This window comes from Variovorax defluvii (assembly GCF_039541515.1).
In the GTDB taxonomy this organism is placed as follows: Bacteria; Pseudomonadota; Gammaproteobacteria; order Burkholderiales; family Burkholderiaceae_C; genus Variovorax; species Variovorax defluvii.
Window position 1 is genome coordinate 469,389 of sequence record NZ_BAABGJ010000081.1, and the last position, 55,427, is coordinate 524,815.

At 68.5% G+C, this 55,427-nt stretch carries 51 protein-coding genes (2 of these 51 cut by a window edge); 23 read left to right on the forward strand and 28 right to left on the reverse strand.

Annotated elements, in window-relative coordinates; translation table 11 throughout:
* Both dprA and ABEA07_RS27755 read left to right on the forward strand, forming a co-directional pair.
* Positions 1-952 carry the 3' portion of a DNA-processing protein DprA gene (gene dprA / locus ABEA07_RS27750; RefSeq protein WP_345541961.1) on the forward strand. Its footprint begins 179 nt before the window's first position, so only the last 952 of its 1,131 coding nucleotides appear in the window; its start codon lies off the left edge, out of view; the stop codon is at positions 950-952.
* Between the two features lie 65 nt (positions 953-1,017).
* Positions 1,018-1,524: a Smg family protein gene (locus ABEA07_RS27755; protein ID WP_345542220.1), complete on the forward strand. Its 507-nt coding sequence runs from the start codon at positions 1,018-1,020 to the stop codon at positions 1,522-1,524.
* A gap of 6 nt (positions 1,525-1,530) precedes the next feature.
* Here ABEA07_RS27755 and ABEA07_RS27760 read toward each other — a convergent pair whose 3' ends face one another.
* The 5 genes from ABEA07_RS27760 to ABEA07_RS27780 all read right to left on the reverse strand — a co-directional run bounded on the left by ABEA07_RS27760 (position 1,531) and on the right by ABEA07_RS27780 (position 11,081).
* The gene (locus ABEA07_RS27760) at positions 1,531-3,906 is read right to left on the reverse strand and encodes a DUF1631 family protein (protein ID WP_345541962.1); all 2,376 of its coding nucleotides are present in this window, start codon (positions 3,904-3,906) and stop codon (positions 1,531-1,533) included.
* A 126-nt stretch (positions 3,907-4,032) separates the two neighbouring features.
* Positions 4,033-4,983, reverse strand: coding sequence for a protein translocase subunit SecF (secF, locus tag ABEA07_RS27765; protein WP_345541963.1), 951 nt, complete (start codon positions 4,981-4,983; stop codon positions 4,033-4,035).
* Between the two features lie 15 nt (positions 4,984-4,998).
* Positions 4,999-6,879 (reverse strand): protein translocase subunit SecD, encoded by a 1,881-nt coding sequence (gene secD, locus ABEA07_RS27770; protein ID WP_345541964.1) that lies wholly within the window; start codon positions 6,877-6,879, stop codon positions 4,999-5,001.
* Between the two features lie 53 nt (positions 6,880-6,932).
* Entirely contained in the window at positions 6,933-7,268 is a 336-nt protein-coding gene (gene yajC / locus ABEA07_RS27775; RefSeq protein WP_345541966.1) for a preprotein translocase subunit YajC, read from the reverse strand.
* Positions 7,269-7,475: 207 nt separating this feature from the next.
* A complete protein-coding gene (locus ABEA07_RS27780) occupies positions 7,476-11,081 on the reverse strand; it encodes an indolepyruvate ferredoxin oxidoreductase family protein (protein ID WP_345541967.1) in 3,606 nt (1,201 codons plus the stop codon).
* Between the two features lie 182 nt (positions 11,082-11,263).
* On the opposite strand from ABEA07_RS27780, the gene ABEA07_RS27785 reads away from it, so the two are divergent.
* From ABEA07_RS27785 to ABEA07_RS27815, 7 genes are all read left to right on the forward strand, one after another.
* The gene (locus ABEA07_RS27785; RefSeq protein WP_345541969.1) at positions 11,264-11,776 is read left to right on the forward strand and encodes an Lrp/AsnC family transcriptional regulator; all 513 of its coding nucleotides are present in this window, start codon (positions 11,264-11,266) and stop codon (positions 11,774-11,776) included.
* A 7-nt stretch (positions 11,777-11,783) separates the two neighbouring features.
* Positions 11,784-13,409, forward strand: a complete 1,626-nt coding sequence (locus ABEA07_RS27790; protein ID WP_345541971.1) for an MFS transporter — start codon at positions 11,784-11,786, stop codon at positions 13,407-13,409.
* Positions 13,410-13,484: 75 nt separating this feature from the next.
* Positions 13,485-14,513: a Bug family tripartite tricarboxylate transporter substrate binding protein gene (locus tag ABEA07_RS27795; RefSeq protein ID WP_345541972.1), complete on the forward strand. Its 1,029-nt coding sequence runs from the start codon at positions 13,485-13,487 to the stop codon at positions 14,511-14,513.
* 18 nt (positions 14,514-14,531) lie between these two features.
* On the forward strand, positions 14,532-15,197 hold the full coding sequence (locus ABEA07_RS27800; protein WP_345541973.1) for a response regulator: 666 nt from the start codon (positions 14,532-14,534) through the stop codon (positions 15,195-15,197).
* Complete coding sequence (locus ABEA07_RS27805) at positions 15,178-16,584, forward strand: sensor histidine kinase (RefSeq protein ID WP_345541974.1); 1,407 nt, start codon at positions 15,178-15,180, stop codon at positions 16,582-16,584. The genes ABEA07_RS27800 and ABEA07_RS27805 overlap by 20 nt, the downstream gene beginning before the upstream one ends.
* Positions 16,581-17,627 (forward strand): tripartite tricarboxylate transporter substrate binding protein, encoded by a 1,047-nt coding sequence (locus ABEA07_RS27810; protein ID WP_345541975.1) that lies wholly within the window; start codon positions 16,581-16,583, stop codon positions 17,625-17,627. The genes ABEA07_RS27805 and ABEA07_RS27810 overlap by 4 nt, the downstream gene beginning before the upstream one ends.
* 138 nt (positions 17,628-17,765) lie before the next feature.
* The gene (locus tag ABEA07_RS27815) at positions 17,766-18,290 is read left to right on the forward strand and encodes an Rrf2 family transcriptional regulator (RefSeq protein ID WP_345541977.1); all 525 of its coding nucleotides are present in this window, start codon (positions 17,766-17,768) and stop codon (positions 18,288-18,290) included.
* A gap of 45 nt (positions 18,291-18,335) precedes the next feature.
* Here the strand turns inward: ABEA07_RS27815 and ABEA07_RS27820 are convergent, their stop codons facing one another.
* Positions 18,336-19,562, reverse strand: a complete 1,227-nt coding sequence (locus ABEA07_RS27820; protein ID WP_345541979.1) for a geranylgeranyl reductase family protein — start codon at positions 19,560-19,562, stop codon at positions 18,336-18,338.
* 168 nt (positions 19,563-19,730) lie between these two features.
* On the opposite strand from ABEA07_RS27820, the gene ABEA07_RS27825 reads away from it, so the two are divergent.
* Together ABEA07_RS27825 and ABEA07_RS27830 are read left to right on the forward strand one after the other, a co-directional pair.
* On the forward strand, positions 19,731-20,255 hold the full coding sequence (locus ABEA07_RS27825) for a GAF domain-containing protein (protein WP_345541980.1): 525 nt from the start codon (positions 19,731-19,733) through the stop codon (positions 20,253-20,255).
* 10 nt (positions 20,256-20,265) lie between these two features.
* The gene (locus tag ABEA07_RS27830; RefSeq protein WP_345541981.1) at positions 20,266-21,012 is read left to right on the forward strand and encodes an EAL domain-containing protein; all 747 of its coding nucleotides are present in this window, start codon (positions 20,266-20,268) and stop codon (positions 21,010-21,012) included.
* 21 nt (positions 21,013-21,033) lie between these two features.
* Here the strand turns inward: ABEA07_RS27830 and ABEA07_RS27835 are convergent, their stop codons facing one another.
* From ABEA07_RS27835 to ltnD, 11 genes are all read right to left on the reverse strand, one after another.
* Positions 21,034-22,914 carry a GspE/PulE family protein gene (locus ABEA07_RS27835; RefSeq protein WP_345541982.1) on the reverse strand — a complete coding sequence of 627 codons (1,881 nt, stop codon included), beginning with the start codon at positions 22,912-22,914 and terminating at the stop codon, positions 21,034-21,036.
* 203 nt (positions 22,915-23,117) lie between these two features.
* Positions 23,118-26,213: a sensor domain-containing diguanylate cyclase gene (locus tag ABEA07_RS27840; protein WP_345541984.1), complete on the reverse strand. Its 3,096-nt coding sequence runs from the start codon at positions 26,211-26,213 to the stop codon at positions 23,118-23,120.
* 147 nt (positions 26,214-26,360) lie between these two features.
* Positions 26,361-27,143 (reverse strand): hypothetical protein, encoded by a 783-nt coding sequence (locus tag ABEA07_RS27845; protein WP_345541985.1) that lies wholly within the window; start codon positions 27,141-27,143, stop codon positions 26,361-26,363.
* Positions 27,140-27,382, reverse strand: a complete 243-nt coding sequence (locus ABEA07_RS27850) for a hypothetical protein (RefSeq protein WP_345541986.1) — start codon at positions 27,380-27,382, stop codon at positions 27,140-27,142. Before ABEA07_RS27850 ends, ABEA07_RS27845 begins: the two co-directional genes overlap by 4 nt.
* Before the next feature lie 201 nt (positions 27,383-27,583).
* Entirely contained in the window at positions 27,584-27,802 is a 219-nt protein-coding gene (locus ABEA07_RS27855) for a hypothetical protein (protein WP_345541987.1), read from the reverse strand.
* Positions 27,803-28,091: 289 nt separating this feature from the next.
* Positions 28,092-28,256: a hypothetical protein gene (locus ABEA07_RS27860; protein WP_425584178.1), complete on the reverse strand. Its 165-nt coding sequence runs from the start codon at positions 28,254-28,256 to the stop codon at positions 28,092-28,094.
* Entirely contained in the window at positions 28,253-29,443 is a 1,191-nt protein-coding gene (locus ABEA07_RS27865; RefSeq protein WP_345541989.1) for an amidohydrolase family protein, read from the reverse strand. Before ABEA07_RS27865 ends, ABEA07_RS27860 begins: the two co-directional genes overlap by 4 nt.
* Positions 29,440-30,255: a 2-oxo-tetronate isomerase gene (gene otnI, locus ABEA07_RS27870; RefSeq protein ID WP_345541990.1), complete on the reverse strand. Its 816-nt coding sequence runs from the start codon at positions 30,253-30,255 to the stop codon at positions 29,440-29,442. Before otnI ends, ABEA07_RS27865 begins: the two co-directional genes overlap by 4 nt.
* A 10-nt stretch (positions 30,256-30,265) precedes the next feature.
* Positions 30,266-30,937, reverse strand: coding sequence for a class II aldolase/adducin family protein (locus ABEA07_RS27875; RefSeq protein ID WP_345541991.1), 672 nt, complete (start codon positions 30,935-30,937; stop codon positions 30,266-30,268).
* Positions 30,934-32,202: a 3-oxo-tetronate kinase gene (gene otnK, locus ABEA07_RS27880; protein ID WP_345541993.1), complete on the reverse strand. Its 1,269-nt coding sequence runs from the start codon at positions 32,200-32,202 to the stop codon at positions 30,934-30,936. The genes ABEA07_RS27875 and otnK overlap by 4 nt, the downstream gene beginning before the upstream one ends.
* The gene (gene ltnD, locus ABEA07_RS27885) at positions 32,199-33,107 is read right to left on the reverse strand and encodes an L-threonate dehydrogenase (protein WP_345541994.1); all 909 of its coding nucleotides are present in this window, start codon (positions 33,105-33,107) and stop codon (positions 32,199-32,201) included. Before ltnD ends, otnK begins: the two co-directional genes overlap by 4 nt.
* A 131-nt stretch (positions 33,108-33,238) precedes the next feature.
* Between ltnD and ABEA07_RS27890 the strand changes: the two genes are divergently transcribed.
* A complete protein-coding gene (locus tag ABEA07_RS27890; RefSeq protein WP_345541996.1) occupies positions 33,239-33,538 on the forward strand; it encodes a hypothetical protein in 300 nt (99 codons plus the stop codon).
* Here the strand turns inward: ABEA07_RS27890 and ABEA07_RS27895 are convergent.
* The 6 genes from ABEA07_RS27895 to oxlT form a co-directional block, all read right to left on the reverse strand.
* Entirely contained in the window at positions 33,528-33,770 is a 243-nt protein-coding gene (locus ABEA07_RS27895) for a formate dehydrogenase subunit delta (protein WP_345541998.1), read from the reverse strand. The two genes, ABEA07_RS27890 and ABEA07_RS27895, sit on opposite strands and share 11 nt — an antisense overlap.
* Positions 33,771-33,779: 9 nt before the next feature.
* Positions 33,780-34,628, reverse strand: coding sequence for a formate dehydrogenase accessory sulfurtransferase FdhD (fdhD, locus tag ABEA07_RS27900; protein ID WP_345541999.1), 849 nt, complete (start codon positions 34,626-34,628; stop codon positions 33,780-33,782).
* 17 nt (positions 34,629-34,645) lie between these two features.
* Entirely contained in the window at positions 34,646-37,504 is a 2,859-nt protein-coding gene (gene fdhF / locus ABEA07_RS27905; protein ID WP_345542000.1) for a formate dehydrogenase subunit alpha, read from the reverse strand.
* A 69-nt stretch (positions 37,505-37,573) separates the two neighbouring features.
* On the reverse strand, positions 37,574-39,130 hold the full coding sequence (locus tag ABEA07_RS27910) for a formate dehydrogenase beta subunit (protein WP_345542002.1): 1,557 nt from the start codon (positions 39,128-39,130) through the stop codon (positions 37,574-37,576).
* Positions 39,127-39,615, reverse strand: coding sequence for a formate dehydrogenase subunit gamma (locus tag ABEA07_RS27915; RefSeq protein WP_345542003.1), 489 nt, complete (start codon positions 39,613-39,615; stop codon positions 39,127-39,129). Before ABEA07_RS27915 ends, ABEA07_RS27910 begins: the two co-directional genes overlap by 4 nt.
* Before the next feature lie 338 nt (positions 39,616-39,953).
* Positions 39,954-41,279: an oxalate/formate MFS antiporter gene (gene oxlT, locus ABEA07_RS27920; RefSeq protein ID WP_345542004.1), complete on the reverse strand. Its 1,326-nt coding sequence runs from the start codon at positions 41,277-41,279 to the stop codon at positions 39,954-39,956.
* 177 nt (positions 41,280-41,456) lie between these two features.
* Between oxlT and ABEA07_RS27925 the strand changes: the two genes are divergently transcribed.
* The 3 genes from ABEA07_RS27925 to ABEA07_RS27935 all read left to right on the forward strand — a co-directional run bounded on the left by ABEA07_RS27925 (position 41,457) and on the right by ABEA07_RS27935 (position 44,714).
* Complete coding sequence (locus tag ABEA07_RS27925; RefSeq protein ID WP_345542005.1) at positions 41,457-42,413, forward strand: LysR family transcriptional regulator; 957 nt, start codon at positions 41,457-41,459, stop codon at positions 42,411-42,413.
* Positions 42,414-42,519: 106 nt separating this feature from the next.
* On the forward strand, positions 42,520-43,614 hold the full coding sequence (add, locus tag ABEA07_RS27930) for an adenosine deaminase (protein ID WP_345542007.1): 1,095 nt from the start codon (positions 42,520-42,522) through the stop codon (positions 43,612-43,614).
* Between the two features lie 83 nt (positions 43,615-43,697).
* Positions 43,698-44,714 (forward strand): Bug family tripartite tricarboxylate transporter substrate binding protein, encoded by a 1,017-nt coding sequence (locus tag ABEA07_RS27935; protein WP_345542008.1) that lies wholly within the window; start codon positions 43,698-43,700, stop codon positions 44,712-44,714.
* Between the two features lie 22 nt (positions 44,715-44,736).
* On the opposite strand, the gene ABEA07_RS27940 is transcribed toward ABEA07_RS27935, so the two are convergent.
* Positions 44,737-45,639 carry an MBL fold metallo-hydrolase gene (locus ABEA07_RS27940; protein WP_345542009.1) on the reverse strand — a complete coding sequence of 301 codons (903 nt, stop codon included), beginning with the start codon at positions 45,637-45,639 and terminating at the stop codon, positions 44,737-44,739.
* 79 nt (positions 45,640-45,718) lie between these two features.
* Between ABEA07_RS27940 and ABEA07_RS27945 the strand changes: the two genes are divergently transcribed.
* From ABEA07_RS27945 to ABEA07_RS27960, 4 genes are read left to right on the forward strand one after another with little or no spacing between them, the layout of a single operon-like run.
* Positions 45,719-46,039 (forward strand): metalloregulator ArsR/SmtB family transcription factor, encoded by a 321-nt coding sequence (locus ABEA07_RS27945; RefSeq protein WP_345542010.1) that lies wholly within the window; start codon positions 45,719-45,721, stop codon positions 46,037-46,039.
* On the forward strand, positions 46,039-46,473 hold the full coding sequence (locus tag ABEA07_RS27950) for a YeeE/YedE family protein (protein ID WP_345542221.1): 435 nt from the start codon (positions 46,039-46,041) through the stop codon (positions 46,471-46,473). Before ABEA07_RS27945 ends, ABEA07_RS27950 begins: the two co-directional genes overlap by 1 nt.
* A gap of 10 nt (positions 46,474-46,483) precedes the next feature.
* Complete coding sequence (locus ABEA07_RS27955) at positions 46,484-46,921, forward strand: DUF6691 family protein (protein WP_345542011.1); 438 nt, start codon at positions 46,484-46,486, stop codon at positions 46,919-46,921.
* An 18-nt stretch (positions 46,922-46,939) separates the two neighbouring features.
* Complete coding sequence (locus ABEA07_RS27960) at positions 46,940-47,614, forward strand: DUF599 domain-containing protein (RefSeq protein WP_345542012.1); 675 nt, start codon at positions 46,940-46,942, stop codon at positions 47,612-47,614.
* Between the two features lie 58 nt (positions 47,615-47,672).
* On the opposite strand, the gene ABEA07_RS27965 is transcribed toward ABEA07_RS27960, so the two are convergent.
* From ABEA07_RS27965 to ABEA07_RS27980, 4 genes are read right to left on the reverse strand one after another with little or no spacing between them, the layout of a single operon-like run.
* Positions 47,673-48,560 carry a CoA transferase subunit A gene (locus ABEA07_RS27965; RefSeq protein ID WP_345542013.1) on the reverse strand — a complete coding sequence of 296 codons (888 nt, stop codon included), beginning with the start codon at positions 48,558-48,560 and terminating at the stop codon, positions 47,673-47,675.
* 17 nt (positions 48,561-48,577) lie between these two features.
* Positions 48,578-49,390: a CoA-transferase subunit beta gene (locus ABEA07_RS27970; RefSeq protein WP_345542014.1), complete on the reverse strand. Its 813-nt coding sequence runs from the start codon at positions 49,388-49,390 to the stop codon at positions 48,578-48,580.
* On the reverse strand, positions 49,387-51,051 hold the full coding sequence (locus tag ABEA07_RS27975; protein ID WP_345542015.1) for an AMP-binding protein: 1,665 nt from the start codon (positions 51,049-51,051) through the stop codon (positions 49,387-49,389). The genes ABEA07_RS27970 and ABEA07_RS27975 overlap by 4 nt, the downstream gene beginning before the upstream one ends.
* A gap of 10 nt (positions 51,052-51,061) precedes the next feature.
* The gene (locus ABEA07_RS27980) at positions 51,062-51,832 is read right to left on the reverse strand and encodes a FadR/GntR family transcriptional regulator (protein WP_345542016.1); all 771 of its coding nucleotides are present in this window, start codon (positions 51,830-51,832) and stop codon (positions 51,062-51,064) included.
* Between the two features lie 76 nt (positions 51,833-51,908).
* Between ABEA07_RS27980 and ABEA07_RS27985 the strand changes: the two genes are divergently transcribed.
* The 4 genes in view from ABEA07_RS27985 to ABEA07_RS28000 are tightly spaced (at most 2 nt apart) and all read left to right on the forward strand, a layout consistent with a single transcriptional unit that may run on beyond the window.
* Positions 51,909-53,060 (forward strand): CaiB/BaiF CoA transferase family protein, encoded by a 1,152-nt coding sequence (locus ABEA07_RS27985; protein WP_345542017.1) that lies wholly within the window; start codon positions 51,909-51,911, stop codon positions 53,058-53,060.
* Positions 53,050-53,934 (forward strand): enoyl-CoA hydratase/isomerase family protein, encoded by an 885-nt coding sequence (locus tag ABEA07_RS27990; protein ID WP_345542018.1) that lies wholly within the window; start codon positions 53,050-53,052, stop codon positions 53,932-53,934. The genes ABEA07_RS27985 and ABEA07_RS27990 overlap by 11 nt, the downstream gene beginning before the upstream one ends.
* Positions 53,931-54,737, forward strand: coding sequence for an SDR family NAD(P)-dependent oxidoreductase (locus ABEA07_RS27995; RefSeq protein ID WP_345542020.1), 807 nt, complete (start codon positions 53,931-53,933; stop codon positions 54,735-54,737). Before ABEA07_RS27990 ends, ABEA07_RS27995 begins: the two co-directional genes overlap by 4 nt.
* Positions 54,738-54,739: 2 nt before the next feature.
* Positions 54,740-55,427, forward strand: the 5' portion of a protein-coding gene (locus ABEA07_RS28000) for a CaiB/BaiF CoA transferase family protein (RefSeq protein ID WP_345542022.1). It continues 491 nt past the right edge of the window; only the first 688 of its 1,179 coding nucleotides appear in the window; its start codon is at positions 54,740-54,742; the stop codon falls past the right edge of the window.

A 55,427-nucleotide genomic window follows, 5' to 3' on the forward strand; every position in this document is an offset into this window, starting at 1 on the left:
CGGCCGTTTGGGCGCACTGATCGACAACACCCTGGAATGGCTGCACGGCACCGACGCGACGGGCGGCACGCGACGCATCGTGACACTGGGAGACGCGGGCTATCCAGCCTCGCTGCTCGAAATGGTGGATCCGCCGCTGATGCTCTACGTTCTGGGCGCGGCGCCGCTCGACCTTACGCAGCTCGACCGGAGCCTCGCCATCGTGGGCAGCCGCAATCCCACGCCGCAGGGCGTCTTGAACGCCCGAGCTTTCGCCCGAGCCTTCTGCGTGGGTGGGCTGGTCGTGGTCTCCGGGCTGGCACTGGGCGTCGATGGCGCGGCCCACGAAGGCGCACTCGAGGCACCCGGCGATCTTCCGCGCCCGGCCACGGTGGCCGTGGTGGGCACCGGTCTCGACCGCGTCTACCCTGCGCGGCACCGCGCGCTGGCCCACCGCATTGCCGAGCGCGGACTGATCGTGAGCGAGTTCGCCCTCGGCACGCCGCCCCTGAACCAGAACTTTCCGAGGCGCAACAGGATCATCGCCGGCTTGACCCGCGGCACACTTGTGGTCGAGGCCGCGCTGCAGTCCGGCTCACTGATCACCGCCCGGCTGGCTTCGGAGCAGGGGCGCGACGTGTATGCCATTCCGGGCTCCATCCATTCCCCGCAGTCGCGCGGTTGCCATGCGCTGATCCGGCAGGGCGCGAAGCTGGTGGAGACGGTGGACGACGTGCTGGAAGAACTCCGATTCAACACGCCCGCGCCGCTCACGTCATCCGTCCCTGACGGTGACTCGATGCACAAGGGATTGCTGCAGGCCATCGGCCATGATCCCGTCGGCCTCGACGCACTTGGCGCGCGCACTGGCGACACGGTGCCCACGCTCCAGGCCCAACTGCTGGAACTCGAACTGGCCGGGCAGGTGACGCGGTTGCCGGGCGGGCTCTTCCAGCGGATCGTGCGAACTTGAGCAGCAGCATGGCGTCCGGCGCCCATGGCGGTGGCACCGACGCGAAGCTGGGCTATATTGGCCCCATGTTCGAAGTGCTCGTCTACGTGTACGAAAACTACTGGCGCGGCGATGCCTGCCCCGAACCGGAACAGCTGGGCCGCAAGCTCAGCGCCCAGGGCTTCGATCCCCAGGAGATCAGGGACGCCCTGCGGTGGCTCGACGGGCTCAACATGGCCACTCAGGGCATCGAGTTGATCCGGCATGCCGGCGGGACCAGCGCCACGGTCGGCGCCGCGCCGCCCGTGCTCCCGGGATCGCCCGATTCGATGCGCATCTACTCGACCGCGGAGCAGGAACACCTGGGCGCGGAATGCCTGGGATTCATCCGCTTTCTCGAATCGTCCCAGGTGCTCTCGGCCGGGTTGCGCGAGATCGTCATCGACCGTGCCATGGCCACGAACGGGGATGCACTCTCCCTCGGCGAGCTGAAGATCATCGTGCTGCTTGTCCACTGGAGCGCCGGCGTGGAGCCGGATGCGCTGGTCCTGGACGAGCTGTCGGACGACGCCTCCACGCGCGTCGCCCACTGAGCCCGCTCAGTTCAAGAGCCGCTCCGGATTCGCGTCCAGCTTGGCGAGCGCCTCGCGCGTTGCCCGTACGGTGAGCGTTTCCTCCTCGGCGGGCACCAGCAGCCCGGCCTGAAGATAGGAGGCCAGTCGCCCGACCTGGATCAGGAAGCTGCGCCCGTCGCTGGAGGCGAACAGGTGCAGCTGCTTGCGCTCGCTGCGCCAGACGAACTGAACCTGGCTCACGCGGTCGTTGTGGTCCAGCATGAACCACGTGCCCACCTGCAGTTCGCGCGCCCACTGCACCATGTCTTCGCCGACCTTGTTGCCGGTATCGGGCACGATCTCCAGCGAAGCAGCGTCGACGCCAAGCAGCAGCTCGATACTGGCGGCGTCCAGCGGCAGATCGGTCATGTCGCCCTCGTCGCTGACGAAGTCCTCCAGATTGGCGAGGCGCTTGGCCATGGCCTCGATCTTGGCCTGCGGAATGGCCTCGGTCTTCGACAGAAAAGCGTCGGAGAGCGTGGACCCGATGGTCTTGATCTGCGCCTCCTGCGGCTCGCCCTCGATGCCCAGCAGGCTCATACCCTGGCGCAGGCGCTGCAGCAATTGCGGCAGGTCCTGGATCACGCGGGCGCGATCGTTGCGGTTGGGCTTGGCACTGGCCGCCCACACAAGATCGGAGGCGGCGCGCTTGAGCGTGACGGTCTGCTCGTCCTGCGGGCCATGCCGCAGCGCTGCAATGGCCAGCACCTCGGCCCAGATCTTGAACAGAAACTCCCGGATCTCCTCGCGCACCGGCATGTCGTTGAGCATCTTGCGCAACTCGATGGTGTACTGGATTGCCATCGTCTCCTTCTGCTCGACCTGCTGCGCCACGCTCATCAGCCGCTGGGTGGCGTCGCTTTGCGTCAGGTACTTGTTGAGGAAGGCGACGAATTCGTCGTACACCAGCTTGAACACCCGCTGGCCGGTCTCCGGGTACTGCTCGATCACCTGCACCACGCGGCGAATCTCGCCTTCGAGCGCGCTGCCGGAGATGGCGGCGGCATCGAAGCCCATCACGCAGGAGCCCATGCGGTCGATCAACATGCGCGCCGGGTGCTGCAGGGTGGCGAAAAACTCCGGCTCGGCGATCGCCACGCGCAGCACGGGCATCTGAAGGCGCGCGAACCACACGCGCGCCGAGAAAGGGATGCGCTCTTCCGCCAGAATGGCCTGGAACATCAGGGCCACGATCTCGACCGTGGCCTTGTCGGCCGTGGTCGGCGCCTTCTTCTTGAGCTCACTGGTCCGCCGGCGCAGTTCGGCTGCGGTCTGGTTGATGGCGGTGGCCTCGTCCCCCATCACGTACTGGGAGGCCATCACCTGGTAGGCCTGCTCGGCATCGGCGATGGCGGCAGCGAAGGCAGGCGCGGCCAGGCCGATCGGACCATTGCCGCCGGCACCGCCCGCGACACCGGCCGCACCGCCACCCCCCTGGGCGCCCGGCGCGCGCAGCTGGCCCAGGTCGCCGCCGATCCGGGCGGTCACGAAGCGCTTGAGGTTGAGCAACACCCCTTGCGCACGCTGCCGCGCCAGGATCAACGGAGATCCGCCGGTGGCGACCAGGGTATCGCCGCCCATCCGCCCGGCACTGACGCCGATCGCGGCCGGCGCGAAGCTGCCCGGCGGCAGGGTGATCCCCGCGCCCGGGGACATGGCTGCCACCTGCGAGGACCGCGCGAAGCTGCCGCCCAGCGCAGCGGGCGCCGAGCCGGCACTGCCGGTACGCTTGACGAAACTCTTGAGATCGATCTCGGGCATCACGCCCCGCTCGATCAGGAAGGTGTTGGCGTCCTTGTACGCCTGGACGACCACGTCCACCAGGCGCTGCTGCACCACCTCCTGGACACGGGTCCAGGATTCGCGGCTGAGCCCTACCGCCAGCCACTGGTCGACCAGGGTCCGGGCGAGTGCCTCGGGCTTGAGCACGTCCTTGGCGTCCAGCTCTGTGGTGCCCTCCAGGTGCTGGATGCGCAGCCGAAGATCGTTGAGCTCGAAGCTGGCCTTGTCGGCGATCGCCTGAGCCAAGCGCGAGGACAGGATGTTGGTTTCCACCACCTCATCGCCGATCAGCTCGAGCCGCAAGCCACCACTGGAACCCACCTCGACGCTACCGGTCAGTGCCTTGCGCCACGCAGCCTGCGACAGGGGGGCCCAGTTCGAGCCTTGCGACTGGAAAGCAAGAAAATCGTCGCGGTGCTGCTGCATTTCGCGCACGCTCGCGGTCATGGTAGCCAGGGCCACCAGCCTTTCCCGCACCGCATTGGCCACCGGAACGATCGCCCCGCTGGTAGCGGCGACGAAGCGCTCACGCGTTTCGCGCGCGAGCTGCTGGGATGAGGCGGGGGACCGCGAGATCATGTGAAGGGCGAGGACGGCAAATAAAACGTTTCAACAAGCCTGAGCTTGTATTGTGAAGCGTAACCGCACAAGTGCCCCCGAGGCTGCTCCGCAACCCGAACGCCCGGGTGCCGGGCGCGGGCCTTTTCACACGACGGCGCCGGCGTTCGGGTCGTCCGGGTCACCCTCGCGCTTGGTGGGCTTGACCAGGTCCTCCCGCTTCACCCCCAGCCACATCGCGATGGCCGCCGCCACGAAGGCCGAGGAATAGATGCCGAACAGGATGCCGATGGTCAGGGCCAGCGCGAAGTAGTGCAGCGTCGGTCCGCCGAAGAAGAACATCGACAGCACCACCAGCTGGGTGGAGCCGTGGGTGATGATGGTGCGGCTGATGGTGGAGGTGATGGCGTTGTCGATCACCTCGCGGGTGCTCATCTTGCGGTAGCGCCGGAAGTTCTCGCGCACCCGGTCGAAGATGACCACCGACTCGTTGACCGAGTAGCCCAGCACCGCCAGCACGGCCGCCAGCACCGCCAGCGAGAACTCCCACTGGAAGAAGGCGAAGAAGCCCAGGATGATCACCACGTCGTGGAGGTTGGCCAGCACGGTGGCCAGGGCGAACTTCCATTCGAAGCGGAAGGCCAGGTAGATCATGATGCCGACCACCACCATGGCCAGCGCCTTGAGACCGTTGGTGGTGAGCTCCTCGCCCACCTGCGGGCCGACGAACTCGTTGCCGCGCAGGGTGGCCGACGGGTCGACCGCCTTGAGGGCGGACATGACCTGCTCGCTCTGCTGGGCCGAGGTCTGGCCCTTCTGCACCGGCAGGCGGATCTGGATGTCGCGCGAGGTGCCGTAGTTCTGCACCTGCACGTCGGCGTAGCCGAGCTTGCTGATGGTTTCGCGCACCTTGCCCACGTCCACCGATTGCTGGTAGGCGACCTCCATCACGGTGCCGCCAGTGAACTCGACCGACAGGTGGAGCCCGCGGTGGAACAGGAAGAACACCGCCAGCAGGAAGGTGACGACGGACACGGCGTTCAGCACCAGCGCGTGGCGCATGAACGGGATGGTCCGGTGGATTCGGAAGAATTCCATGTCGCTGGTGCTCCCTTACTTGGCGCCCGCCACGGTCTTGTCCGTGTCCGGCTTCCAGACCGTGCCGATGGACACGCTCTTGAGTTTCTTCTTGCGGCCGTACCAGAAGTTGACCAGGCCGCGCGAGAAGAACACGGCTGAAAACATGGAGGTCACGATGCCGATGCAGTGCACCACCGCGAAGCCGCGCACCGGACCGGAGCCGAAGGCCAGCAGCGCGATGCCCGCGATCAGCGTGGTCACGTTGGAGTCGAGGATGGTGCCCCAGGCACGGTCGTAACCCGCGTGGATGGCGGCCTGCGGCGAGGCGCCGGCACGCAGCTCCTCGCGCACCCGTTCGTTGATCAGCACGTTGGAGTCGATCGCGACGCCGATGGCCAGCGCCATGGCCGCGATGCCGGGCAGAGTCAGCGTGGCCTGCAGCATCGACAGGATGGCCACCAGGAGCAGCAGGTTGACGGCCAGCGCGATCGAGGAGAACACCCCGAACAGCATGTAGTACAGGCACATGAACACCATGATGGCAATGAAGCCGTACATCACGCTGTCGAAGCCCTTCTGGATGTTGTCGGCACCGAGGCTGGGGCCGATGGTGCGCTCCTGGATGATCTCCATCGCCGCGGCCAGCGAGCCGGCACGCAGCAGCAGGGCCAGGTCGTTGGCTTCCACCACGTTCATCGCGCCCGAGATCTGGAAGCGGTTGCCCAGTTCGCCGTTGATGGACGGTGCCGTCAGCACTTCGCCCTTGCCCTTCTCGAAGAGAAGGATGGCCATGCGCTTGCGGTAGTTCTCGCGGCTGACGTCGCGCATGATGCGGCCGCCCTTGGCGTCCATGGTCAGGTCGACCTTGGGCTGCTGGGTCTGCGAGTCGAAACCGGTCTGGGCATCGGTGAGGTTCTCGCCGGTCACCAGAACCTGCTTCTTGACGATGACGGTGCGCCCCTCGCGATCGAGGAACTTCTCGGAACCGAAAGGCACCGGGCCGCTGCCGGTCTCGGCGGCACGGCCCTCGGCGCTCTCGTCCACCAGGCGCATTTCGAGCGTGGCGGTGCGGCCCAGGATGTCCTTGGCCTTGGCCACGTCCTGCACACCCGGCAGCTGCACCACGATGCGATCCAGCCCCTGCTGCTGGATCACGGGTTCGGCCACGCCCAGTTCGTTGATGCGGTTGTGCAGCGTGGTGATGTTCTGCTTGAGCGCCGCGTCCTGCAGGCGGCGTGCCGCCTCGGGCTTGATGGTGACGGCGAACTTCGTCTCGTTGCCTTCCTGGCTCTCGGCGACGGCCAGGTCGGGAAACTGGTCGCGGATCAGGTCGCGGGCCGGACCCGCGGCGGCCGCGTCGCGGATGCGCAGCTCGATGGTCTGCCCGTTGCGGCTGACCGCTGCACCTCGGATGCTCTTGTCGCGCAGGCCCGAGCGCAGGTCGTTGGCGAAGGATTCGGCCTTCTTGTCGATGGCGCCTTTCATGTCGACCTGCAGCAGGAAGTCGACGCCGCCGCGCAGGTCCAGACCCAGGTACATCGGGAAGGCATGCAGCGCCGACAGCCACGAGGGCGAGCGCGACACCAGGTTGAGCGCCACCACGTAGGGCGGATCGTTCGGGTCGGGCACCAGCGCGCGCTGCAGCGTGTCGCGCGCCTTGAGTTGGTCGTCGGTGGTGGCGAAGCGGGCTCGCACCGAGTTGCCGTCCAGCGTGATCAGGTCCGGCGCGAGGCTGGCCGTCTTGAGAATCTCGGTCACCCGGGTCTGGGTGCCGGCGTCGATCTTGACGGTGGACTTGGCCGAGGACACCTGCACCGCAGGCGCCTCGCCGAAGAAGTTGGGAAGGGCGTAGATCAGCCCCACGAGCAGCACGACGACGATGATCGCGTACTTCCAAACCGGATAACGGTTCATCGCATGAAACCTTCAGTGACGGGGGCGTGCGGCACCCGCGTGTTCGGCCTGACTTACTTGATGGCGCCCTTGGGCAGGACTTGCACGACGGCCGAGCGCTGCAACTGCACCTCGACGCCCTTGGCGATCTCGACCGTCAGGTACTGCTCGCCCAGCTGGGTGATCTTGCCGAGCAGACCGCCCGCGGTGGCGACCTCGTCGCCCTTGGCCAGCGCTTCGAGCATGGCGCGCGCTTCCTTCTGGCGCTTCATCTGCGGGCGGATCATGACGAAGTACAGCACCACGAACATGAGCAGCAGCGGAAGCATGCTGCCCAGCGAGGACATCATGTCGCCCCCACCGGCGGCGGGAGCGGGCGCGGTCTGGGCGTAAGCGGTGGAAATGAACAAGGAAGTCTCCAGCAGAGAGAGGAAGAATGGGAGCATGAAGCCCCTCTGGGGTTCACGTTTCCGCGCGCTGTAGAGACAGGCGCGAAGGCGGGGCGGGGCCCCGCACACCATCGCGCATTGTATTCGGCGCCGTTCCCGCCGCCGGAGCTAAGCCGGCCGGGCCGGGAGGGCTTTCGCCGGCCGGGCCGCCGGTGACCGCCGATGTGCTCAGGCGGCGACGCGCGCGGCCTGTGGGTCGCGCCACCTGGCCATCAACGCGGCCCAGCGGCCGCGCGCCGCCTGCAGGTTGCGCTCCTTCACGTGGCCGTACCCGCGGATCTGCTCAGGCAGCGCCGCGATCTCCAGCGCCAGGGCGTGGTTGCCGGCACTCAGGCTGGTCAGCACTTCCTCGATGCTGGCACGGTACTCGCCGATCAGCGCGCGTTCGATGCGGCGCTCCTCGGTGCGGCCGAAGGGGTCGAGCGCCGTACCGCGCAGGCCCTTGAGCCTGGCCAGCAGGCGGAAACCCGTCAGCATCGCCGGGCCGAACTTCTGCTTCTGCAGTTCGCCCTTGGCGTTGCGCCGCGCGATCATCGGCGGCGCCAGGTGGTAGTTCAGCTTGTAGTCGCCCTCGAACATGCCCTCGACCCGTTCGAGGAAGCTGCGGTCCGCATGCAGGCGCGCGACCTCGTACTCGTCCTTGTAGGCCATCAGCTTGAACAGATAGCGGGCCACGTTCTCGGCCAGGGCCGTCTTGCCCACTGCCGCCTCGGCGTGCTGGACCTTGGCGACGAAAGCCCTGTACTGCTCGGCATAGGCCGCGTTCTGGTAGGCCGTCAGGAACTCGGCGCGGCGTGCCACCAGGCTCTCGACCGTGTCGCGCTTCTTGAACTCGATGATCTGCCCCGGGCTGACGCGCTTCCTCAATTCCTCGGGCCGCTGGGCCGCCTGGCGGCCCCACGCGAAGGCGGCCTTGTTGTTCTCGATGGCCACCCCGTTGAGCTCGATCGCGCGCATCAGGGACGCATGCTCCAGCGGAATCCAGCCCTTCTGCCAGGCATAGCCCAGGATCATCGGGTTGACGTAGATGGTGTCGCCCATCAGCGAGCTGGCCGCGGCATCGGCATCGAAGGCGCCAAGCGACGCCACGCCCACGGCGCGCGCGATCTCGGCGGCGCAGGCCTCCTGCGGGTTCTGCCAGTTCGCGTTGCGCACGAAGGCGGCGGTGGGCGAGCTGTGGCTGTTCAGCGCCACATGGGTGCGGCCTTCGCGCATCCGCGCCATCGTTTCGGCGTTGACGCTCACCAGCGGATCGCAGGCCAGCACCAGGTCCGCCGCGGCCGTGCCCACGCGGGTGGTGCGGATGTCGTCCTGGGTCTCGCCGATCAGCACGTGGCTCCAGGTGGCGCCCCCTTTTTGCGCGAGGCCGGCCGCGTCCTGCGTGACGATACCCTTGCCCTCGATGTGCGCCGCCATGCCCAGCAGCTGGCCGATGGTGATCACGCCGGTCCCGCCGACGCCGGCCACCACGATGCCCCAGACCTGTCCGCCGGCGAGGGACGGCAGCGTCGGCTCGGCCAGAGCGCCCAGTTCCGCCGGGGCGGCTGCCTCGCTCCTGGCCTTCTTCTTGAGCTGCCCGCCCTCGACGGTGACGAAGCTCGGGCAGAAGCCCTTGAGGCAGCTCATGTCCTTGTTGCAGGTGCTCTGGTTGATGGTGCGCTTGCGCCCGAACTCGGTTTCCAGCGGCTCGACCGACAGGCAGTTGCTTTTGACGCTGCAGTCGCCGCAGCCCTCGCACACCAGCTCGTTGATCACCACCCGCTTGGCCGGGTCGACCATGGTGCCGCGCTTGCGTCGGCGGCGCTTCTCGGTGGCGCAGGTCTGGTCGTAGATGATGGCGGTGGTGCCCTGGATCTGCCGAAACTCGCGCTGGATCTCGTCCAGATCGTCGCGGTGGCGCACCTTCACGTCCTGGCCGGGCACGTTCACGCCCTCGTACTTCTCCGGCTCGTCGGTCACGATCACGACCTTGGCCGCGCCTTCGGCATGCAGGCTCTCGGCGATCTGCAGCACGGAGTGGCCCTCGGGCCGTTCGCCGACCTGCTGACCCCCGGTCATGGCCACCGCGTCGTTGTAGAGGATCTTGTAGGTGATGTTGACGCCCGCCGCGATGCTCTGGCGGATCGCCAGCAGGCCGCTGTGGAAGTAGGTGCCGTCGCCGAGGTTGGCGAAGATGTGCGTATCGGTGGTGAAGGGCTGCTGGCCCACCCACGGCACGCCCTCGCCGCCCATCTGCGTGAAGCCGAGGGTCGAACGGTCCATCCAGGTCGCCATGAAGTGGCAGCCGATGCCCGCCATCGCCCGCGAGCCCTCGGGCACGACGGTGCTGGTGTTGTGCGGGCAGCCGGAGCAGAACCACGGCTGGCGGGTCGCGTCCACGGGGTTGACGATCTGCGGCGCGGCCATCGCGCGCTCCTTGGCCTCGAGGATGGCGAGCTGTGCGTCGATGCGCGCCGCCATGTCGCTGCCCGCGGCCGCCAGGATGCCGGTCTTCTTCAGCCGCAGCGCGATCGCCTTGGCGATCAGGGCCGGATTCAGGTCGGCATTGGCGCGCAGCAGGGTGTGCGCGGTCGGGTTGGGCATGGACCACTCGCCGCCCGAGTAGCCCTCGGCCTCGTGCACCTCGCCTTCGTCGAACTTGCCGACCACGTTGGGCCGCACGTCGGCGCGCCAGTTGTAGAGCTCTTCCTTGAGCTGGTACTCGATGACCTGGCGCTTCTCTTCCACCACCAGGATCTCCTGCAGGCCGGTGGCGAAGGCCCGGGTGAGCTGCGCCTCCAGGGGCCAGACCACCGCCACCTTGTGCAGCCGGATGCCCAGGCGGCGGCAGGCGTCGTCGTCCAGACCGAGGTCGATCAGGGCCTGGCGGGTGTCGTTGTAGGCCTTGCCGCTGGCCATGATGCCGAAGCGGTCGTTCGGGCCCTCGATCACGTTGTGGTTGAGCCGGTTGGCGCGGATATAGGCGAGCGCCGCATACCACTTGTGGTGCATGAGGCGCGCCTCCTGCTCCAGCGCATGGTCGGGCCAGCGGATGTGCAGGCCGCCGGGCGGCATCTGGAAGTCGGCGGGCATCACGATCTCGACGCGCTCGGAGTCGATCATCGCCGTGGCGCTGGATTCGACGATCTCCTGGATCGTCTTCATGCCCGACCAGATGCCCGCGAAGCGGCTCATCGCGAAGGCGTGAATGCCCAGGTCCAGGATCTCCTGGACGTTGGTCGGGAAGAACACCGGCGTGCCGCAAGCCTTGAAGATGTGGTCGCTCTGGTGCGCCGCGGTCGAGCTCTTGGAAATATGGTCGTCACCAGCCACCGCGATCACGCCGCCCCAGGGCGTGGTGCCGGCCATGTTGGCATGCTTGAAGACATCGGAGCAGCGGTCCACGCCCGGCCCCTTGCCGTACCAGATGCCGAACACCCCGTCGTACTTGTTGGTGCCCGGCGGCGCGAAGCCCAGTTGCTGGGTGCCCCAGAGCGCCGTCGCGGCGAGTTCCTCGTTCACGCCCGGCTGGAAGACGATATGCCGTTCCTTCAGGTACTTGCTGGCCTTCCACAGCGCCTGGTCGTAGCCGCCGAGTGGGGAGCCGCGGTAGCCGCTGATGAAGCCGGCCGTGTTCTTGCCGGCCTGCTGGTCACGAATCCGCTGCAACATGGGCAGCTTGACCAGAGCCTGGACGCCGCTCATGAAGGCGCGTCCGTAGTCGAGGCTGTATTTGTCGTCGAGCGTGACCGTTTCGAGTGCCTTGCGGATGTGTTCAGGCAGCGGTGCGTTCATCGTCGGTGTCTCCGGTGGCTGTGCCTCGTGGGCGTGGCGGTGGGGGTGGCGAGGGCGTCCGGGTCGAATCGCCCCGCGGCCATCATGCTCGCAAAGTGTATGCCTGGCGCCTTGATAGGTGTTTGCGTTCTTTGCCCGCTCAAGACCCCTGCCTGAAAGGATCTTGCTTAAGATGCCGTCCTATGGAAAGCATTGACAAGTTCGACCTGGCCATCCTGCAAGAACTGCAGGCCGACGCCCGCCTCACGAATGCCGAGCTGTCCCAGCGCGTGGGCCTGTCGGCCGCCCCGTGCTGGCGTCGCGTGCGGGCGCTCGAAAAAGCCGGGTACATCCGCGGCTACCACGCCGAGATCGACCGCCACAAGATCGGCCTGGGCGTGCTGGCCTTCGTGCGGCTGGACACCGACCGCGCCACCGGCGAAGTCACGCGCAAGATCGAGGAAGCGATCCGCAAGCTGCCCGAGGTGGTGGCCTGCCACTACATCAGCGGCACCGGCATGTTCGAGCTGCAGGTGGTGGCGGAAGACCTGGACGGCTTCTCCCGATTCGCCCTCAACAGCCTGATGCACCTGCCCAACGTGAAGGACCTTCACACCAGCTTCTCGCTGGGCGAGGTGAAGGCCAGCCGCGCGTTGCCACTGGGCCACCTGGTGAAAAAGACCGGCAAGTCCGGCCGCGCGGGCACAGGACAATAGCCGGCCCATGCCCCCGATTTCTCCGGAAGAAAGCCCCGTCCAGACGCGCGTGCCGCCGCCGCGCATCGGCCCACTCGAACCGCTCAGGCTGCCGGTGTTCCGAATGCTCTGGAGCACTTGGCTGGTGGCCAACATCTGCATGTGGATGAACGACGTGGCGGCCGCCTGGATGATGACCTCGCTGACCACCTCGCCGATGTGGGTCGCTCTGGTGCAGTCGGCCTCCACCTTGCCGGTGTTCCTGCTGGGCCTGCCCAGCGGCGCCCTGGCCGACATCCTGGACCGGCGGCGCTGGCTGGTGGCGACCCAGTTCTGGCTGGCCGGCACCGCCATCGTCCTGTGCGGCGCGGTCGTGATGGATTGGATGAACGCGCCGCTGCTTCTGGCCCTGACCTTCGCCAACGGCATCGGCCTGGCGCTGCGGTGGCCGGTGTTCTCGGCCATCGTTCCCGAGCTCGTGCCGCGCACGCACCTGCCGGCGGCGCTGGGCCTCAACGGACTGGCGATGAACGCCTCGCGCATCGTCGGGCCGCTGCTGGCCGGCACGCTGATCGCGGGCGCAGGCTCGGTCTGGGTGTTCGGCCTCAACGCGGTGCTGTGCGTGGCCTCGGGCTTCATCGTGATGCGCTGGCGGCGCGAGCACAAGCCCAACCCCCTGGGCCGTGAGCGCCTGATCAGCGCCATGCGCGTGGGCGTGCAATTCGTACGCCAGTCGCAGCGCATGCGCGCGGTGCTCACCCGCATCGCGATCTTCTTCCTGCATTCGACCGCGCTGCTGGCGCTGCTGCCGCTGCTGGCGCGCAACCTGCAAGGCGGCGGGGCCGGCACCTTCACGCTGCTGCTGGCGGCCATGGGCGCCGGTGCCATCACCGCGGTGATGTTCCTGCCGCGGATGCGCCAGGCCTTGTCCCGCGACCAGCTGGTGCTGCGCGGCGCGCTGCTGCAGTCCGCCGCCACGGCGGTGATGGCGGTGGCGCCCAACGCCTGGATCGCGGTGCCGGCGATGTTCTGCGGGGGCATGGCCTGGATCACCACGGCAAACTCGCTGTCCGTCTCGGCCCAGCTGGCGCTGCCCGACTGGGTGCGCGCGCGCGGCATGTCGATCTACCAGATGGCGATCATGGGCGCCAGCGCCTTCGGGGCGGCGCTCTGGGGGCAGGTGGCGGAGCTGTCTTCGCTCCACCTCACCCTGGGCGTCGCCGCGGTCAGCGGCAGCCTGAGCATGATGCTGGCCATCCGCTACGTGACCGACCATGTCGGCGAGGACGAAGACACCACCCCCGCGCGCAAGGGCTGGGCCAAGGGCCCGCCGGCCGAGGCCCCCGGCGAGGACGGCCGCGTGGTGGTCACCATCGAGTACCTGATCGACCCGGCCCGCGCCGCCGCCTTCCACGTGGTCATGCAACAGACCCGCCGCGCGCGCCTGGGACAAGGCGCGATCGGCTGGGAGCTGCTGCACGACATCGCCGAGCCGGGCCGCTACCTGGAAGAGATCGTCGACGAATCCTGGACCGAGCACCTGCGCCGCTTCCACCGCGCCACCGCGGCCGACATGGCGCTGCGCGAGCGCCGCCTGGCCTTCCACCAGGGCGAGACGACGCCGGTCGTGACGCGCTACGTGGTCAAGCGCTGAGGCCGACCGACAGCTTCATGAAAGCTGGGGCAGGGCACCATCGGTACCTTCCGAGCACGACCGATGGAGACAACCATGCACGATCCGCAGCCCGCCGGGCCCGCGCCCTCTTTCCCTGAAACCCCGGCCACCCGCCGCCGCCTGCTGGGCATGGCGGGCGCACTCGGCCTCGCCGCCGCCTGGCCGCGCATCGCGCCGGCGCAGGCCGCCTGGCCGAGCAAGCCGGTGCGCTTCGTCGTCCCCTTCGCGCCGGGCGGCAGTTCCGAGATCGTGGCCCGCTCGGTGGCCGCCGAGCTGTCGCGCACGCTGGGCCAGAGCGTGTTCGTCGAGAACAAGCCCGGCGCCGCCGGCAACATCGCGATGGCGGAGGTGGCCCGTGCCGACGACCAGCACACGCTGATCCTCGGCCACATCGGCACGCTGGCGGTCAACCCGTACATCTTCGACAAGCTGCCGTACGACGCGAACAAGGACTTCAAGCCGGTCAGCCTGCTGGCCAAGGTGCCCAGCCTCTACGTGGTGCACCCCGATGTGCCGGCAAAGAACCTGCGCGAGCTGATCGCCTACGCGCAGAGCAAGCCCGGGAAGCTGAGCTACGGCTCGGCCGGCAACGGCAGCGCCGGCCACCTGGCTTTCGAGTACCTGAAGATGACCTCCAACATCTTCATGCTGCACGTGCCCTACCGCGGCACCGGCCCGATGCTGACCGACCTGATGGCCGGAAGGCTGGACGCCTCGGCCGTCGGCGCGGCGGCGGTCCTCCCTTTCATCAAGGCCGGCCGGCTGCGCTGCGTCGCCACCGGCTCGACCCAGCGCCTGCCGCAGTTGCCGGACGTGCCGACGGTGGCCGAGCAGGGCTTCCCCGGCTTCGAGATGACGCAGTGGTACGGCCTGCTGGCGCCGGCCAACATGACGCCCGGGAACATCGCCAAGCTGTCGGCCGAGTCCATGAAGGCGGTGAAGGCGCCCGCCGCGCTGGAGCGGCTCAAGGGCGACGCCGCCGAATCGATCGGCGACACGCCGGAGCAGTTCGCGAAGTTCATCGCCAGCGAGCAGACCCGCTGGAAGAAGGTCATCGCCCGGGCCAACATCAAGCCCGATTGAGCGACGTAGCATCGCGCCATGCGCATCCTCCTGGCCGAAGACGAACACGCGCTGGGCACCTGGCTGTGCAAGGCGCTGGAGCATGCCGGCATCCAGGTCGACTGGGTGGACGACGGCCGGCTGGCGGACCGCGCCCTGCAGCAGAGCGACCACGACGCACTGGTGCTCGACCTGGGCCTCCCCGGCCTGGACGGCCACGCGGTGCTGCAGCGCCTGCGCGCGCGCGACCAGCGGCTGCCGGCGCTGATCCTCACGGCCAGCGACTCGGTGGACGAGCGGGTGCGCTCGCTCAACGCCGGCGCCGACGACTTCCTGGCCAAGCCCTTCGCGCTGGCCGAGCTGGAGGCCCGGCTGCATGCGCTGGTGCGGCGCGCCCGCGGCACCGAGCATCCGCGCCTGGCCTGCGGCCCGCTGGCCTACGACGCGGCGCGCCGGCAGTTCCTGCTGCACGGCGAGCCGCTGCCCCTGTCACCGCGCGAGCAGGCGGTGCTGAAGGTGCTGGTGCAGCGCAGCGGCGAGCCTTTCTCCAAGCAGCAGATCCTGGAACGCGTGTTCTCCGACGAGGCCGACGTGCAGCCGGAAGCGGTCGAGGTGATCATCCATCGCCTGCGCAAGCGCCTGGAAGGCCGCGGCGTCGGCATCACGACCCTGCGCGGCCTGGGCTATGCGCTGGAAGCCGCTTGACTGGCTGCGCGAGGCCAGCCTCTGGCGGCGCCTGGCCTGGCTCCTGCTGCCGATGCTGGTGCTGGTCACCGCGCTCGAGCTGTGGATGACCCGGCACGACGCGCTCGAGGCAGCGGATTCGGCCTACGACCGCTCGCTGCTGGGCGCGCTCAAATCCATCGACGCCAACATCTCGACCGCCTCGGGCGGGCTCTCGGTCGAGTTGCCCTACCGCATGTTCGAGTTCTTCGAGCTCACGGCCAGCGGGCAGGTCTACTTTCGCGTCGCCACCTCCGACGGGCTGGTGGAGCTGGGCAGTGCGGACCTGCCGGGTCCGCCTGGCACGCTGGCCACCGGCCACCCGGTGTTCTACGACGCGCCCTACTTCGGCGAGCCGGTGCGCTTCGCCGCCTACCGGCGCGCCCTGGAGCGCGCCCCGTCCGGCAGCGAAGCACGCAGCGTGATGGTCCAGGTGGGCGAAAGCACGCGTTCGCGCCAGGAATTCACCCGTCGATTCGTGCAGCGCGCGGTGCTGCGGGACGCCTTGGTGCTGGTCCTGCTGGTGTGCTGCACCGCCGCCGCGCTCGCGACCGCGCTGCGCCCGCTGGCGCGCCTTGCGCGCGAGGTGCAGACGCGCAGTCCTGAGGACCTGGCGCCGATCGCCGAGGACGGCCTGCCGGCCGACATCCGCCCGCTGGTGTCGGCGGTCAACCAGCAGATGGCGCGCACCCAGGCGCTGGTGGCGCAGCAGCGCCGGTTCCTGGACGATGCCTCGCACCAGTTGCGCACCCATCTCACCACTCTGCAGATGCAGGCCGACTACGCGCGGCGCGAACAGGACGGCACCCAGGTGCAGGCGGCGCTGGACGCGCTGGGCACCGAGATCGGCCGTGCCACCCGCACCACGCAGCAGTTGCTGGCGCTGGGCCGCAGCGACACCGCGGCACTGGACATCGCACCGCTGGACCTGGCGGCACTGCTGCGCGAGGTCGCGCTGGCCTTTCTGCCGCAGGCGCGCGCCCGCCGCATCGACCTGGGCATCCAAACGGCGTCCCCGGAGTCCGCACTGGCCGACCGCGGCCTCATGCGCGAGGCGCTGGCGAACCTGGTGGCGAACGCGGTGGCTCACACGCCGGAAGGCGGCGCCGTGACCCTGTTCGCGGCCGCCGATGCCCAGGGCTTCAGCCTCAACGTGGAGGACAACGGCCCCGGCCTGGGCGCCGAGGAGCGTGCGGCGATGGGCCAGCGCTTCCGGCGCGGTCAGCGCGCGACCGCCGGCGGATCGGGACTGGGCCTGGCCATCGCGCGCGCCATCGCAGAACGCCACCGGGGCGCGCTGCGGCTGGAGGCGCGTGAAGCCGGCAGCGGGCTGCATGCGATCCTGTGGTGGCCCAGGACGACGGGATGACGCACGCCACCATGGGCTTGGACGCCACGCCTTGCACCGCCACCCGCCGCCGGCTGCTGCGGACGCTCGGCTTGCTGGCCCTGCCCGCCTGTCTGCCGTGCCCCGCCGCGCCCGGCGACGATCCTTCGTACGGCCCCGCCGAATGCGTGGTACCCGCCAAGCCCGGCGGCGGTTTCGAGCTCAGCTGCGCGCTGGCGCGCGAAGCGCTGCAGGCGGTGCGGCCCGCGCGTCCACCGCTGGTCAGCCGCTATTTGCCGGGCGGCATCGGCGCCGTCGCTTTCGACCGCATCGCGACCGGCCGGATGGGCGGACCCGCGACCTTGGTGGCCTTCTCCAGCGGCTCGCTGCTGAACCTGGCGCAGGGCCGCTTCGGCCCGCATTCGCCCTCGGCGGTGCGCTGGATCGCCACGCTGGGCACCGACTACGGCGTGATCGCGGTGCACCGCGACGCCCCCTTCAAAACCCTGGGCGACCTGGTCGCCGCCCTGCGCCAGGACCCGGCGCGCCTGACCTTCGGCGCCGGCGGCACCGTGGGCAGCCAGGACTGGATGAAAGCCGCCCTGCTGGTGCGCGCCGCCGGCCGCGACCACAAGGCGATGCGCTTCGTCGCCTTCGAGGGCGGCGGCGAGGCCCTGGCGGCCTTGCAAGGCCGCCACGTGGACCTGTTCCCTGGCGACGCGGCAGAGGCCCTGCAGGCCCTCGGCGGCGGCGCCCCCCTGCGCTTCCTGGCGGTGCTGGCCGAGACCCGGCTGTCCGCGGCCATGGCCGGCGTGCCCACTGCGCGCGAGCAGGGCGTCGACCTGGTCTGGCCCACGGTGCGCGGCCTGTACCTCGGCGCCGACGCCCCCGAGACTGCAGTGCGCGCCTGGACCGAGGCCTTCCGCCAGGCCGTCGCCAGCCCCGGCTACGCCGCCCTCCGGGAGCGCCACGGCCTCTATCCCTTCACCCTGACCGGGGACTCGCTGGAGGACTTCGTACGCCAGCGCATCGAGGCGTACCGCCACTTGGCGGACGATCTGGGCCTGCGTCGCTGGGCACGGTAGCATCGGCTCTGCCCAGGGGAACCTAATTCGACCCTCAGACTCCCAGGGCATGATCCGCTGCACAACAAAGGGACCCGGCGTCCCGTACAACGACAGCAGCCCGCACCTCCACAACACGAAACGGAAAGACTTTCTTCCATGCGCCTCACCACCAAAGGCCGCTTCGCGGTCACTGCCATGATCGACCTGGCGCTGCGTGAGCGCACGGGACCGGTGACCCTCGCCGCCATCAGCCAGCGCCAGCGCATCTCGCTGTCCTACCTGGAACAGCTGTTCGGCAAGCTGCGCCGCCACAAGCTGGTCGAATCCACGCGCGGGCCGGGCGGCGGCTACTCTCTGGGGCGCAAGGCGGCCGACATCACCGTGGCCGACATCCTGTTCTCCATCGAGGAAGAACCGGCCGAGAAGCAGGACCCGCATGCCGGCGCCGACGGCCGTTGCAGCACCGAGGAGCTCTGGGCCTCGCTCAACCGCCGCACCGTGGAATTCCTGGACTCGGTCACCCTGCAGAGCCTGGTGCTCGAACAACTGGCCAAGGGCGTGAAGGTCGAGAGCGAGCAACCGGCGGTCAAGCGCGTGCCGGCCAGCACGCCGGCGCCGAAGCGGCCGCGGGTCAATGCGCCCAACTCGGTGTTCGCGCTCGGCACGCTGGCCAAGCGCTGAGAAGCTGAGTCCTCGCCTTCCCCTTCGTGAATGACGCCGGTCCCGTCAGCGGACCGGCAACATCATCCGAAGTAGCCCGCGCGCCGTCACCAGGCGGTCGGGGCTGTAGCTCTCGTCCAGCACGGCGGCGAGCCGGCGCACGATGCCGGGATCGCGTTGGCCGCGCCAGAGCACGAAATCGGCGATCCACGGATGGCTGTTGATGCGATTGGCCTGTGCGTAGGCCGCGAAGCGCGGCTTCAATGCTGCCAGCGCCGCGTCGTATCGCGCCGTCACTGCCGCGTCGTCACCGGCACGCTGGATGGCCCGGGCCGCGAGCATGCCGGTCTCCAGCGCCTTGCCGATGCCCTCGCCGGTGAAGGAATAGGTACTGCCCGCCGCCTCCCCCGTCACCAGCAGGCCCGGCCGCGACACGCGCGCGCCCTCCAGCGAGCAGCGCAGCGGCGCGCCCTTCAGCTCGCCGTTCAGGCTGCCGCCCTGCATGAGCTCCCGCGCCGGCGCATGCACCCGGACGAATGCGGCGAAAAGCTCGCGCAGATGGGGCGCGGGGCCGCCTCCCGCGGGTCTGTCCAGCCAACCGGTGCCGATGTTGAACAGCCCATCGCCACAGGGAAAGATCCAGCCGTAGCCGCCGCGCAGGGCGCGGTGCCACACCACCTCGAGCTGGCGGATGCGCCCTTCCATCGCCTCGTTCCTCACGTAGCCGCGCAGGGCGATGCCGCTGGGCGCGCGCCGGCTGCACATGTCCGCCGCCGCCAATGGGCCCGCTGCCGCGCCCGTGGCCAGCACGGTCCAGCGGGCGCGCAGCGGGCGCTCGCTGCCATCGGCCAGGCGCAGCCGGGCACCCGCCGCGCGTCCGTTCGCATCGACCAGCGGCGCTTCGAAGCGCACCGGCGCCAACCATCTCGCGCCGGCCGCCATTGCAGCCTGCCGAACGATCTCGTCGAGTTCGCGCCGCGGCAGCACCGCCAGGCTGGCCGGCACCTCGAGCCGGCGGCCGTGCGGCGCCACGCAGACCACGTGGCTGGCGGCTCGGGCGCGGGCCAGCACCGCATCGAGCACGCCCAGGCGGGCGAGCGCGTGGTGGGCATCCGGGATCAGCCCGTCGCCGCAGACCTTCTCGCGCGGAAAGTCATGGCGATCGACCAGCAGCACATCCGCGCCCGCGCGCGCCAGCATCTGCGCGCAGGCGCTGCCCGCAGGCCCTGCGCCAACCACCAGCACGTCGCAATCCTCAGGTTCACCGATCTTGTGATGCAGCTGGATGGTCATGGCATTCGCAGGCAGAGCGCGCATGGTAAGACCTGCCCCGGCGCCCAGCCCGCGAAGCCTCGAGCAGCCCGCCACCGGCCCGAAGTTGCGCGAACAACACACTTGCGCCGCCGTGGCAACCCAGGGAACGCCTTCGCATTAGGATCAAGTCCGCGTCAAAGGGGCACGATGGGCAATACAAGCAACGAAGATGGCATCGGGTTCGAACAGCAGCCCGCCGCCGGGGTGCCCGACTGCGATGGCCCGCTGGTGGTCCAGGCGCTCTCCTCCATGCTCGAGCTCATCCGCGAGCAACTCGGCATGGACGTCTTCTTCGTCTCCGAATTCGTCGACGGCCGCCGCGTCTTCAGGCACGTGGCAAGCGCGCCGGCCATGGGCATCATCCGCGTGGGGGACTCCCACACGATGGAAGACAGCATCTGCCAGCAGGTCGTCGACGGCCGCGTGCCCAGGGCGGTGCGCGACCTGCGTGTCCTGCGCACCCGGCAGCCCCTGCCCGAAGTGACCCGGCCGATCGGCGCGCACATCAGCGTGCCGGTGGTCCTGCCGGACGGCAGCATCTACGGAACGCTGTGCGGCTTCGCGATCGAGCGCAGCGTCGAACTGTCGCAGCAGCATGTGCGCCGGCTGGAGGTCGCTGCCCAGGCGACGGCGCGGCTGCTGGCGCAGGCCGCCGGCGAACTGAACCCTTGAGGCCTTGGCCATGAGTTCCGGCATTTCCACCCCCTCCACCGCAGGGCCGGCCATCGGGCCGGCGTTCACGATCGCGTTCCAGCCCATCGTCGACCCGGTGCAGCGCGACATCTTCGCGCACGAGGCGCTGGTGCGCGGCCTGTCGGGAGAAGGCGCCTCCCAGGTGCTGTCGAGCGTGGCGCCGCAGCATCGCTTCGCCTTCCACGAGGCCTGCCGCGTGCGCGCCATCGAGATGGCCGCGCAGTTGGGCATGCGGTCCAGGCTCAGCCTGAATGTGATGCCCAACGACATCGCCGGGCAGGAGCAGTGCTTCCGCACCGCCATCGACACCGCGAAGCGCTGCAACTTTCCGGCGAACCAGCTCATGTTCGAGATCACGGAGGGCGAGCGCGTCATCAACCTGCCCGGCCTGGCGGCGTCCTTCCACGTCTTCCGGCGCTATGGCTTCACGTCCGCCATCGACGACTTCGGTGCCGCCTATGCCAACTTCGAGTTGCTCGCTGCGTTCCAGCCCGACGTGGTGAAGATCGACATGAGCCTGGTGCGCGACATCCACGTCGATCCGGTGCGGGTCGCCATCGTCAAAGGCTTCGTCACCACCTGCGACGAGCTCGACATCAAGGTGATCGCCGAGGGTGTGGAGGCGGCCGACGAGGCCCGGGTGCTGCTGGCGCTGGGCGTGGACCTGTTCCAGGGCTTCCTGTACGCGCGGCCCACCATCGGCGCCCTGCCCGTGGTGGACTGGGACGCGGCCTGATCCGGCGCGCCGGCTGCCGGCCTACGCGTTGCTCGTCGCGCGCACTTCGTCGATGGTCGTGAGGCCGGCCAGCACCTTCTCGATGCCGTCCTGCCGCAAGGTGCGCATGCCCTCGCGCAGCGCCGTTTCCTGCAGTTGCTCGGCGCGGGCGCCCTCCTGCACCAGCCGGCGCAAGCCCCTGGACACCACCATCAGCTCGTGGATGCCCACGCGCCCGCGGAAGCCGGTTTCGCCGCAATGCTTGCAGCCCTGGCCCGCGTGGAGGTGCAGCGCACCGTCGCGGCCATGCTGGCGCAGCCAGGACTGCTTCAAGGCCTCGCGCCGTTCCGGCGTGTCCTGCGTCGGCACGACGTGCATGTAGTCGGCCGCCAGCTCGTCGATCTCTTCCGGGCTGGCCGGACGGCTCTGGCTGCAATGCCGGCAGACGCGACGCACCAGCCGCTGCGCCAGCACGGCCAGCAGCGAATCCGCGAAGTTGAAGGGGTCCATGCCCATGTCGAGCAGCCGCGTCACCGTCTCGGGCGCGCTGTTCGTGTGCAGGGTGGAAAGCACGAGGTGACCGGTGAGCGAGGCCTCGATCGCCATCTTCGCGGTCTCCTCGTCGCGGATCTCGCCGACCATGATCACGTCGGGATCGGCCCGCACGAAGGCGCGCAGGGCCTTGGCGAAAGTCCAGTCGATGCGGGGATTGACCTGCACCTGCCGCAGGCCCGGCTGCGTGATCTCGATCGGGTCCTCCGCCGTCCAGATCTTGCGCTCCGGCGTGTTGATGTGCATGAGCGCCGAATGCAGCGTGGTGGTCTTGCCCGAGCCGGTGGGGCCGACGCACAGCACCATGCCATAGGGGCGATCGATCGCGTCCGTCAGGCGCTCGAGGTTGCGCTTGGACAGCCCGAGCTGTTCCAGCGGGATCGGCTTGGCCGAAGCCAGAATCCGCATTACCACGTCCTCCAGCCCGTTGCTGGTGGGGATGGTGGCCACGCGCAGCTCGATGCGGTGCTGCGGCGAGAATTTGGAGAAGTTGATCTTGCCGTCCTGGGGCTTGCGCTTCTCGCTGATGTCCAGGTCGCACATGATCTTCACCCGCGCCACGATGGCGCTGCGGTAATTGGGCGGCAGCTCCAGGTAGGTGTAGAGCCGTCCGTCGCGGCGGAAGCGGATGCGGGTCTTCTCGCGGCCGGGGTAGCTCTCGATGTGGATGTCCGACACGCCTTCGCGGTGCGCCTCGAGGATCATGCTGTTGATCATCCGCACGAGCGAGTTGTCCGACTGCTCGATCGGCGCCTCGTCCTCGGCGCTGCGGTCCTCCTTCTCCAGCGTTTGCAGCAGCTCGGTGGTGCCGGCCAGGTCGAAGTCGATGGACATCGGGTCCGACGCGGCCACGCGCTTGTCGCCCTGCGCGCCGATCTTCTCGTAGGCCTTCTGCAGCACGGCATCCAGGTCGTGGGCCTGGGTGAGCACCGGGATCACCTTCATCTGCGCGCTGAATTCGACCTCCTCCAGTGCCGGGCGGCGGCTGGCCGGGTCATCGATCGCGACGATCAGGCGCCCCTCGTGGACCATGAGCGGCATGACCTGCAGCCGCTGCGCCACGGCGTAACCGACCTTGCGCAGCGCCTCGGTCGCGGCCGGGAATTCATGCACGTCGACCAGCGGATAGCCCATCTTGCGCGCCAGCGCGGTCTGCAACTGCGCGCGGGTCACGGCGCCCATGCGGACCAGGGTCTCGCCCAGCGGCACGTCGCGGTCCTCCTGCTGCCTGGCAAGCGCCTCGCTCAGCTGCTCGTCGGTGATCATGCCCAGCGACATCAGGGCCTGCCCGATGCGCAGGATCGGCATGCGGCTCTGGGCTTCGATTTCCTTCAAGAGTTGCTCGGGCGTGACGACTTCGGCAGATGCCATTGCATCGATCTCCTGCATTGAGTGTCCGGGTCTTTGTGCGGGTCTTGTGCCCGAAAACGTGTTCGGAAATTCCGGGCCCCGGCAGCATACCCGCCAAGCCGGCGCGCGCGAGGTCGGCCGCGAGCGCATTGGCGGGCCGTCCCGCGAGCAAAGTACTTGAAAAGCTGTGAATGAATCCGGCGCGACGGGCTTGCTCGCAGCTTTCAGCTTGTCGAAGAGAGCTCAGGCGCGAAGGCGAATGTGTTGCGTCCCGCCGCCTTCGCACTGTAGAGCGCGACATCGGCGCGCGCCAGCAGGTCGCCGGGCGCCGTGCCGGCATCGACCTCGTGTGCGAACACGACGCCGATGCTGGTCGTGATGTCGAGGCTGCGGCCATCGACCCGGAAGGGCGAACCCCCGATCTGGCGGATGATCTTGCGCGCCACGGTGGCGGCCGCCTCCTGGTTGTCCAGGTCTTCCAGCACGACGACGAACTCGTCGCCCGCCAGGCGCGCCACGGTGTCGGTGCTGCGAACGCTGGAACGCAACCGCCTCGCATATTCGGCCAGCACCCCGTCCCCGCACGCATGGCCCAGGGTGTCGTTGATCGACTTGAAGTGGTCGACGTCGAGGAACATGAGCGCCATGCCGCCGCCCGCGCGCGCCGCATGCTTGATGGCGGCCGGCAGGTGCTCGTTGAAGGCCAGCCGGTTCGGCAGCCCGGTGAGCGTGTCGACGCGCGCCAGCTCCATCAGCTTGCGCTCCACCGCCTTGAGGGCGGTGACGTCGAAGCTCAGCGAGAAGATGCCGTGCGTCGCCCCGTCCGCCCCGATGTGCGGCACGTAGATGACGCGGGTCACCCGGTCGAAATCGCCCTTGCGCGTCTGCGCCTCGAATTCCACCCGCTCGCCCGCCAGCGCCCGGTCCACCAGCTCCTTGCGCGCGAGGTACAGTTCCTCGCCCGCGACCTCGCGGATGTGCTTGCCCAGCAACTGCGCGGGGTCCAGCCCCAGCCACTCGCGGTAGGTGCCGTTGGCGAAGGTGATCTTCTCTTCGCTGTCGATGTAGGTGATCAGGGCCGGGATGTTGTCGGTGATGGCGCGCAGGCGCATCTCGCTGTCGGCCAGGCGCAGCTCCGTCTCCTTCAGCGCCGTGACGTTGAAGGCCATCAGGTAGAAGCCCAGCACCTCACCCTGCAGGTTGCGGTCGGGCGTCATGTGCACCTGGAAGTGCCCGGTCCGGTCGTACAGCGGCGCTTCCACCTGGAAGCGCGCCGTTTCGCCGGCCAGTACCTGGGCGACGTAAGGCGCCTGCTGCGCATACACCGCGTCGCCCATGGCCGAGGACAACGTCACGCCGTCGAGCGGCCCGTCGCCCAGGCCGGCCATCTGCCGGCCGCGGCTGTTGGCATAGTGGCAGCGCAGCTCGCGGTCGAAGTAGCCCACCAGGGCCGGGATGTTGTCGGTGACGTCGCGCAGCCGCTTCTCCTGCTCGGCCAACGCATTGCGCACCCTCACCTCGTCGGTGATGTCGAAGGTCATCGCGAAGACGCCCTGGACCATGCCCACGTCGTCGGTGTCGGGGATGTAGTGGGCCTTGTAGGTGCGGTCGCCCACGCCCAGCGCCGGGTCGCCGCGCTTTTCCACGATCACCGTCTCCCCGGCCAGGGCGCGCCGGTAGTAGGGCTCGACCAATCCGAAATCCCCGTTGCCGCGCATCTCGGCGATCGACTTCCCCACCAGGGCGTCGTCGTTGTGCAGGGCGCGGACCTTCGCGTTCACGAAGGTGTAGCGCAGCGACGCATCCACGTGCGAGACCCGCGCCGGGATGCTGTCCGCGATGAGGCGGATCTGCGCCTCGCTGTGCGCCAGGCTGAGCTCGATGCGCTTGCGCTCGGTGACGTCGGAAGTCATCGCGTAGTAGCCGCGCACGGCGCCCGCCGCATCGCGGTCGGGGATCAGATCGGTCTGGAAGAAGCGCGGCGCCTCTCCCTGGCGCACCGAGCCCCGGCGCTCGAAGGTCACGTGATCGCCGGCCATCACGCGCTGGAGGTAGCGCTCGGGGATGGCGTAGTTGCCGCTGCCTGGCTGGCCCTGCGCGGAGGCGCCGACGAGGTCTGCCCGGCTGCGGCCCAGGCGCTCGGCCAGCCTGGCGTTGACGAAGGTGTAGCGGCCCTGGGCGTCCGCATGCGACACCATGACCGGGATGTTGTCGGTGACGTCGCGCAGAAATTTTTCGCCCGCCCACTGCTCGCGCATCAGCTGGTCGAAGGTGTAGGCGAGATCGCCGATCTCGTCGTCCCTGTAGCTCGGCGCCATGACGGGCTCCACGGTCGCGGCGTCGGTCCGCGCCGCGAGCATGCGCTCGTGCAGCGCCGTCAGCGGTGCGAGCTGGCGCCGCACCACCACCGACGCGATCGCGCCCGCCGCCAGCGCCAGGGCCAGGGCGCCGCCCCAGGCCAGGTACTCGATGGACTCGATCCGCGCGAAGGCCTCTTTGCGCGGATACATCGAGCCCAGCACCCAGGAGGTCTGGCGCAGCGGGTGGAAGGCATAGAGCCCGAGGGTGCCTTCGGCGCTGCGGCCTTCGGTCGCCCCCTGGAAGCCGGCGCTCGCCCGCTCGATCTCCACGTCGTCGGCCCCTGCGCCGGCGCGGCTCAGGATGCGTTCGTTGCGCGGGTGGTCGACCACCACGCCGTCGCGCGTCACGATGAAGAGGTAGCCCGAGTTCCCGAATCGGACCTGGGCGAGCTCGCCCAGGATGTTGCGCTCCTTCAGGTTGATCGAGCCCACGACCACATAGCGCAACTGCCCGGCGGCGTCCTTCACCGGTGCCGTGATCGCCACCTGCGCCAGTCCCGTCAGCCGGCTGCGATACGGTTCCGAGATCGTGCCGGTGCCGGAGGCCAGGGTGTCCTGGAAGTAGCGGCGATCCTTCACGTTCACGCGGCCGACCTGCTCCATGCCGGCAAGATGGGCAACCATATCGCCCTCCCGGTCGATCAGCGCGACGTTGTCGAAAGCATCCCTGAGCGACGGATGCCGTTCGAGGAAGTCCTGCATCGGAAGTTCGCTCGCCGGGTCCCGCGTCTGCACGCTCTCGGCGAAGCCGGCCAGCAGGGTCCGCCGGCTCGCGAATTTCTGGTCGATCGCATTGGCGACCAGGCTGACGTGGCCGAGCTGCTCGCTGGTGATCGCCTGCTGCAGGCTGGTCTTCACCAGGTGCAGCGCAATCGTGGCAATCGCGATGGTGGTCGCCAGGACCACGGCCGCCACGCCGAGCGCCAGGCGGGTGTTCAGGCCGATTCGCCTCTTGCTCAAACCGGGTGAATTCATCGACGGTGGTGCGGCGCGCCGGAGCGATTGTTCATGGGCACGGATCCGCGCCGGTCAACGCGCGCATCCGCCGGCGGCATCGTAGCGCAGCCCGCTCCTCCATCGGCCCCGGGCGGGCCCGGGGGTTGTCCCTCAGCTGGCCAGTTGGGGGTTGCGCCGCGCTTCGCCCAGCCGCGCCTGGCGCAGGGTCTCGGCGCACTGGGAGCTGCGACGCGCCTCGGGCCGGGCGCACAGATTGTTCATGCACACGGCACGCGAGAAGAAGTTGCGCCCCTCGCAGCGGGCCAGCAGGCCGGCGGCCAGGCTGCGCACGGGTCGGGCTGGCGCCGGCGTCGCCTTGCGCGACGACTGGGGATCTGCCCGCTCACCTGGGTCCGTCCGCTCGCGCGCGGTCAACGTGACCGCCGGCTCGCGCGGCACCTCCAAGGACGGTGCAGGGTGGCCGGCAACTGCGGCATGCTCCTCGGCAGCGGCCAGAGCGATCCCCTCCGGCGCCACGTGGCCCGCGACCGCCTGCACCACCACCTGCTGCGGCGAGTGCGACGATGCCATGCCCGGGTCCAGCGGCCGCGGCCCGTGCACCTGCAGCGCCGCCACCGCCGTCACCGTGCCCCACAGCACCACGAGGGCGACCAGGGTCAGGCGGCTGCGCCGCTCATCACGATCGCCGTCGTCGCCAGCCGCGACCGCCGGCATGACAGGCGCGCCCGCTTCCACAGCCGCGAAGTAGGCCGGCAACTTGCCGTCACAGCCCTTGCAGAAAAAGGCCTGGTGCGGGTTGATGGTCCGGCACGCTTCGCAGACCTCGGCCTCGGCCGGCCGGCCGCGCAGGCGCGCGAGGTCGAACACGTTTCCGAAAGCCACCGCGGCCGGCTTCTGTCGCTCGGCCATCACGATCATGGCCGCAGCCATCATTGCCCCCCGCCCCCGTGCGCGACGCGCGGCGCCGCGGCCTCGCCCGCGCGGCGGCGCAACCGCTGCTCCGCCACCGCGAGGCGCGCAAAGAGTTCCAGGCTCTCGTCGGACGGATCGGCGCCGCCGCCCAGGTGGGCGCGGAAGGCGCGAACGACCTGGGCCTGCGCGGCTTCGCGCAGGTGGGTGGCAGTCAACGCGGCGCATGCGGCCGTGGCGTGGACGGGGGAGGGAACGTTCATCGTGGGCTCCTGCGAAGCCGGCAGGGGGGGCTGGACCGCAAAGCCAGGCCCGAATGCCATTGCCGCCGGCGAAAAGCCCGTTTTCTCGGTCGATGGCGGGGGCCCTTGTCGGACAAGGCCTGATGCGGCCGTCGTGCCCAGTTCATCTGTCTCCTGCACGCCACAGGCCCTGGGCGGCGAAGAGGGCCGGCGGCACGTGCGTCAATGCGGCTCGCGGGGCTGCACGAAGGGCATCGCGAATTCGCGGCCGATCATGCCGCGCGCGAAAAGGTAATTGTTGCGGGCCTTCTCGCTCATCGCGTCGAGGTTGACCATGCCCGTGCTGTCGCAGGGGAAGGCCATGGCACGGCCCTGGTGGAACAAGGATTGAAAGCGGATTTCGAATGCCTCCGCGTTCTGCATCGTGGAACTGTGTGACATGGTCGTCTCCTGCAAAAGAGCAAGGAATGAATGCCTTGATCAAACGCGCCGGCACGTGAATCCTGCTTGACCGGTTGCCTTGCATCAACCGTGCCCGGGCTTGCCTTGATTAACGTGCCAAACCGCCTCGCGTTGAGGGGCATTACGCATCGGCACCACGCCTGCTTGCGCACAACGCCACGAATTGCGAGATTCCCGCGAGACTTAGTTCATTCCGGGGGGCATCACGAGGCCACATCGAGCCGCGTCCGAGGCACAGCCACGGGCCGACAGGCGATGCAAAGGCTTTTCAGTGCTGCGGCAGAGACAGGGTCGCCTCCACCTCCACGAGCGCCTCGTAGCCCATGACAACGCGGCGCGTGCCCGGGTCGACGGCGACCACGCCGCTCATGAAGACGACGTCCCCCACGCGCCTGGCGGCTGCGGAGTTGGCCATCGGGGCGCCCATGTTCATTCGGTCTTCGCCAGGATGCGGCCGGCACGCACGACCGTGCGTCGGCGGCCGCGCGCGTCCAGCAATTCGTATGGGTCGCGTGCGGCCAGCAGCACCAGGTCGGCCGGACACCCGGGCGCGATGCGGCCGTCCCATTCCAGCCCCAGGGCGCGCGCGGGGTTGAGGGTGATGGTGTCCAGCCAGTCGTCGGCCGGTGCCAGGTGGGCCATCTGCACGCCCAGGCCGAAGGTCTCGACCAGGTCGTAGCCGCCGTAGGGATAGAAGCTGTCCTGCACGTTGTCGGTGGCCAGGCTGGGGCGCACGCCGGCGGCCGCCGCCTCGCGGATGCGGGTGATGCCCCGCTGCACCGGCGTGCGGTCCCAGGCGCCCTGCAGGTACAGGTTGGTGGTGGGCAGCGCCACCAGGTGCAGGCGGGCCTGCGCGCACAGGGCCAGCGTGTCCCGGGCGAAGGCATCCTCCTGGACGGCCAGCGAACAGGCATGGCCGCAGACCACGCGGCCGTGAAGGCCACGCGCGATGGTCAACTGGGCGATGCTGCGCAGCCCGGTGGCGTCGGCATCCAGGCCTTCGTCCACGTGGAAGTCGATCGACAACCCGTGCGCCTGCGCCAGGTCGAACACGCGGCCCAGCTTGTGGACGATGCCTTCATTGCGATAGACGAAGGCGCCCAGCACGCCGCCGGCGCGCTTCACGGTCTGCGCGATACGCTCGCCCGCCGCCGCGTCGGCATAGGCGTCGAGCGGGACCAGCGAGGCGAACTGCAGCGCCACGCGGCCATGCCAGCGAGCGCGCAGTTCCTCGAAGACGGCGAGCGACGCCGGCGCGTCCGTGCCGATCCAGTCCAGGTGCGTGCGCACGGCGCGCGTGCCGGCCTGCCAGGCTTCGGCGAGGGCGCGTTCCATTCGCGCGCGCAGCCCGTCGGCCGTCCAGCCGGCGCGGTGCACAGCGATGCGCTGGATGGCGGCGAAAAGATTGCCCTCGGCCGGACCCACTTCCCGCACGGTGTAGTTCTTGTCCAGGTGGACGTGCGCGTCGACCGTCGCGCTCAGCAGCGTGCCGCGGGCGGGATGGCGGCTGGGCTCCACGGCCACCACCTGCGCGCCCTCGATCTGCAGGTCGAACACCTCCGCCCCACCGCCGTCGAAGCCGTGCAGCCGCGGCGGGATTCGCAGCGCCTCCAGCCTCATGCTTCAGGCACCGCGCGCAGCCAGCCCAGCCCGTCGGAGGTGCCGCCCGCCACGGTACCGCGCGCCGGCCGGTACTCGCAACCGACCCAGCCCTGCCAGCCGCACTGCGCGGCCACCTCGTCGATCACGCGGAACAGGTAGGGATGGTTCAGCTCGCCGACGTCGGGCTCGTGGCGCTCCGGCACGCCCGCGATCTGGAAATGGCCGACGCGGCCGGTGGGCAGGTACTTGCGGATCTTCATCGCCACGTCGCCCTCGACGATCTGGCAGTGGTACAGGTCCATCTGCACCTTGAGATGGGGCGCACCCACCGCTTCCACGATCTCGTGCGCGTGGTCCTGCCGGTTGAGGAAGAAGCGCGGGATGTCGCGCGTGTTGATGGGCTCGATCAGCAGCTCGCGCCCCACCTTGGCGGCCTCGCCCGCGGCCCAGCGCAGGTTCTCGACGTAGGTGGGCTGCACCGTCTCGCGTTCCACACCGGGCGGCACCAGCCCGGCCATCAGGTGCACGCGGGGGCAGTCCAGCGCTTGCGCGTAGTCCAGTGCCTTCAGCACGCCTTCGCGGAACTCGGCCTCGCGGCCCGGCAGGCAGGCCAGGCCGCGCTCCCCGCCCTCCCAGTCGCCGGGTGGGCCGTTGAACAGCACCTGCTGCAGGCCGTTGGCCGAGAGGCGGGCCTTCAGCTCGCGCCGTTCGTAGGGGTAGGGGAAGAGGTACTCGACCGCTTGGAAGCCATCCTTGGCGGCGGCCTCGAAGCGGTCGAGGAAATCGAGCTCGGGATAGAGCATCGAGAGGTTGGCGGCGAATCGGGGCATGAGGGTGCTCTCACCAGCGGGCGCCGAAGGTCCGGCGCAGTTCGTCGATCTGGGCCGGGCCCAGGGCTTCGGGCGCAGGCACGTGCCCCGCGCTCATGTGGAAAAGCCTGGCGGTCTCTTCCAGTTCCTCCAGCACGGCCATGGCCGCGGCCGGCGTGTCGTGCCAGACATTGGGGCCGAGCCGCTCCAGCATCGCGGCGCGGATCGGGGTGCCGCGCTCGCCATAGCGGCGGATGGCCTGCGCCACCGCCTCGGCCGCCTCGGGCGCGCCGGGGCGGTGGTAGGGGATGCGCGGCACGTGGCCGACCTTCATCACGAAATAGGGCGTCAGCGCGGGCAGCAGCTCTTCGGACGGGGCCCTCAGCGTGAGCGCCACGCAGTGCGTGCTGTGGGTGTGGATCACGCAGCGGGTGCCGGCGTCGAAGGCCGTCGCGGCGGCGTAGATGCGGGCGTGCAGGGCGATGGTCTTGCTGGCGCGGTCGCCGCCGGTCTGCTGGAGCTGCCCGTCGAGCCGCGCGAGCCGGGCGGGATCGAGGAAGCCCAGGCAGGCATCGGTCGGCGTGATCAGGAAGCCGTCGTCCAGCCGCATGCTGATGTTGCCCGCGGTGGCGTGCACGTAGCCGCGCTCGAAAAGGCTGCGGCCGACGCGGCAGATCTCTTCGCGCGCGTCGTTCTCGGTCATTCCAGGAATGTAAAGGCTTTGGTGAAGAAATCGTCGCCGCCGAAGTTGCCGGATTTCAGCGTGATGTGCAGCCCCGCGCCGCCCGCCGCCTCGGCCTGGGCATGGCACCACGGCACGCCGGGATCGATCTGCGCGCCGATCTGCATCTGCGCGATGCCCAGTGCCTGCACGCAGGCGCCCGAGGTCTCGCCGCCCGCCACCACCAGCCGGCGCACGCCGCGCTCGACCAGGCCGCGCGCGATCGCGGCGATCGTGCGCTCGACCATCGCGCCGGCCTCCTCGACGCCGAGCTGCCCTTGCACCGACTTCACCGCGTCCGACCCGGCCGTCGAGTAGACCAGCACCGGCCCATCCTTCAGCAGCGGCTCGGCCCAGGCCAGCGCCTCGGCCGCCACGTCCACGCCCCCTGCGATGCGCAGCGGGTCGATGGCCAGCGCCGGCCGGCCCGCGGCGATGAAGGCCTGCACCTGCCGGTTGGTGGCCAGCGAGCAGCTGCCCGAGACCACCGCGCCCAGCCCGCCCGAAGCCGGCAGCGCGGCGGCGCTCGCCGAGGGCGCGATGCCGAAGTTGGCCGGCAGCCCGATCGCCACGCCCGAGCCCGCCGTGACCAGCGGCATGCCGGCCAGCGCCGGGCCCAGGCGCAGCAGGTCCTCGTTCGAGACCGCATCCACGATCGCAATGCCCACGCCCTCGGCCCGCAGCGCGGCAATGCACTCGAGGATCGCCGCCGCCCCGCGCGCGACCACCCTGTGGTCGATCAGCCCCACCCGGCGCTTCGTCTGCGCCTGCAGGACACGCACCAGGTTCGGGTCGGTCATCGGCGTGAGGGGGTGCTTCTCCATGCCGCTCTCGTTGAGCAGCACATCGCCGGCGAAGAGATAGCCTTTGAACACGGTGCGCTTGTTGTCGGGGAAGGCGGGCGTGGCGATGGTGAAGTCGCAGCCCAGCGCGTCCATCAGCGCTTCGGTCACCGGCCCGATGTTGCCCGCCGGCGTGCTGTCGAAGGTGGAGCAGTACTTGAAGTAGATCTGCCGTGCCCCCTGTGCCCGCAGCCAGGCCAGCGCCTCGAGCGATTGCGCCACCGCGTCGGCGGGCGCGATGGTGCGCGACTTGAGCGCCACCACCACCGCATCGACCTCGGCCGCAAGCGGCTGCGCCGGCACGCCGATGGTCTGCACCACGCGCATGCCGGCGCGCACGAGGTTGTTGGCGAGGTCGGTCGCACCGGTGAAATCGTCGGCGATGCAGCCCAGCAGCAGGGTCATGGCTTCTTCTCGTCGGAAGTGGCGGAAGGCAGTTCGATGCCGGGGAAGATCTTGATCACGGCACTGTCGTCCTCGCGCGCGAAGCCGGCGGCCGAGGCCTGCATGAACATCTGGTGCGCGGTGGAGGCCAGCGGCAGCGGAAACTTGGTGGCACGCGCGGTGTCGAGCACCAGCCCCAGGTCTTTGACGAAGATGTCCACCGCCGACAGCGGCGTGTAGTCGCCCGCCAGCACGTGGGCCATGCGGTTCTCGAACATCCAGCTGTTGCCCGCGCTGTGGGTGATGACCTCGTACAGCGCCTCGGGCGACACGCCCTCGCGCAGCCCCAGTGCCATGGCCTCGGCGGCGGCCGCGATGTGCACGCCGGCCAGAAGCTGGTTGATGATCTTGACCTTGCTGCCTGCCCCGGCCCGGTCGCCCAGGCGGTAGACCTTGCCGGCCATGGCTTCCAGCACGGCGCCGGCCTTGTCGTAGGCTTCGGGGCGGGCGGCGGTCATCATGGTCATCTGGCCGCTGGCGGCCTTGCCCGCGCCGCCCGAAATGGGCGCGTCGATGTAGTGGAGGCCGAGGGCCGCCAGCCGCCCTTCGAGCGCGATCGACCAGTTCGGGTCCACCGTGGAACACATCACGAACACGCTGCCGGGCTTCATGGCAGCGGCCGCGCCCTGATCGCCGAACAGCACGTCCTCGGTCTGCAGCGCATTGACGACCACCGAGACCAGGACCTCGCAGGCCGCCGCAACCTGCGCGGGACTGTCGCAGGCGACGCCGCCCTGTTCCGCGAAGGCCGCCGCAACGCCGGGCCGCGCATCGCAGACGTGCAGTTCGTAGCCGCGGTGGCGCAAGGTGGCCGCGATACCGGCGCCCATGGCGCCGAGGCCGATCAGGCCGACGGGTGATGTCATCGGTTTCTCACTTCAGTTGGCGAAGTCCTCGATTGTGTGGCACGGCTCTGCATGGGGTGCACACGAATTGACCCTGCGTCCGGCCGCGTGCTAAGAATCGTCCCGGCGCGTCAACCGAGCGAGGAAAGACCATGGACGACCACGCGGACAAGTGCGAAGACTCCCAGCAGGACTGCCGGCGCTACGACCCGCGCGGCTACCGGCAGACGACCTGGACGCGCCACGTGCTGACGGCCGTGATCGCGATCATCGCGCTGGGCGCCGCGGCGGCCTCGATCCCCTACTGGGACGGGCCCACATTCCCGGTGACCAGCCTGGTCATCTACGTCGCGGGCATGGTGTTCGTTGCCATGCCGCTGTGCCTGCTCTACGAGGCGCTGCTCAAATCACACCACGCGCACGTGGAGCGCGCCAAGCTGCTCACGGGCTAGCTAGCCTGTCCCGGTGGCTGCGCATGGCCGATGCCACGATCGGCATCAGGTCGCCAGCACCGCCCGCATCGAGCTCGCCGATCAGTTGGCGCCGCATGCTGGGCGCCCAGAAAGACTTGAGGTGCCCCGCAATCGCCTGCCGCGCGGCCACCGAATCGTCGGGCGTCTGAGCCTGGAAAAAGCTGCCGATCTGGTTGGCCATCTTGACCAATTGGACGGTCGGGTCGTGCATGTTCGGCTTTCAGTTCCGGAGCCGCTCGGGACGGCAGTAGACCACCAGGTCGTCCTTGCGCGCGAAGCCCACCAGCGTGAGCCGCGCGCGCTCGGCGGTCGCGACCGCGAAGGAGGTGGGCGCCGAGACGGCCGCGAGGAGGGGCACGCCGGCCATCGCCGTCTTCTGCACCATCTCGAAGCTCGCGCGGCTGGTGACCGCGATGAAGCCGCCCGCCGCCTCGACCTCGGCGGAGGCCAGCGCGCCCACCAGCTTGTCGAGCGCGTTGTGGCGGCCGACGTCCTCGCGCAGCAGCACCACCTCGCCCTGCGCCGAGCACCAGGCGGCGGCATGCACCGCACCCGTGGCCTGCTGCAGGGTCTGCTGCGCCTGCAGCCGCGCCATGGCCTTCGCGATCGCGCGGCGGTCGATCGGCGCGCCGTCGTCCAGCACTGGCAGCGCGCGCGACACATGGGCCAGGCTCTCGGTGCCGCACAGTCCGCAGCCGGTGCGCCCGGCCATCGAGCGGCGCTTCTGCTTGAGGCGCGCGAAGGCGGCGCCGGCCACCTCCAGGCGGACGGTGATGCCTTGCTCCGAAGGCTCGGCCTCCACCCCGTAGAGTTCGTGCGCCCCGTCGAGGATGCCCTCGGTGAGCGAGAAGCCGAGCGCGAAATCCTCCAGGTCCATCGGCGTCGCCAGCATCACCGCGTGCGAGATGCCGTTGAACTCCAGCGCCACGGGCACCTCCTGCGCGACCCAGTCCTGCACGGCGAAGGCCAGTCCGCCGCGCACGCCGCGCACCGGCAGCAGCAGGGCGCCCTCGCAGGCGGGCGCATCGGCGAAGGTGACGGCGCAGGGCGAGGCGGCGGCGATGCTCATCGGGTTCCTCTTCGAGCTTACTTGGCAGGCACCGTCCCGGCGCCCTGCGTCAGCAGTTCCTGCTGCCGGCGGTTGAAGCGGCTGTACTCCTGCTGCCAGGCGGAGGGCTGCATCACCGGCAGGACCTGCACCGCCGTGACCTTGTACTCGGGGCAGTTGGTGGCCCAGTCCGAGTTGTCGGTGGTGATGACATTGGCGCCCGACTCCGGGAAATGGAAGGTGGTGTAGACCACGCCCGGCTGCATGCGCCCGGACACGGTGGCGCGCAGTACCGTCTCGCCGGCACGGCTCTGGATGCCGACCCAGTCGTCGTCCCGGATGCCGCGCTCCTCGGCGTCGTGCGGATGGATTTCCAGCCGGTCCTCGCTGTGCCACTGGTTGTTCTCGGTGCGGCGGGTCTGCGCGCCCACGTTGTACTGCGACAGGATGCGGCCGGTGGTCAGCAGCAGCGGGAACTTGCGCGTCACCTTCTCGTCGGTGGCGACGTACTGCGTGACGACGAAGCGGCCCTTGCCGCGCACGAAGCGGTCGATGTGCATGGTGGGCGTGCCCTCGGGCGCGTCCTCGTTGCAGGGCCACTGGATGCTGCCGAGCTCGTCCAGCCGCTTGTAGCTCACGCCGTGGAAGGTGGGCGTCAGCGCCGCGATCTCGTCCATGATCTCCTCGGGGCTCGCGTAGTCCATCGGATAGCCGAGGGCCTGCGCCAGCTTCACCGTCACTTCCCAGTCGGCATAGCCGGCCTTGGGCGGCATGAGCTTGCGCACGCGCGAGATGCGGCGCTCGGCGTTGGTGAAGGTCCCGTCCTTTTCCATGAAGGAGGAGCCGGGCAGGAACACGTGCGCGTACTTGGCGGTCTCGTTGAGGAACAGGTCCTGCACCACCACGCATTCCATCGCCATCATGGCCGCGGCCACGTGCTGCGTGTTCGGGTCCGACTGCACGATGTCCTCGCCCTCGCAGTACAAACCCTTGAAGCTGCCGCCGATCGCGGCATCGAACATGTTCGGAATGCGCAGTCCCGGCTCGGGGTCGATGCGCACGCCCCAGGCGGCCTCGAAGGAAGCGCGCGCGATGCTGTCCGACACGTGCCGGTAGCCCGGCAACTCGTGCGGGAAGGAGCCCATGTCGCAGGAGCCCTGCACGTTGTTCTGGCCTCGCAGCGGATTGACGCCCACACCCTCGCGACCGACGTTGCCGGTGGCCATGGCGAGGTTGGCGATGCCCATCACCATGGTCGAGCCCTGGCTGTGCTCGGTGACCCCCAGGCCGTAGTAGATGGCGCCGTTGCCGGCGGTGGCATAGAGGCGCGCTGCGGCGCGCAGCTCGGCGGCCGGCACGCCCGTCGCCTCTTCGGTAGCCTCCGGCGAGTTCTCGGCCTTCGAGACGAAGGCGTGCCACTCCGCGAATGAGGCGGGCTCGCAGCGCTCGGTCACGTAGTCCTGCGCGATCAGCCCCTCGGTGGCGATCACGTGCGCCATGGCGGTGATCACCGCCACGTTGGTGCCGGGCTTGAGCTGCAGGTGGTGGGCGGCCCGGATGTGCGGCGACTTCACCATGTCGATGCGGCGCGGGTCGACCACGATGAGCTTCGCTCCCTCGCGCAGGCGCTTCTTCATGCGCGAGGCAAAGACCGGGTGGCCGTCGGTCGGGTTGGCGCCGATCACCATGATCACGTCGGCCTGCTCCACCGACTTGAAGGTCTGCGTGCCGGCCGATTCGCCCAGCGTCTGCTTCAGCCCGTAGCCGGTGGGCGAATGGCACACGCGGGCGCAGGTATCGACGTTGTTGTTGCCGAAGCCGGCGCGCACCAGCTTCTGCACCAGGTAGGTCTCCTCGTTGGTGCAGCGCGAGGAGGTGATGCCGCCGATCGCCTCGCGGCCGTACTTGGCCTGCAGGCGCTTGAACTCGCTCGCCGCGTAGTGGATGGCCTCGTCCCAGCTCACCTCCTGCCACGGGTCGGTGATTTTCTTGCGGATCATCGGCTTGAGCATGCGGTCCTGGTGCGTGGCATAGCCCCAGGCGAAGCGGCCCTTCACGCAGGAATGGCCCTCGTTGGCCTTGCCTTCCTTCCACGGAACCATGCGCACCACCTCGTTGCCCTTCATCTCGGCCTTGAAGGCGCAGCCCACGCCGCAGTAGGCGCAGGTGGTGATCACGCTGTGCTCGGGCTGGCCCAGCCAGATCACCGACTTTTCCTGCAGCGTGGCGGTGGGGCAGGCCTCGACGCAGGCGCCGCAGCTCACGCACTCGGAGGCCATGAATGGCTGGTCCTGCCCCGGCGAGACGCGCGATTCGAAGCCGCGGCCGCTGATCGTCAATGCAAATGTGCCCTGCGTCTCCTCGCACGCGCGCACGCAGCGGTTGCAAACGATGCACTTGGACGGGTCGTAGCTGAAGTACGGGTTGGACTCGTCCTTCCTGCTGTTCAAGTGGTTGGCACCCTCGAAGCCGTAGCGCACGTTGCGCAGCCCGGTCACGCCCGCCATGTCCTGCAGCTCGCAGTTGCCGTTGGCCGAGCAGGTGAGGCAGTCCAGCGGATGGTCGGAGATGTAGAGCTCCATCACGCCTTTGCGCAGCTCCTGCAGCCTCGGCGTCTGCGTTCTGACCTTCATGCCGGGCTCGGCCGGCGTGGTGCAGGACGCCGGGAAGCCCCGGCGGCCTTCGATCTCGACCAGGCACAGGCGGCAGGAGCCGAAGGGCTCCAGGCTGTCGGTGGCGCACAGCTTGGGCACGCGGATGCCGGCATCCACGGCCGCGCGCATCAGCGAAGTGCCCGCGGGCACGGTGACCTGCTGGCCGTCGATCTCCAGCGTGACCTCGCGCTCGGACTCGCGCTTGGGCGTGCCCCGGTCGGCTTCTTTCAGGTGGTCAAGCATGGTGCATTCCTTGCAACCGCCAAGGGGCGGGCGTGACGAAGTGGGCAAGCAACGGGGATGAGCGTCATTTCAAGCGGCCTGGCGATCGGGCACGACGAGGCCGAAGTCCTCGGGGAAATGATCCAGCGCGGACAGCACGGGGAACGGCGTCATCCCGCCCATCGCGCACAGCGAGCCGTGGACCATCGTGTCGCACAGGTCGCGCAACAGCATCACCTGCTGCGGCCGGTTCCGGTCGGCGCGGATCCTGTCGATCACCTCCACGCCGCGGGTCGAGCCGATGCGGCAGGGCGTGCACTTGCCGCAGGACTCGATGGCGCAGAACTCCATCGCGTAGCGCGCCAGCTTCGAGAGGTCGGCCGTGTCGTCGTGCACCACGATGCCGCCGTGGCCGACGGTGCCGCCGACCGCGGCATAGGCCTCGTAGTCCAGGGGCAGGTCCCACTTCGATTCCGGCAGGTACGCACCCAGCGGCCCGCCCACCTGCACCGCCTTGATCGGACGCCCCGAGGCCGAGCCGCCGCCATAGTCGTAGAGCAGTTCGCGCAGCGTGACCCCGAAGGCCTTCTCCACCAGCCCGCCATGCTTGATGTTGCCGGCCAACTGCATCGGCAGCGTGCCGCGCGAGCGGCCCACGCCGTAGTCGCGGTAGAAGGCCGCGCCGCGGGACAGGATCAGCGGCACGCTGGCCAGCGTGATCACGTTGTTGATCAAGGTCGGCTGGCCGAACAGACCCGCGATGGCCGGCAGCGGCGGCTTGGCGCGCACCACCCCGCGCCTGCCCTCGATGCTTTCGAGCAGCGCCGTCTCCTCGCCGCACACGTACGAGCCGGCGCCCTTGCGCACTTCCAGGCGGAAGGCGCGGCCCGAAGCGAGGATGTCTTCGCCCAGGTAGCCCGCTGCCTCGGACCGGGCGATCGCTTCGTTCATCGCGGCGATCGCATGCGGGTACTCCGAGCGTACGTAGACGTAGCCCTGCGTCGCGCCGGTGGCGATTCCGGCAATGGTCATGCCCTCGATCAGCATGAAGGGGTCGCCCTCCATGGTCATGCGGTCCGAGAAGGTGCCGGAGTCGCCCTCGTCGGCATTGCAGACCACGTACTTCTGCGGCGCCTCGGTGCCCAGCACGGTCTGCCACTTGATGCCCGCCGGAAAGGCCGCGCCGCCGCGGCCACGCAGACCCGAGTCCAGCAACTCCTGCACCACCTCGGCCGGCGCCATCGACAGCGCGCGCCGCAGGCCGGCATAGCCCTCGTGGGCCTCGTAGTCGGCGATCGACAGGGGATCGGTGATGCCCATTCGGGCGAAGGTCAGGCGCTCCTGCTTCTTCAGGTACGGGATCTCCTCGGTCGGCCCGAGGTGCAGCGCGTGCGGCGCGCCCTGCAGGAAGCCGACGTCGAAGAGGGCGGGCACGTCCGCCGCCGCGACCGGCCCGTAGGCGATGCGCCCGGCGGGCGTCGCCACCTCGACCAGCGGCTCCAGCCAGAACAGGCCGCGCGAACCGTTGCGCACGATGCGCACATCGAGGCCGCGCGCCGAGGCTTCGGCGGCGATGCGGCGCGCCACACGCTCCGCGCCGGCCGCGAGCGCCGCGCTATCGCGCGGCACGTAGACGGTGATGCTCATGGCGCGCCCTCCTCTTCCTGCGCGACGTCCGGCGCGACGAGTGCATCGAATACCTTCGGCGTCACGCGCGCGTGCACCTCGTCGTCGATCGCCATCGCGGGCGACGAGGCGCACAGGCCCAGGCAGAAGACGGGCTCGAGCGTGAAGGCCCCATCCGCCGTCGTGCCGTGCACGCCACATCCGAGTCGCAGTTCGGCATGCGCCAGCAATGCATCGGCACCCATGGACTGACAGGCCTCGGCGCGGCAGATCCGGATCACGCGGCGCCCCGCGGGCTCGGCGCGGAAGTGGTGGTAATAGGTGATGACGCCATGCACCTCCGCGCGCGACAGGTTCAGTGCACCGGCGATCTCCGGCACCGCGTCGGCGGGGATGTGGCCCAGCGTGTCCTGCAGATCGTGCAGGATCGGCAGCAGCGCGCCGGGCTGGTCCATGCGACGCGCCAATACGGCTTGCACGGTGGCGGCGAAAGAGTGTGTTTCCATGGCGTTCATCGTCGGCGCACCCAGGGTGCGGGGCCAGTGTCGGCAAGGCCGCAAGAGCAGTCCAATTTATTCGGGGAATCGGGCGATTCGGGACGGCTATGGGCATGCGCCCGGGCCGCTTCGGCAGCCATCGGTCCCGGGGTGGTGGCGTGAGGGTTCATGACAGGCGCACTGTCGAGGAACTCGGCCCCGATGGCACTTGACGCCGGTCAAGTTTGTGAAAAGCCGATTCGCGCTAGATCTGCGGAACTTGCGGCCGCAACCCATCGACGTGCGCTCGAAGCGTTGGACGATGTAGGGATGCTCTGCGCGCTGCGGGCCCCTCGATGGCTGCCAGGCTAGGCGTGCCGGCTGCCCTCGATATGCCTGCGCCGCATCGGCCGCAGCACGAACCACGCCATCAGCGCCGCCACCGCGTTCACCGCGCTCGCGGCGATGAACACGGCCTGCCAGCTCCCCGTCGCGGCGGCCAGCACGCTGGACAGCGGCACCAGCAGCGAGGCCGTGCCCTTGGCGGTGTAGAGCATGCCTGCATTGGAGGCGGCGTACTTGCCGCCGAAGGTGTCGGCGCAGGTGGAAGGGAAAAGGCTGTAGATCTCACCCCAGGCAAAGAACACCAGGCCGGTCAGCACGACGAAGAGGATCGGGTTGTGGCCGTAGTGGTAGAGCGCCAGGATGCCGACCGACTCCAGCGCGAAGGCGATGAACATGGTCTGCTCGCGTCCGATCCTGTCGGAGACCCAGCCGAAGAAGGGCCGCGTCAATCCGTTGAGCACGCGGTCGATGGCCAGCGCGAAGGTCAGTGCAGGCAGCACCAGGCCCATGATGTTGACCGGCACGTCGATGATCTTGAAGTCCTTGGCGATCGGCGCGAGCTGGGCGGTGGCCATCAGGCCGCCGGCGGCCACCATCACGAACATCGCGTACATCACCCAGAAGACCGGCGAGCGCAGCACCTCGGAGGGCGCATAGTCGCGCCGCGTCTGCTGCACGTTGCGGCTGTCCGAGGCCTTGGCATGCTCGGGCGGCCGGGTCAGCACCCAGCCCAGCAGGAAGACGATCAGGCCCTGGCCGATGCCGAAGTAAAGGAAGGCTGTTTCGTAGCCGTGCGATTGGATCATCGACGAGATCGGGATGATGGTGAGGGCCGAGCCCGCGCCGAAGCCGGCCGCGGTCATGCCCGCCGCGAGACCGCGCCGATCCGGAAACCACTTGAGCGCATTGCCCACGCAGGTGCCGTACACCGCGCCGGCGCCGATGCCGCCGATCGCCGCGGCGATGTACAGCGCGGGCAGCGAAGAGGCGACGGAGTTCAGCACCCATCCGATGCCGCACAGCACGCCGCCCACCAGCACCACCGGCCGCGGGCCGAAGCGGTCGACCAGGTAGCCTTCGATGGGCACCAGCCAGGTCTCGGTGAGCACGAAGATGGTGAACGCGACCTGGATCGCGGCGCGGCTCCAGCCATGCTTGTCGGCGATCGGGTTGACGAAGAGCGTCCAGCCGTACTGCAGGTTGGCGATCATCGCCATGCAAACGATGCCGATCAGCAGCTGGCCCCATCGGTAGGTCTGCGATCGGTGGGCGGCGGCGGCGCGGAGGTCGGTGGGCGTTGCGATCGCGGGATGGGAAGCAGCAGCGATCGAGATCGTGGGCCGGTTCATGAAGTCTCCTGTGTTGTCGTGGAGCGCGGCGACTGTGAGCCGCCGGCCGATGTGGAGCAATCAGGAGCGACTGTCGGACGCGGCCTCGCAAACGCTCTTGACCGCAATCAAGTTCCGACGAATCGCGGCGTGCGCTCGGGTAATCCCTGTGCGTCGGGTTGCGGCACACTGCGGGCTGTGGCTGCCACTTCTTCTGCCGGTGACGACGGCGTACGGCGTCTCGACGAACCCCTGCTGCGATCGCTCTACGCGCTGTTGACCGAGGCCAGCGTGTCGAAGGCGGCCGGCAAGCTCGGCATCGCGCAGTCGGCCATGAGCCGCCACCTGCGGGTGCTGCGCCAGCTGACTGGCGACGACTTGCTGGTGCGCGCAGGCAACCGCATGGTGCTGACCGAACGCGCCCAGGCCCTGGCCGCGCCCACCCGGCGCATCCTGGCCGACATGTCGCTGCTGACCTCCCAGGCCATGCCCACCTCGCCGCGCGAGCTGCGGTTGAGCTTTCGCGTCGCCACCTACGACTTTCTGCCCAAGCGCTTCTTTGCCGACCTGGTCGAGCGCGTCAACCGCCAGGCGCCCGAGTGCGATCTGGTGGTGCGCGGCCTGGGCTCGCATTTCGAGCACTACCGCCAGCTGGCCGATGGCGAGGTGGACATGGTGATCACCGTGTGGCCGGAGCTGCCCGCGCACTTGCGCGCGAGCGGCCTGCTGAGCGAGAAGCTGGTATGCCTGATGCGGCGCGGCCATCCGCTGGCCGGCGGCGACATGACGCTGGAAGACTTCCGGCGCGCCCGGCACTTCACCTCGCTGGAGCACGTGCCTGGGCAGGGCAGCGTCATCGACAACCAGCTGGCCGAGGTGGGGGTGCCGATACACACGGCGGTGCGCACCCAGTTCCTCAGCCTGGCGCCGGCCGTGCTCGCTGCCACCGACCTGGTCTTCACCACCGGGCGCCTGCTGGCCGAGGACTTCGCGCGCGAATACGACCTGGCCATCGTCCCCTTTCCGGCGCGCATCGCGCCGATGCGCTACCGGCTGGTGTGGCACGAGCGAACGCACAAGAATCAGGCCATGCGCTGGCTGCGCGAGGAGATCGTGGCCGCGGCCCGCGCGCTGGCGCAGCGTCCGCCGGATTGACCAGCCCAGCCCCGTCCGGGGGCGCCCGGGGCATAACAGCGCTGTCATGAGCGCCAGCACACCCGAGCGCTGGCCCGCCACGCCGCCGGCCGATAAGGTTCGGCCCATGACCTCCACTTCCGCCGCTCCCACTGCATCGACGCGCACCGTGTCCGCCTCCATCGTGCGGCGGCTGCCCAAGGTGGACCTGCACATGCACCTGGCCGGAACGCTGCGCCCGGCCACGCTGGCCGAGTTCGCCCGGCGCCATGGGCTGCAGTTGCCGCGAACGGTCGAACGGCTCTACAGCTATCGCGACTTCTACGATTTCATCGACGTGCTGCGCCTGGGAGCGCAGGCGGTGTGCAGCGCCGCCGAGTTCGAGCGCGTGGCCTACGAGGCAGTCGAGGACGCCGCCCGCAGCGGCGCGCGGCACGTGGAGATGTCCTTCAACCCGCAGTACTACCTGCCGACCGGCGTGCCCTACCGGGTCCAGCTGGAAGGGCTGACAGCCGGCGTGCGGGCGGCGCAGCGCGACTTCGGCTGCTCGGCCCTGCTCATCGCGGCGCTGGACCGCGGTCTGCCGATGGACAGCGCCGAGCAAGCCATGGACGACATCGTCGGCCAGCGCCACGAACTGGTGGTGGGCGTGGGTCTGGACGGGCCCGAGCGCGACGGCCCGCCGGAGAAGATGGCGCCCCTGTTCCAGTGTGCCGGCCGGGCCGGCCTGAAGCGCACGGCGCATGTCTGCGAGGACAACCAATCCCTGCAGGAGGCGCCTCCATCCAACGTGGACGACTGCATCGACCTGATGGGTTGCGACCGCCTGGACCATGGCTACAACCTGCTGGCCGACCCAGAAGGCGTGCGCCGTGCGCGCGAGCGCGGCGTGTACTTCTGCGCTTGCGGCATCACCAGCGTGACGCGCAACCGCGAACGGCGCCTCCGCAGCCTGAAGGCCATGGCCGAAGCAGGCCTGCCGCTCACGCTCAACACCGATGACCCGGCCATGTTCCACACCGATCTCAGCCACACCTATGCCACGGTGTTGGAAGGCTGCGGCTGGGGCTGGGAGGAGGCGCGCGCCTTCAGCCTGGCGGGCGTCGAGGCCTGCTGGCTGGACGGGACCGCCAAGCGCGAGCTGCGCGAGTGCTTCGAGCGGGAGCTGGCGGGGCTGGAACACGAATTGCGCAGCCCGGCCGTGCACGAAGACGCTCCGTGAAGCGCACCCGGGCGCTCCGCGCTTCGAGAAGCGGCGGACCGACCCACTTCACCATCCCTTCTGACCCCTGGAGCCACGACACCATGAACCGCCTTCCTTCCATGCCCCGCCGCCGCTTCGGCGGTCTTGCCGCGGCCGCCGCTGCCGTGCTGTCCATCGGCATGGCACCGGCCCGTGCGGCAGACGTCGACGTCTGGCCGTCGCGGCCGCTGACCCTGCTGGTGCCCTATGCGCCGGGCGGCAACGTGGACGTCATGGCGCGCTGGGTCGCGCCGGACCTGGCGCAGCGCCTGGGCCGGCCGGTGGTGATCGAGAACCTCGCCGGCGCGGGCGGTGTCATCGGCACGGAGAAGGCCGTGCGCGCGCGCCCGGACGGCTACACGCTGCTCATGTCGGTGGAAAGCGCCGTCGTCATCGCGAAGATGGTCACGCCCGCGACCGTGCGCTTCGATGGTCTGAAGGACCTGGTGCCGGTCACGCTTCTGGGCGCGCAGCCCCTTGCACTGGTGGGCAAGCCGGACCTGACGCCCGGCAACGCAGCCGAGTTGTACCGCGACATGAAGGCGCACCCGCGCCGCTACAGCTACGCCTCCTCCGGCGTGGGCACCTCACTGCACCTGGGCGGCGAGTGGCTCAAGCAGATGGGCGGCGTCGAGATGCTGCACGTGCCCTACCGCAGCGGCGGGCAGATTCTCAGCGATCTTGGCGGCAACCAGCTGGACCTGGCGGTGCTGCCGTTGTCCATGGTCATGCAGCAGGCTCGCGCGGGCAAGCTGCGCATCTTCGGCGTGATGGACAAGAAGCCCTCGCCCGTCATGCCCGAGGTGCCCGCGCTGGGCAGCGCCGAGCCGGCTTGGAAGGGCGTCGAAGTGACCGTGTGGCAGGGCATCTTCGTGCCCAGGGGCACTTCGCCGTCCATCGTCGCGAGATTGGACAAGGCGCTGCGCGAGGTGCTGACCCTGCCGTCGGTGCGCCGGAACTTCGAGGAAGGCGGCGTGGTTCCGCTGGGCCTGGGACCGGCGCAGTTCGGCAGTTTCCTGCAGGCCGAGCAGGCCAAGTTCGGCCAGATCGTCGCCACGGGCCAGATCAGGGCCGAATGACGATCCGTGCCGCCAGTCGCGCCTAGCTGGCGTCCTTGGCAGCAGGATGCGAGTGAACCGGAAGCGCGTTCAACGGAATCCGCAGGTAGGCAACGCCATTGTCGTCCGGGGGAGGGAGCCGCCCGGCCCGCACGTTCACTTGAATCGACGGGAGGATGAGCGTCGGGACATCCAGGGTGGCGTCGCGCGCGGTTCGCATCGCGACGAATTCGTCCTCGCTGATGCCGTCGCGCACATGAATGTTGCGAGCGCGCTGCTCTGCGACGCTGGTCTGCCATTGTGGCTGCCGCGATGCCGGCGGGTAGTCATGGCAGACGTACATCGTCGTGTCGCCAGGCAGGTCCAACAGACGCCGCATCGAGGCATAGAGCTGGCGCGCATCACCGCCGGGGAAATCCGCTCGCGCGCTTCCCAGGTCCGGCATGAAGAGGGTATCGCCGACGAAGACTGCCCCATCGACCAGATAGGCCATGTCCGCCGGGGTGTGCCCTGGGACCAGCAGCGCCGTCGCTTCCACTTCGCCGATCCTGAAGACCTCGCCATCCTTGAAGAGATGGTCGAACTGGCTGCCGTCCGGCAGGAAGCTGCGTTCCAGGTTGAAGAGCTTCTTGAACGTCGACTGCACGACGCGAATGTTTTCGCCGATGGCGATGCGGCCTCCGACCTGACCCTGAACGTAACGGGCCCCGGAAAGATGGTCCGCATGGGCGTGAGTTTCCAGAATCCAGTCGACCTTCAAGCCCTCGTCCCGAACATAGGCCAACAGGCGGTCGGCCGAGACAGTGCGCGTGTGCCCTGACTTGAAGTCGTAGTCCAGCACGGGGTCGATGACCGCGGCGCACTTGCTTGCATGGTCCCAGACAACATAAGAGACGGTCCACGTCGAGGGGTCGAAGAAGCCTTGGGTTGTGGTGCGGTTCGTCATGGTGCCCTCGTCGCTGTTAATCTGTTGACTAATATTATGTAAAAGAACATACTATGTCAATCGAAACAATACCCTCGCCATGAAGCGCTCCACTGTCATCGACCCCCAAGCCCTGCGCGGCGCCGCCGGCAGCGCCGTCGGCGCACTCAAGGTGCTCGCCAACGAAGACCGTCTGCTCCTGCTGTGCCAACTGTCACAGGGGGAAATGTGCGTGAGTGAGCTCGAAGAAGCGCTGGACATTCATCAGCCCACGCTCTCGCAACAGCTGGGTGTCTTGCGCAACGAGGGCGTGGTCAGCACGCGCCGGGAAGGCAAGAACATCTACTACAGCGTGGCCGATTCTTCGATGCTCGAGATCCTCGCGCTTCTCTACCGTCTCTATTGCCCCAAGGAAGAATGATGTCCATCGACTGGAACCATTTCACACCGGTCGCCTCTCTGGCGGGAGGCGTTCTGATCGGAATCGCGGCGGCCATGTTCGCTCTGCTCAACGGGCGCATCGCAGGCATCAGCGGCGTGCTCGGGGGACTGCTCAGACCCTCCGAGGGCGACGTGGCGTGGCGGATCGCGTTCGTTCTCGGACTCGTCGGCGCCCCGCTGGTCTATGTGCTCGTCGCCGCGCTGCCCAAACCTCAGATCGACGCGAGCTACGGCGCACTGGTTCTGGCCGGCCTGCTCGTGGGCATCGGCACCCGTTATGGCTCCGGCTGCACCAGCGGCCACGGTGTGTGCGGGCTGTCCCGACTATCGCCGCGCTCGCTCGTCGCCACGCTCGCCTTCATGGGCGCCGGCTTCGTCACGGTGTTCGTGACGCGCCACATTCTGGGAATCTGAGGAGTCCGCCATGATTGTTCTTGCTTCCCTGCTCGCCGGCCTCGTCTTCGGCCTGGGCCTGATCGTCTCCGGCATGGCCAATCCGGCCAAGGTGCTCGGCTTCCTGGATGTGACTGGGCATTGGGACCCATCGCTCGCATTCGTCATGGGAGGAGCCATCGCGGTCGGCGTGGTGGCTTTCGCGATCGCCGGCCGGCGCACCATCTCCCTGCTCGGCGCCGAGATGCGCCTGCCCACGGCGCGCCATATCGACCGCCGCCTGATCGCCGGAAGCCTGCTGTTCGGCATCGGCTGGGGCATCGCCGGCTTCTGCCCCGGGCCCGGCCTCGTTTCGCTCGGAATGGGTGAAATCAAGGCTGTGGTCTTCGTGGCCGCCATGCTGGTGGGCATCGGCGTGTTCGAGTTCTTGGAACGCCGCAAGCACGTGCCGATGCCGCGCGCTGGCTGAGGTCGAGCGATGACGAGCATGGCCGCCTGGCTCGCAGCGTTGGCCACCGTGGCCATCCTGGCTTCCTATGAACTTGCGCTTGCCGTCGGGCATCGGCGCCGGCCCGAACACCTGGCACGAACCGCGCATGCGGCGCTGCGCGAGGCATGGTTCGACGCGGTGTCGGCGCAGCGGGGCTCGGAAATCCTCGCGGTGCAGACGCTGCGCAATTCACTGATGTCGGCCACCATGAGCGCATCCACGGCCGTGTTGGGCCTGATGGGCACGGTCACCCTGGCCGCTCCCACGCTGCGCGCGAGCCTCGGCGATGCGCCCGGGATGCCGGGCTTCACCGCCCGTCTCGCACTGGAGCTCGCGCTCATGATGCTGCTGTTCGCTTCGCTCGCATCGTCAGTGATGGCGGTGCGCTACTTCAGCCACGCCGGGTTCATCGTCGCGATGCCGGTGGACTCCGAGGCACGCCGTCGATGGAGCGATGCCGGCAAGTTCTACGTTCGCCGCGCCGGGATCCTCTACAGCTGGGGCCTCAGGCACCTCGTTCTCGTCGCACCCATCCTGGCCTCGATGGTGCATCCGGCGGCCGGCCCCGTTGCGGCGCTCGGCGTCGTCGCGGTGCTGGTCGGCTTTGACCGCTTCCGGAACAACGAAGAACGCGACGCTGCGGCGCCCCGAGGGGGAAACCACGGCGGTTGAAGAGGCGACTCCCAGATCCGCCTCCAGTCGAATCAGTACGTGACGGGCGCCGTCGGACTCACAGGGTGAGGTTCGTCTCCGAAGCCGCGATCCCCGCAAGTCGACCACCCCCTATCGCATTCAGATAGTCGGTGTGACTTGCCGCTTGCACATATCGCCCTGTGTATGCCGCAAATCCCTCGGCACTCGCACAGGCCCTGACGTATTCCTTCAAGTGCGCCTCGTCGGCGCGATAGAGCGATGGCGAGGCCGTGGGGTGCGCACCGTAGGGCGCCTCCACGACGGCGTCGACCATCGATGATGGAAGCTTCGTGAGATGGTTGTTCCGGCGCACGGTCTGCGTGGAGACGATCCGGTCGACCGAAACGATGACGCGCCGGGATGCCTGCGCCAGCAAGGTGTCCAGGAACGGAGGCCCGACATGCTGGACATTTCCGTGTTCATCTGCCTGCTGCGCGTGGACGAGGCAGACGTCCGGCCTGATCGCCATCGATGCAAGCAGTTTGCGCTCGCCTGGTTCGGTGGGCAGCGTGCGGTATTGCGAAGGAGCGTACTTCGGTAGATCCGTGCCCAGATCGGGGATGGGCATGTAGGGCAGATCGCAGATCGCTGCCCGCAGACCGGCCATGATGCCGGGTCCGTCGATGTCGCTGACCTGCAAGGTCCCGTTCTCTGCCCGCCGACGAAAGTGGGGCGCCAGGCCATATTGTTCGAAGCTGATGAAAAGGCACGAGGTACTGCTCACGCAGCCGGCGCCGATCAGCAGATCAGGCGCGATGGAGCCGGGCGCCGGCATCAATCGCAGATCACGTGCGCCCTTGCGAATGAGGGCACGCACCAGCGCCATGGGCTGTGCGTTGAAGATCCAGCCACCGATGGCGACCATCGATCCATCTTGAACGTCCGCCACGGCTTCATCCAGAGAAATCAGCTTGCTCGATGTCATGTTCAAGCTCTCCAGTGTCAGGCGCGTTGGCTGCGCAGCTTGCCGCAGCGATCCACATGCGTGCGCAAGACCTGCAACTCCAGCGCAGAGGGCGTTGCGGTGGTCTGCGGCTGGTCCTCGACGAGGAGGTCGAAGCCCGTCGAATCGCGCACCTGTTCGAGCGTCACGCCGGGGTTGAGTGATGCGACCCGCATTTGCTTGGTGGTCGGATGAAAGTCGAACACGCCCAGCGGGGACACGACGAACTTGGGCCCGCCAGGCGGAAGCCCCATGGCTTCTCGCGAATCGTGGCCGTCCATGTGGCCGGGTCCGCACAGGAAATCGACGCGACGCACAAAGGCGCCCCGGTCATGTCGCGTGGCGAATGCGTAGAAGCGCTTCGATAGGCCGCACAGTGCGCTGATGCCGACCGTGCCCGGCCCCCGCAGCCTTGGCTTGCGGACATCTCCTACGGCGACTGTGTTGATGTTGCCGAAGCCATCGATCTGCAGCGCCGAGAGGATGGCGAAATCGAAGAAGTGGATCTTCCAGTCGATGAAGTCGATCATGTCCGGCAGGTCCATCCAGGCCTCTGCCGTCTCGATGTTTTCGTAGTCGGCGGTCGAGATCAGATCGGTGCGGGACGGGTTCACCATGCCGCCGGGCCCGGAGACCCACCACAGGCGAGGTGCTTGCATCCGCCGAGCCAGATTGCAGGCCGCCAACTGGATATCGGAATTGGTTCCGATGATCGCCTTCTCGCCGTCCGCGAGATCTCGCGCGAGCAGCACGGCGATCAGTTCCGATGTCGTGAATGAGTCGGCGTTCGTTTCTTCGGTCGTTGGCTTCATGATTGAGCAACATGGGTGGTCGCAGGTTTTTCGAAGGGTTCCGGAACGAGACGCCCTTCGGCGATCCACTCGCGGATCGCGTACTTCTGAATCTTTCCGGAGCTGGTCGTGGGATAGTGCTCGACGAAGAACCAAAGCACCGGCGTCTTGTAGGGCGCGAGATGCGCGCGGCAGTGGTGATGCAGGTCGAGGGTCGAAGGAGGGTCCCCGCGTTCGCATTGGATGACCGCGGCGACGATCTCGCCCCACCGGTCGTCCGGCGCACCCACGACGCAGGCCTGCTTGACGCCCGGGTGAGCAAGCAGCACGAGCTCGATCTCTCGCGGGTAGACGTTCTCGCCGCCTCGGATGATGCAGTCCTTCAAGCGGCCTTCGATGCGCAGGTAGCCCGCCGCATCCATGCTGGCGAGGTCCCCGGTGCGCAGCCATCCGTCCGGCCTGAGGGTCTCGCAGGTGGCCTCCGGCGAATCGAAGTAGCCCAGCATGGTTTGATAGCCGCGCACCCAGACTTCGCCAGGCTGGCCCAGCGGCCGCACGTTGCCTGTCGCCGGGTCGGCGATTTTCACTTCGGCTTGTGCAGCTGGGCGCCCGATGGAAAGACTTTGCCGCTCGGGCGTGTCGTCAGGGGAGGTCTGGCTCACGACGCCGTTGAGCTCGGTCTGGCCGAAGGTGATGCTGAAGCTGCAGCCGAGCTCCCTTCGTGCGCGCTCGACCAGTTCCGCCGGAACTGGCGATCCGCCACTCATGAGCGTCCGCAGGGTATCGAGGCGCCGCGCGGAGGCGTCGGGATGGTCGAGCAGGGCCAACACCATGGTCGGAACCGCATGCAAGTGGCCGACCTTCTCGCTCTCGATGATCTCCAGCATCGCGCCGGCGTCGAAGGACGGCTGAAGCACAAAGGTCCCGCGCGACGACATGGCCCCGAGCTGACTGCCGGCGCAGCCGCCTACGTGGAACAAGGGCATCGCCGTGGCCCACACGCCGCCATCGGGAAATCTCGCACGGCGCGCGGCAAAGCGCGCCGCATTGATGATGCCGCGATGGTGAAGGCAGGCACCCTTGGGCCGTCCCGTGGTTCCGGACGTGAACTGGATCTGCACCATGTCGTCCGGCCTGACCACCGGAAGCCGGACCTGCACGTGGCGCCCTTCATCCACGAAGCGTTCGAAGCGAGAGAAGGCTACGGCGTACCTCAAGCCCGGAAGGCCCGCTCGAAGCTCGCCCACCACCTCGGTCATGTCGGTGGTGCGATAGCGATCGGCATGAAATATCCCCGACGCACCGGAGGCCGCCAACACGTGCCGCACCTCTTCGCCCACGTAGGCGGGGTTGACCGTCACCAGAACAAGCCCTGCAAGGCTCGCACCGTGCTGGAGCAGGATCCATTCGGCGCAATTGGGCGCCCACACGGCGACTCGCTCGCCCGGCTGGTGCCGGCGCAGCAAGGCCATGGCAACCCCTTGCGCATCTTCAAGCAGTTGGCGATACGTCCATCGCCTGCGCCTGGCGGCGTCGGCCACAGCCTCGACGAATGCCGTGCGATCCGGCACCGCGTCCGCAAGCTCGCGCAACAGATCACCCAGGGTGGCGTCGAGCAGCGCCTCGGAGGTATCGGGGTGCCAGTGGGACTCGGTCAGCGTTGGATACGGGAGCGTGGGCATGTCGGGCAGTTCACTGGCGCGGAGATTCTTCGAGGTTCGCGGCCGCCTTCAGATAGAGCCGCTGCTGTTGCAACAGGTGGCGGCGCATTTCCGCGGCCGCGCCTTCGACGTCCCTGTCGCGCAGCAGTTTCAGCAGCCGCCTGCGGAAGGGCATGACGTAACTGGTGGGTGTGCGACTGATGCGCGCCACGAACTGCTGGGTGGTCGCGATGACGCCGTCCGTGATCGCAATGAGCAGGTTGTTGCCAGTCATGCGCGCGAGAATCCTGTGGAACTCGAGATTCAACTCCGTTCGCAACGCCAGGTCGCCGGACTTCACTGCCGCGTCGGCGGCCTCCACGTTCTGCTCCAGGCCATCGATCTCCTCGTCTGTCCCGCGCTGACAGGCCAGTCTCACCACTTCGACGCCGACCAGAACCCGAACCTCGGTCAGGTCTTGCGGCCGGATCGCCCCCAGAGAGAAAAGGTCCGACATCAGCGTCGGGACGGCGCCAGCGCCACCGCCCTGGATGAAGGCCCCACCCGTCGCGCCCTTGCGGATCACGAGAAGACCTTGCTCTTCAAGCGACCGGAGCGCCTGGCGCACGGAATTCCGGCTCACGGCGAACTGCTCGGCAAGGTCGCGCTCCGGAGGAAGCCTGTCATCGGCGCGAAGTCGCTGGTCGTGGATGAGACCTCGGATCTGCTGAATGATTTCTGTCGCGGGGCGGGGCCCTGTCACAGGACGGAACATGGCCCCGGACAGTGCCGTCGTGCTCGATGCGGAGTTGAGTCTTTGCATGAAGGGAGCTTGACGCATGTTGAATGGGTGACCCATAATAACCCGAATGGATGACCCATTCAATAGCCAACCCACCATGACACCAGACGCTCCGCTCCGCGGCATCCGCGTGGTCGATTCCTCGAGCTACATGACAGGCCCTCTGTCCGCCACCATGCTGGCCGACCTGGGTGCAACCGTCATCAAGGTGGAGCCCCCGGGAGGCGACGGCTTTCGCGGCTTCGGCCACAAGGTCGAGGGCCTCAGCGCGCTGTGGGCGAACATCAATCGCGGAAAGCGAAGCATCGTCCTGGACCTCAAGGCCTCCGGCGACCTCCAGACTATGAAGGCCTTGCTCGCCGGAGCCGACGTGTTCGTCGAGAACTGGCGCCCGCACGTCGCAGGATCACTCGGGCTCGGGCAGGACGCATTGCAGAACCTGAATCCTCGACTGGTGCACTTGTCGATCACCGGGTTCGGCGACAGTGGCCCGCTCGCGCGCGTACCGGCCTATGACTCCTTGATCCAGGGGCACACGGGCATGGTGCATCTGCTTGGCGCCGGGGGAGCGCCGGACGTGGCGCCCTATTGGGTGGTCGACAAGGTTGTCGCAACGCTGGGTTGCCAGTCCGTCCTGGCGGCCCTTTACGCCCGGGAGCGCAGCGGCAAGGGAAGCCACGTCTCGCTGCCGATGCTCGACGCCATGTCGTACTTCAACTTTCCGGACATGTTCCAGCATCGCACGTTCGTCAAGGACGAGACCCCTTGGCGGCCCGCCTTCAATCCCGTGGTGCGGACCTCCGATGGCCACGTGGTCGTGGCCCCCGTCAACGGTGGGCAGATCTCCCGCGCGCTCAAGGCGCTGGAAAGACCGGACATCAAGGCAGAGATGCTGGCGATCAAGGATCACGGCGAAATGGTCGCCTGCCTCTACGCTCACCTCAACGAGGTGATGTCCGGCAAGCCGACGGCGCACTGGCTCGCGCTGTTCGAGTCTTCCGACGTGCCCATCGCGCCCGTGCGCACGCTCGACGAGCACCTTGCCGACGCGCAGGTGATCAACAACCGCATCTATCGCGAAGTCGAGTCTCCTGCCGGTCCGATGCGCGTGCCTCGCTACCCCGCCAGCTTCGACAGGCGGCAACTCGATCCGGCGGGGGCGCCTCCGCTGGTGGATGCGGATGCGGCTCGCATCCGGGCCGAATTGCAGATGCAAGACGACCAGAAGGAAGAAACCCATGAGCAATGACCAAGCGCAGGCGACCGAAACGGTGCTGTACGAGAAGATCGACGGCAAGGCCTACATCCGGTTCAACCGACCGGAGAAGCGCAATGCGCTGACTTACGCGGCCTTCGATCGATTGATGGAATGCATCGCCGATGCGGAGCGCGACGATGATGTCCGGGTGATCGTGATCGCGGGATCAGGTGGCCACTTCAGCGCCGGCCACGACCTCGCGGAGATCGGGAGCGAGTATGGCTTCGACCCGTCCGGCAAGGGAAGGCGGCCCAGCCAGCGCGCGCGGCTCGACTTCGACCGTCGCCACCTCAATCAGTTTCGCGACCTCTTCTACTGCAGCAAACCGACGATGGCCCTGGTGCGTGGTTATTGCGTGGGGGCAGGACTGCACATCGTGGAAGCGTGCGATCTCGCGATCGCGAGCGACGCAGCCCGGATCGGTCATCCCGAGCAGAAGGCGGGACTGGGCGGTGCCGCCTACATGACGGCGTGGAACATCCTTGCGGCCGGCCCCAAGAAGGCACGGGAGCTTCTGCTCCTGGCGGAGATGCTGACGCCCGAAGGGGCGGTGCAGATGGGACTGGTCAACAAGGTCGTGCCGGATGCCGAACTCGAGATGGCCGGCGAAGAGTGGGCGGACCGGATCGCCAAGCTGCCTCGCGATGCCATTGCCTTCGGAAAGGCGGCCACCCATCTTGCGCTCGACTCGCTCGGGATGACGACCCAGTTTGCCCATGGCTACGTGGTGCACGCCCTCAGCACGAACATCCGGTACGAGGAGGACGAATACAACTTCATGAAGAAGCGGCGCGACGAAGGCGTGCGCAGCGCATCGCACGGCCGCGAGGAGCGCTACAGCGCCGAAGGAGGCGCACAGCCATGAGTGCGATGCAAGCCGATCTTCGAGGCCTGTCCGTCGCGGTGACCGGGGGCACCAAGGGCATCGGCCGGGCTGCTGTGACGACCCTGTCGGCGAACGGCGCGCACGTCGTGTTCCAGGGGACCGACGAGACGGCAGGGCAAGAGATCGAGGCACTCTGCGCGCAGGGGCCGGGCAAGGCGGTCTTCGTCCGGGGCGACCTTCTACGATTCGAGGATGCGTGCGAGCTCGTGTCGGCCGGTCGGGCGCGTTGCGGGCGACTCGATGTCTACGTCAGCAGCGGAGGCCCGCGCGACCCCCGGCCCGTGCTTTTCCGTGAGATGACAGGGCCCGAGGACAGCATCGCGCTGTTGCAAAGCCGCCTCTTGCCGCGCCTCAATGCCTTGCATGCGGCGGTACCGGTCATGAGGGAGCAGGGCGGCGGCAAGATCATCCTGCTCACGACCGATGCTGCACGCACACCCACGCCCAGCGAATCCATGGTGGGTGCGGCAGGCGCCGCGGTCATTGCGCTGACGCGCTCGCTGGCGAAGGAACTCGTGCGTGACGGCATCCGCATCAACGCCATCGCGACCACCATCACTTCAGGCACCCCGCCGTACGACGCGTATCTGGCAGCCAAGGCCGAACGGCGCGCAGACACGCTCGTCAAGGCGTTCTCCAAGGCCCACGAGCAAGTGGGATTGCGCATCAACACCGCGCAGGATCTGGCTGACTACATCCTTTTCCTGGCCAGTCCGGCCTCGGACCAGATCACGGGCTCGACCATGAGCATCAATGGCGGACTATCGTTTCCGAGCTACTGAACATGTCCGCTTCTTCGCACACGCCCGTCCTGCAAGGGCTTCGGGTCATCGACTTCTCCGCGATGATCGCAGGACCCTACTGCACCCGCTGGCTCGCCGACCTGGGCGCAGAGGTGATCAAGATCGAGCCACCCGACGGCGACCACATGCGGCAGCGACCTCCGCTGCGCGGCGGACACAGCGCGTACTTCGGGCATCTGAATGGCGGCAAGCGCTGCATCGCCCTGAACCTGAAGCAGCCCCAAGCGATCGAAGTCGCCCGCTCGTTGGCCGCAGAGGCGGACGTCGTGGTGGAAGCATTCCGTCCCGGCGTGATGGCCCGCCTGGGGCTCGGCGCTGATGAGCTGCGGGCGCGGAACGCCCGGCTCATCTACTGCTCGATTTCCGGATTCGGCCAGAACACCGAGCTGTCCGAGCGTCCTGCCTACGCACCGATCGTGCATGCTGCAAGCGGTCTCGACTATGCGCTGGGCGAGGACGCGGAAGGACGGCCCGTCGGTTCGGAGGTGCCCATGGCCGACGTCCTCACGGCCATGTTCGCGACCATATCGATCCAGACGGCCCTGCTGCAGCGCGAACGCACCGGGTCGGGGACGACCATCGACGTGAATCTCATGGACAGCGTCGTGAACGCGATGCCCTACGAGCTGCAGGCCGCGCAGGCTGGCATTTCGCAGCCGCGGCCGCGCT

What these genes read in the sequence shown, in the direction of transcription:
- ABEA07_RS27855 (WP_345541987.1), bottom strand. Translation starts at nt 27,802, where the DNA reads ATGTCACACAGTTCCACGATGCAGAACGCGGAGGCATTCGAAATCCGC.
- ABEA07_RS27985 (WP_345542017.1), top strand. Translation starts at nt 51,909, where the DNA reads ATGACACCAGACGCTCCGCTCCGCGGCATCCGCGTGGTCGATTCCTCG.
- ABEA07_RS27995 (WP_345542020.1), top strand. Translation starts at nt 53,931, where the DNA reads ATGAGTGCGATGCAAGCCGATCTTCGAGGCCTGTCCGTCGCGGTGACC.
- ABEA07_RS27755 (WP_345542220.1), top strand. Translation starts at nt 1,018, where the DNA reads ATGTTCGAAGTGCTCGTCTACGTGTACGAAAACTACTGGCGCGGCGAT.
- ABEA07_RS27960 (WP_345542012.1), top strand. Translation starts at nt 46,940, where the DNA reads ATGGCCGCCTGGCTCGCAGCGTTGGCCACCGTGGCCATCCTGGCTTCC.
- ABEA07_RS27910 (WP_345542002.1), bottom strand. Translation starts at nt 39,130, where the DNA reads ATGAGCATCACCGTCTACGTGCCGCGCGATAGCGCGGCGCTCGCGGCC.
- ABEA07_RS27990 (WP_345542018.1), top strand. Translation starts at nt 53,050, where the DNA reads ATGAGCAATGACCAAGCGCAGGCGACCGAAACGGTGCTGTACGAGAAG.
- ABEA07_RS27830 (WP_345541981.1), top strand. Translation starts at nt 20,266, where the DNA reads ATGAGTTCCGGCATTTCCACCCCCTCCACCGCAGGGCCGGCCATCGGG.
- ABEA07_RS27950 (WP_345542221.1), top strand. Translation starts at nt 46,039, where the DNA reads ATGTCCATCGACTGGAACCATTTCACACCGGTCGCCTCTCTGGCGGGA.
- fdhD (WP_345541999.1), bottom strand. Translation starts at nt 34,628, where the DNA reads ATGAGCATCGCCGCCGCCTCGCCCTGCGCCGTCACCTTCGCCGATGCG.
- ABEA07_RS27975 (WP_345542015.1), bottom strand. Translation starts at nt 51,051, where the DNA reads ATGCCCACGCTCCCGTATCCAACGCTGACCGAGTCCCACTGGCACCCC.
- ABEA07_RS27815 (WP_345541977.1), top strand. Translation starts at nt 17,766, where the DNA reads ATGCGCCTCACCACCAAAGGCCGCTTCGCGGTCACTGCCATGATCGAC.
- ABEA07_RS27795 (WP_345541972.1), top strand. Translation starts at nt 13,485, where the DNA reads ATGCACGATCCGCAGCCCGCCGGGCCCGCGCCCTCTTTCCCTGAAACC.
- ABEA07_RS27915 (WP_345542003.1), bottom strand. Translation starts at nt 39,615, where the DNA reads ATGGAAACACACTCTTTCGCCGCCACCGTGCAAGCCGTATTGGCGCGT.
- ABEA07_RS27980 (WP_345542016.1), bottom strand. Translation starts at nt 51,832, where the DNA reads ATGCAAAGACTCAACTCCGCATCGAGCACGACGGCACTGTCCGGGGCC.
- ABEA07_RS27875 (WP_345541991.1), bottom strand. Translation starts at nt 30,937, where the DNA reads ATGACCGAGAACGACGCGCGCGAAGAGATCTGCCGCGTCGGCCGCAGC.
- secD (WP_345541964.1), bottom strand. Translation starts at nt 6,879, where the DNA reads ATGAACCGTTATCCGGTTTGGAAGTACGCGATCATCGTCGTCGTGCTG.
- oxlT (WP_345542004.1), bottom strand. Translation starts at nt 41,279, where the DNA reads ATGAACCGGCCCACGATCTCGATCGCTGCTGCTTCCCATCCCGCGATC.
- ABEA07_RS27860 (WP_425584178.1), bottom strand. Translation starts at nt 28,256, where the DNA reads ATGAACATGGGCGCCCCGATGGCCAACTCCGCAGCCGCCAGGCGCGTG.
- ABEA07_RS27780 (WP_345541967.1), bottom strand. Translation starts at nt 11,081, where the DNA reads ATGAACGCACCGCTGCCTGAACACATCCGCAAGGCACTCGAAACGGTC.
- secF (WP_345541963.1), bottom strand. Translation starts at nt 4,983, where the DNA reads ATGGAATTCTTCCGAATCCACCGGACCATCCCGTTCATGCGCCACGCG.
- ABEA07_RS27805 (WP_345541974.1), top strand. Translation starts at nt 15,178, where the DNA reads ATGCGCTGGAAGCCGCTTGACTGGCTGCGCGAGGCCAGCCTCTGGCGG.
- ABEA07_RS27865 (WP_345541989.1), bottom strand. Translation starts at nt 29,443, where the DNA reads ATGAGGCTGGAGGCGCTGCGAATCCCGCCGCGGCTGCACGGCTTCGAC.
- ABEA07_RS27935 (WP_345542008.1), top strand. Translation starts at nt 43,698, where the DNA reads ATGAACCGCCTTCCTTCCATGCCCCGCCGCCGCTTCGGCGGTCTTGCC.
- ABEA07_RS27850 (WP_345541986.1), bottom strand. Translation starts at nt 27,382, where the DNA reads ATGAACGTTCCCTCCCCCGTCCACGCCACGGCCGCATGCGCCGCGTTG.
- ABEA07_RS27810 (WP_345541975.1), top strand. Translation starts at nt 16,581, where the DNA reads ATGACGCACGCCACCATGGGCTTGGACGCCACGCCTTGCACCGCCACC.
- ABEA07_RS27790 (WP_345541971.1), top strand. Translation starts at nt 11,784, where the DNA reads ATGCCCCCGATTTCTCCGGAAGAAAGCCCCGTCCAGACGCGCGTGCCG.
- add (WP_345542007.1), top strand. Translation starts at nt 42,520, where the DNA reads ATGACCTCCACTTCCGCCGCTCCCACTGCATCGACGCGCACCGTGTCC.
- fdhF (WP_345542000.1), bottom strand. Translation starts at nt 37,504, where the DNA reads ATGCTTGACCACCTGAAAGAAGCCGACCGGGGCACGCCCAAGCGCGAG.
- ABEA07_RS27945 (WP_345542010.1), top strand. Translation starts at nt 45,719, where the DNA reads ATGAAGCGCTCCACTGTCATCGACCCCCAAGCCCTGCGCGGCGCCGCC.
- otnK (WP_345541993.1), bottom strand. Translation starts at nt 32,202, where the DNA reads ATGACCCTGCTGCTGGGCTGCATCGCCGACGATTTCACCGGTGCGACC.
- ABEA07_RS27820 (WP_345541979.1), bottom strand. Translation starts at nt 19,562, where the DNA reads ATGACCATCCAGCTGCATCACAAGATCGGTGAACCTGAGGATTGCGAC.
- ABEA07_RS27890 (WP_345541996.1), top strand. Translation starts at nt 33,239, where the DNA reads ATGGACGACCACGCGGACAAGTGCGAAGACTCCCAGCAGGACTGCCGG.
- ABEA07_RS27955 (WP_345542011.1), top strand. Translation starts at nt 46,484, where the DNA reads ATGATTGTTCTTGCTTCCCTGCTCGCCGGCCTCGTCTTCGGCCTGGGC.
- ABEA07_RS27760 (WP_345541962.1), bottom strand. Translation starts at nt 3,906, where the DNA reads ATGATCTCGCGGTCCCCCGCCTCATCCCAGCAGCTCGCGCGCGAAACG.
- ABEA07_RS27785 (WP_345541969.1), top strand. Translation starts at nt 11,264, where the DNA reads ATGGAAAGCATTGACAAGTTCGACCTGGCCATCCTGCAAGAACTGCAG.
- ABEA07_RS27970 (WP_345542014.1), bottom strand. Translation starts at nt 49,390, where the DNA reads ATGAAGCCAACGACCGAAGAAACGAACGCCGACTCATTCACGACATCG.
- ABEA07_RS27800 (WP_345541973.1), top strand. Translation starts at nt 14,532, where the DNA reads ATGCGCATCCTCCTGGCCGAAGACGAACACGCGCTGGGCACCTGGCTG.
- otnI (WP_345541990.1), bottom strand. Translation starts at nt 30,255, where the DNA reads ATGCCCCGATTCGCCGCCAACCTCTCGATGCTCTATCCCGAGCTCGAT.
- ABEA07_RS27895 (WP_345541998.1), bottom strand. Translation starts at nt 33,770, where the DNA reads ATGCACGACCCGACCGTCCAATTGGTCAAGATGGCCAACCAGATCGGC.
- ABEA07_RS27845 (WP_345541985.1), bottom strand. Translation starts at nt 27,143, where the DNA reads ATGATGGCTGCGGCCATGATCGTGATGGCCGAGCGACAGAAGCCGGCC.
- ABEA07_RS27835 (WP_345541982.1), bottom strand. Translation starts at nt 22,914, where the DNA reads ATGGCATCTGCCGAAGTCGTCACGCCCGAGCAACTCTTGAAGGAAATC.
- ltnD (WP_345541994.1), bottom strand. Translation starts at nt 33,107, where the DNA reads ATGACATCACCCGTCGGCCTGATCGGCCTCGGCGCCATGGGCGCCGGT.
- ABEA07_RS27940 (WP_345542009.1), bottom strand. Translation starts at nt 45,639, where the DNA reads ATGACGAACCGCACCACAACCCAAGGCTTCTTCGACCCCTCGACGTGG.
- ABEA07_RS27825 (WP_345541980.1), top strand. Translation starts at nt 19,731, where the DNA reads ATGGGCAATACAAGCAACGAAGATGGCATCGGGTTCGAACAGCAGCCC.
- ABEA07_RS27965 (WP_345542013.1), bottom strand. Translation starts at nt 48,560, where the DNA reads ATGACATCGAGCAAGCTGATTTCTCTGGATGAAGCCGTGGCGGACGTT.